Origin of the sequence: Parabacteroides sp. AF17-28 (assembly GCF_003479205.1) — a bacterium.
Taxonomy (GTDB): Bacteria; Bacteroidota; Bacteroidia; order Bacteroidales; family Tannerellaceae; genus Parabacteroides; species Parabacteroides acidifaciens.
In genome coordinates, this window is record NZ_QUGV01000030.1 from 1,067 (window position 1) to 58,737 (window position 57,671).

34 protein-coding genes (1 of these 34 cut by a window edge) are annotated in these 57,671 nt (G+C 45.7%); 24 read left to right on the top strand and 10 right to left on the bottom strand.

All coding sequences use genetic code 11. The features are described 5' to 3' along the window. Positions 1 to 1,438 precede the first annotated feature (1,438 nt). From DWW90_RS17595 to DWW90_RS17615, 5 genes are all read left to right on the top strand, one after another. Positions 1,439 to 4,549 carry a TonB-dependent receptor gene (locus DWW90_RS17595; RefSeq protein ID WP_122345922.1) on the top strand — a complete coding sequence of 1,037 codons (3,111 nt, stop codon included), beginning with the start codon at positions 1,439 to 1,441 and terminating at the stop codon, positions 4,547 to 4,549. A gap of 35 nt (positions 4,550 to 4,584) precedes the next feature. Further along, the gene (locus tag DWW90_RS17600; protein WP_122345923.1) at positions 4,585 to 6,111 is read left to right on the top strand and encodes a RagB/SusD family nutrient uptake outer membrane protein; all 1,527 of its coding nucleotides are present in this window, start codon (positions 4,585 to 4,587) and stop codon (positions 6,109 to 6,111) included. Between the two features lie 62 nt (positions 6,112 to 6,173). Then, positions 6,174 to 9,287, top strand: a complete 3,114-nt coding sequence (locus DWW90_RS17605) for a glycosyl hydrolase (protein WP_122345924.1) — start codon at positions 6,174 to 6,176, stop codon at positions 9,285 to 9,287. A gap of 13 nt (positions 9,288 to 9,300) precedes the next feature. Then, on the top strand, positions 9,301 to 12,093 hold the full coding sequence (locus tag DWW90_RS17610; protein WP_122345925.1) for a family 78 glycoside hydrolase catalytic domain: 2,793 nt from the start codon (positions 9,301 to 9,303) through the stop codon (positions 12,091 to 12,093). Between the two features lie 15 nt (positions 12,094 to 12,108). Then, entirely contained in the window at positions 12,109 to 13,539 is a 1,431-nt protein-coding gene (locus tag DWW90_RS17615; RefSeq protein ID WP_122345951.1) for an L-fucose/L-arabinose isomerase family protein, read from the top strand. Between the two features lie 46 nt (positions 13,540 to 13,585). On the opposite strand, the gene DWW90_RS17620 is transcribed toward DWW90_RS17615, so the two are convergent. Genes DWW90_RS17620 through DWW90_RS17630 form a run of 3 tightly spaced genes read right to left on the bottom strand, consistent with a single transcriptional unit; the run spans position 13,586 to position 21,079 of the window. After that, complete coding sequence (locus DWW90_RS17620; RefSeq protein ID WP_122345926.1) at positions 13,586 to 16,840, bottom strand: glycosyl hydrolase; 3,255 nt, start codon at positions 16,838 to 16,840, stop codon at positions 13,586 to 13,588. 48 nt (positions 16,841 to 16,888) lie between these two features. Further along, positions 16,889 to 19,525, bottom strand: coding sequence for a DNA mismatch repair protein MutS (gene mutS / locus DWW90_RS17625; protein WP_115501099.1), 2,637 nt, complete (start codon positions 19,523 to 19,525; stop codon positions 16,889 to 16,891). A gap of 45 nt (positions 19,526 to 19,570) precedes the next feature. Continuing rightward, complete coding sequence (locus DWW90_RS17630; protein ID WP_122345927.1) at positions 19,571 to 21,079, bottom strand: right-handed parallel beta-helix repeat-containing protein; 1,509 nt, start codon at positions 21,077 to 21,079, stop codon at positions 19,571 to 19,573. Positions 21,080 to 21,166: 87 nt separating this feature from the next. Between DWW90_RS17630 and DWW90_RS17635 the strand changes: the two genes are divergently transcribed. Further along, on the top strand, positions 21,167 to 22,609 hold the full coding sequence (locus DWW90_RS17635) for an arylsulfatase (protein WP_122345928.1): 1,443 nt from the start codon (positions 21,167 to 21,169) through the stop codon (positions 22,607 to 22,609). On the opposite strand, the gene DWW90_RS17640 is transcribed toward DWW90_RS17635, so the two are convergent. Beyond that, the gene (locus tag DWW90_RS17640) at positions 22,595 to 24,439 is read right to left on the bottom strand and encodes a thiol protease/hemagglutinin PrtT (protein WP_233547798.1); all 1,845 of its coding nucleotides are present in this window, start codon (positions 24,437 to 24,439) and stop codon (positions 22,595 to 22,597) included. The two genes, DWW90_RS17635 and DWW90_RS17640, sit on opposite strands and share 15 nt — an antisense overlap. Positions 24,440 to 25,304: 865 nt before the next feature. Between DWW90_RS17640 and DWW90_RS17650 the strand changes: the two genes are divergently transcribed. The 6 genes from DWW90_RS17650 (at position 25,305) to DWW90_RS17675 (ending at position 33,721) form a co-directional block, all read left to right on the top strand. Beyond that, positions 25,305 to 25,865, top strand: coding sequence for an ORF6N domain-containing protein (locus DWW90_RS17650; RefSeq protein WP_122345930.1), 561 nt, complete (start codon positions 25,305 to 25,307; stop codon positions 25,863 to 25,865). Between the two features lie 63 nt (positions 25,866 to 25,928). After that, positions 25,929 to 28,766: a leucine--tRNA ligase gene (gene leuS / locus DWW90_RS17655; RefSeq protein ID WP_122345931.1), complete on the top strand. Its 2,838-nt coding sequence runs from the start codon at positions 25,929 to 25,931 to the stop codon at positions 28,764 to 28,766. Between the two features lie 8 nt (positions 28,767 to 28,774). Then, positions 28,775 to 29,653, top strand: a complete 879-nt coding sequence (locus DWW90_RS17660; RefSeq protein ID WP_115499761.1) for a YitT family protein — start codon at positions 28,775 to 28,777, stop codon at positions 29,651 to 29,653. Between the two features lie 85 nt (positions 29,654 to 29,738). After that, a complete protein-coding gene (locus DWW90_RS17665) occupies positions 29,739 to 30,320 on the top strand; it encodes a non-canonical purine NTP diphosphatase (RefSeq protein ID WP_122345932.1) in 582 nt (193 codons plus the stop codon). Positions 30,321 to 30,333: 13 nt separating this feature from the next. Continuing rightward, the gene (locus tag DWW90_RS17670) at positions 30,334 to 32,664 is read left to right on the top strand and encodes a two-component regulator propeller domain-containing protein (protein WP_122345933.1); all 2,331 of its coding nucleotides are present in this window, start codon (positions 30,334 to 30,336) and stop codon (positions 32,662 to 32,664) included. A gap of 4 nt (positions 32,665 to 32,668) precedes the next feature. After that, on the top strand, positions 32,669 to 33,721 hold the full coding sequence (locus DWW90_RS17675; protein ID WP_122333181.1) for an acyltransferase: 1,053 nt from the start codon (positions 32,669 to 32,671) through the stop codon (positions 33,719 to 33,721). Here DWW90_RS17675 and DWW90_RS17680 read toward each other — a convergent pair. Genes DWW90_RS17680 through nadA form a run of 3 tightly spaced genes read right to left on the bottom strand, consistent with a single transcriptional unit; the run spans position 33,713 to position 37,120 of the window. Continuing rightward, complete coding sequence (locus DWW90_RS17680) at positions 33,713 to 34,684, bottom strand: hypothetical protein (protein ID WP_122345934.1); 972 nt, start codon at positions 34,682 to 34,684, stop codon at positions 33,713 to 33,715. The genes DWW90_RS17675 and DWW90_RS17680 overlap by 9 nt on opposite strands. 4 nt (positions 34,685 to 34,688) lie before the next feature. Beyond that, positions 34,689 to 36,131 carry an MBOAT family protein gene (locus DWW90_RS17685; protein ID WP_122345935.1) on the bottom strand — a complete coding sequence of 481 codons (1,443 nt, stop codon included), beginning with the start codon at positions 36,129 to 36,131 and terminating at the stop codon, positions 34,689 to 34,691. A 2-nt stretch (positions 36,132 to 36,133) separates the two neighbouring features. Continuing rightward, positions 36,134 to 37,120 carry a quinolinate synthase NadA gene (gene nadA, locus DWW90_RS17690; protein ID WP_122345936.1) on the bottom strand — a complete coding sequence of 329 codons (987 nt, stop codon included), beginning with the start codon at positions 37,118 to 37,120 and terminating at the stop codon, positions 36,134 to 36,136. Between the two features lie 753 nt (positions 37,121 to 37,873). On the opposite strand from nadA, the gene DWW90_RS17700 reads away from it, so the two are divergent. Further along, positions 37,874 to 38,404 (top strand): RNA methyltransferase, encoded by a 531-nt coding sequence (locus DWW90_RS17700; protein WP_122345938.1) that lies wholly within the window; start codon positions 37,874 to 37,876, stop codon positions 38,402 to 38,404. On the opposite strand, the gene DWW90_RS17705 is transcribed toward DWW90_RS17700, so the two are convergent. Then, the gene (locus tag DWW90_RS17705; RefSeq protein WP_122345939.1) at positions 38,396 to 39,001 is read right to left on the bottom strand and encodes a DUF4294 domain-containing protein; all 606 of its coding nucleotides are present in this window, start codon (positions 38,999 to 39,001) and stop codon (positions 38,396 to 38,398) included. The two genes, DWW90_RS17700 and DWW90_RS17705, sit on opposite strands and share 9 nt — an antisense overlap. Before the next feature lie 268 nt (positions 39,002 to 39,269). Here DWW90_RS17705 and DWW90_RS17710 point away from each other — a divergent pair, with 268 nt between their 5' ends. The 3 genes from DWW90_RS17710 (at position 39,270) to DWW90_RS17720 (ending at position 42,974) form a co-directional block, all read left to right on the top strand. Further along, positions 39,270 to 40,076, top strand: coding sequence for a hypothetical protein (locus DWW90_RS17710; RefSeq protein ID WP_122345940.1), 807 nt, complete (start codon positions 39,270 to 39,272; stop codon positions 40,074 to 40,076). A gap of 12 nt (positions 40,077 to 40,088) precedes the next feature. After that, positions 40,089 to 42,119 carry a helix-hairpin-helix domain-containing protein gene (locus DWW90_RS17715; protein WP_122345941.1) on the top strand — a complete coding sequence of 677 codons (2,031 nt, stop codon included), beginning with the start codon at positions 40,089 to 40,091 and terminating at the stop codon, positions 42,117 to 42,119. Between the two features lie 75 nt (positions 42,120 to 42,194). Further along, positions 42,195 to 42,974 (top strand): radical SAM protein, encoded by a 780-nt coding sequence (locus DWW90_RS17720; RefSeq protein WP_122345942.1) that lies wholly within the window; start codon positions 42,195 to 42,197, stop codon positions 42,972 to 42,974. Positions 42,975 to 43,048: 74 nt separating this feature from the next. Here the strand turns inward: DWW90_RS17720 and DWW90_RS17725 are convergent, their stop codons facing one another. Beyond that, entirely contained in the window at positions 43,049 to 45,856 is a 2,808-nt protein-coding gene (locus DWW90_RS17725) for a T9SS type A sorting domain-containing protein (RefSeq protein WP_122345943.1), read from the bottom strand. Positions 45,857 to 45,974: 118 nt separating this feature from the next. Between DWW90_RS17725 and DWW90_RS20680 the strand changes: the two genes are divergently transcribed. After that, positions 45,975 to 46,145, top strand: a complete 171-nt coding sequence (locus DWW90_RS20680; protein WP_167451667.1) for a hypothetical protein — start codon at positions 45,975 to 45,977, stop codon at positions 46,143 to 46,145. A gap of 6 nt (positions 46,146 to 46,151) precedes the next feature. Here DWW90_RS20680 and DWW90_RS17730 read toward each other — a convergent pair whose 3' ends face one another. Continuing rightward, positions 46,152 to 47,843, bottom strand: a complete 1,692-nt coding sequence (locus tag DWW90_RS17730; protein ID WP_115499747.1) for a SulP family inorganic anion transporter — start codon at positions 47,841 to 47,843, stop codon at positions 46,152 to 46,154. Between the two features lie 177 nt (positions 47,844 to 48,020). Here DWW90_RS17730 and DWW90_RS17735 point away from each other — a divergent pair, with 177 nt between their 5' ends. The 7 genes from DWW90_RS17735 to DWW90_RS17770 all read left to right on the top strand — a co-directional run. Then, entirely contained in the window at positions 48,021 to 49,208 is a 1,188-nt protein-coding gene (locus tag DWW90_RS17735) for an ATP-binding protein (protein WP_122333173.1), read from the top strand. Positions 49,209 to 49,890: 682 nt separating this feature from the next. Then, the gene (rbr, locus tag DWW90_RS17745) at positions 49,891 to 50,469 is read left to right on the top strand and encodes a rubrerythrin (protein ID WP_115499728.1); all 579 of its coding nucleotides are present in this window, start codon (positions 49,891 to 49,893) and stop codon (positions 50,467 to 50,469) included. Positions 50,470 to 50,591: 122 nt separating this feature from the next. Beyond that, the gene (locus DWW90_RS17750) at positions 50,592 to 51,485 is read left to right on the top strand and encodes an ABC transporter ATP-binding protein (RefSeq protein WP_122345945.1); all 894 of its coding nucleotides are present in this window, start codon (positions 50,592 to 50,594) and stop codon (positions 51,483 to 51,485) included. A gap of 17 nt (positions 51,486 to 51,502) precedes the next feature. Further along, positions 51,503 to 54,775, top strand: coding sequence for a xanthan lyase (locus tag DWW90_RS17755; protein ID WP_122345946.1), 3,273 nt, complete (start codon positions 51,503 to 51,505; stop codon positions 54,773 to 54,775). Positions 54,776 to 54,794: 19 nt separating this feature from the next. Further along, the gene (locus DWW90_RS17760) at positions 54,795 to 56,291 is read left to right on the top strand and encodes a TolC family protein (protein ID WP_122345953.1); all 1,497 of its coding nucleotides are present in this window, start codon (positions 54,795 to 54,797) and stop codon (positions 56,289 to 56,291) included. Position 56,292: 1 nt separating this feature from the next. Further along, positions 56,293 to 57,345: an efflux RND transporter periplasmic adaptor subunit gene (locus tag DWW90_RS17765; protein WP_122333170.1), complete on the top strand. Its 1,053-nt coding sequence runs from the start codon at positions 56,293 to 56,295 to the stop codon at positions 57,343 to 57,345. Between the two features lie 98 nt (positions 57,346 to 57,443). After that, a protein-coding gene (locus DWW90_RS17770) for an efflux RND transporter permease subunit (RefSeq protein ID WP_122345947.1) crosses the window boundary here: on the top strand, positions 57,444 to 57,671 show its 5' end (the start). Its footprint extends 2,937 nt past the window's final position; the window shows 228 of its 3,165 coding nt (coding positions 1-228); the start codon lies at positions 57,444 to 57,446; its stop codon lies beyond the right edge, outside the window.

Genomic DNA, 57,671 nt, shown 5'->3' on the forward strand with positions numbered 1-57,671 from the left:
TTGCCGTGAAGTAACGCTTCATCACTCTGAAGGTTGACTTTGTGCTATATGAAGTCCGACTTCAGAGCAACAAAGTGCCGGATCAGAGCGATAAAGTCCCTCTTCATGGCGATAAGGTGCCGGATCATAGGAAAAAGCTCCTTTTTGACAGCTGAAAAGTGGCTTAACATTTGTTTTGTTTCGGATGTTTTTTTACCCTGAAAAATACGTTTTATACAATAAGCCCACCTGCCGCAGGCTCTCTTTTGCCGTTTCGTTTCAATGAACGGTTTTAGAGCTTAGAGGCAAAGCCTCTTCCTCTGTGGACTTCAGAAGGATGTGTCAAAAGTCCTATTTATAGCGGCTGTGTCCTGGCGGCCCTAACCCGCCATCTCATCCTAATCACTGTAATCAGTTTAGTATAAGGTTGCGGGGCAAGCCCGCAATGACACGCTAAAGCGTTAGAACTTACTTTTGACACATCCCCCAAAAGAGAGCCTGCGGCAGGGGGACTTATTGTATAAAACGTATTTTTCAGGTCCAGAAGGCATCCGAAACAAAACAAATGTTAATCCGTTTTTTTGAGCTCAAAAATGCACTTTTTCCACTTTTCCGGGAGTTTTCCGCCATCACGACCGTCCTCTTTGCCATTGCGACCGTGCTAATCTTTGCGAGGTGCCGAGTGCACGGACCATTAGGACGGTCGCAATGGCGATTATGACCGTCTTCTTTTGAAAAACGACCGTCCTCACGGCAAAAAACCATGAAAATTTCCTTGGGATATTTGGAACGCCGTCCGTTTTATTTTGCTACAGGCGATTCTCCGGGAGTTAAGGTTTATCACTTTGCTTGTGTTTCCGGTTTTCGATAATCAAATTGTACGCTTTTGGGAATTGTCTCGGCACCTCATTTTGTCCGGTGTCAGCCGGACAAGTTAAAACCGTGAAAAGAGTCAATCCAAAATCGATCAACTTTTCGGATGAAATAGAAAAACAGCCCAAAAGGGGGGTTATTGTATTTCTCCCGATTTGCAGAAGATTCAGAATCCGCTAAAATATGAATTATTATACCAGGGTGGATGGGAAGTTTTTTTTAATGGAAAGAAGACCTTAGTTCTGGTAGGACTAAGACTTTTAAAGAGTACAAATAAGTCTCGTAAGGAATATTTCGGCTGTTTCAAGGCTTTATCGTTGTTTTCAGAGAGAAAAAGAGAGAATATATTTTGCAAGAATATCACTTTGGTTAATTTTAATATCATTTTTGAAAACAATTGGTAGTTTTATATCTCTAATTTTGCCACGGTAGCAAACAGAAGGTAAAAAAAGCCAGAGTCCTACCAGAACTAATTCAGTTGTCATTTTTAAATCATTTGCCTATGAAGAGATATAAAGAACGTGCTTAAACAGTTTCATTAAAGAGAGTTAGAGTAATTTATATTGTTAAATTAAATTTTAATATTATGATCAAATCGATATGCAACAGCCTATTACCTAAGGCTGTGTTATTATCAGTATTTTTAAGCCCCGGATATGTCATTTCAAAAACACATGCTGAGACATATCCTATCAACGGTATAGAACAGGCAGCCGGTAAAATAAGCGGCCGGGTAGTCGATGCAAAAGGGGAACCCATACCTGGTGCAAACATTGCAGTAAAAGGTACCACTATCGGTACTATTACAGATATGGATGGTAATTTTTCCATAGATGTTAATCCAAATCAAATACTTACAATCAGTTTCATCGGATACGAAACAAAAACCGTAACCGTAACCAATCAGAAAACATTAAATGTCGTTCTGAAAGAAAACGTAAATGAACTGGACGAACTCGTTGTCGTCAGTTACGGTACCCAGAAAAAGAGAGATTTGACAGGGTCCGTATCCAAAATTGATGCAGATGAATTGGAGAATCTTCCGGTAGGACAGTTTGCTCAAAAACTACAAGGCCAGATAGCTGGTGTGCAAATCAACCAGTCAACCGGACAGCCAGGTAAAGGTATGGGATTCCGTATTCGTGGGGCCGCCTCCATAAACGGTGGAAGTTCGCCTTTATTTGTTGTGGACGGAATTCCTGTCAACATGGATCTTAGTAGCATTAATCCGGATGAAATCGAAACATTTTCTATCCTAAAAGACGCCGCAGCAACCTCATTATATGGATCACGTGCAGCCAATGGCGTTGTGCTGATCACTACTAAAAGAGGAAAACAAGGTAAAACGCAGGTAGACGTCAACGCTACATTCGGTATTCAGACTTTGAATGGATTGAAAACTCCGGATGTTATGAACGGAGAAGAGTTTGCTCAATACAAAAAAGAATATTATGAAGATGCTGCCAGATATGAAGGTTATACCGGTGGCGTACCCGAGCAATATCAAAATCCGTCACAATATGGTGCAGGAACCAACTGGTATGACTTATTAACGCGCAACGCTGCCACACAAAACTATAGCGTCAGTGTTACAGCTAATAAAGACAAATTCAATACAGCCATCGTATTGGGTTATTTCCGTCAGGACGGTGTTATGTACAACTCTAATTTCGAGCGTTATTCCTTACGTGCAAATAATGATTATCAGGTTAATGACAGGCTGAAATTAGGTTTGAACATCGCTCCTACTCTACAGATCAAAAACAATCAGAATACAGACGGAGGTTGGCAAATACTAAGTGCGGCATTCCTGGCCGATCCGACCGTTAATCCGTATGATGAAAATGGAGATCCTATTCTTTCCTTAAATTCTCCGGGGATGTTTCCTCAGCCGAACTGGGTACGTGTTATACATGAAAAGACCAGTAGAACACAAGATTTGGCTTTGCTTAGCAACGCTTTCGCTGAATTGGATATTTGGGGTGGGATCAAATATAAATTCCAGGCTGGTTTCGATTTAGGAGCAAAGAACTATAGAGACTTCACTCCTTCAACAGCGGGTGGAGCCATGTTTACCGCTCCCCCACAGAAGGCAAGCGGCCAATATAATACCAATTTCCACTATAGCTGGACAATTGAAAACATGTTGATGTATAACCATAAATTCGGAGATCATAATATTGACGCTTTATTAGGTTATAGTGCCCAGAAGTATTCAAACGAATACAACCAATTAACAGCGACAGATTTCCCAAGTGACGATATCCCATGGATGGGAGCCGGCGCCACCAAAAACGGTGACAATAACATCGAACAATGGACTTTGGCCTCTGTCATCGCACGTGCGAACTATAGCTTCAAAGACCGTTACCTGCTGCAAGCCACATTCCGACGGGATGGTTGTTCTCGCTTCGGGACCGGTAATAAATATGCGAACTTCCCTTCTGTATCTGCCGGATGGATTGCTTCCGACGAGGCTTTTATGGAACCGGTGACAGATGTAATGAATTATCTGAAAATAAGAGCCAGTTATGGTTTAACCGGTAACTATAATATCGGTAACTACCGGTATATTGCAGGCGTAAGCACTTACAACTACGTTTTAGGCGGTGCGTTAGCTCCGGGAAAGGGATTAGGTAATTTAGGAAATAATGCTCTGACCTGGGAAGAAACAAAACAGTTGGACTTGGGTGTCGATCTCGGTTTCCTGAACGACCGCATCTACCTAATGTATGACTACTATAAAAAGAATGTGAACGGACTTTTGTATCAGGTAGATATCCCAAGGGCTTCCGGCTTCTCCAATATCTATTCCAACATCGGAGATTATAAGGCATGGGGACACGAAATTACGTTGCAATCCCGTAATCTTATCGGTGAATTCAAATGGACAACCAATCTGAATATCGCTTTCAACCGCAACGAAATAACCAAAATGGGAACAAACGATACTCCTAAAGGCGGATATTCCAACCAGGAAGATTTCAATCGTCTGGCCGTAGGTGAACCCATTGGTATATTTATGGGATATATATTCGACGGTGTATATATGACAGAAGAAGAGCTCAACAGCCAACCGAAACATGCATCTTCCGAAATCGGTACGGTCCGCATGAAGGATGTCAGCGGTCCTAATGGTGTTCCTGATGGCATAATCGATAATAATGACCGTGTAAAAATCGGTGATCCGAACCCGGATTTCATTTATGGTATGACAAATGAATTCTCCTGGAAAAACTTCGACCTGAGCATTTTGATCAGCGGACAAGTAGGCGGTGACGTTATCAACTCGAACTACGAACATACACTGAATATCGACGGATGCTTTAACGTTCTCAAGCAAGTTGCTAACCGTTGGCGTTCACCGGAAAATCCGGGCGACGGACTTGTTCCAAGAACAAAAGCAGGTACGACTGAATTGTTCCGTTTCAACAATAGCAGTTGGGTGTACGATGCTTCTTACCTAACGATCAAGAATATAACATTAGGATATACAATTCCTATCAAACCGAGCCAGTATCTCTCTAAGCTCCGCGTATATGTGACAGCCCAGCAATTGGCGACATTCACCAAATATCCTGGTATGAACCCGGAAATTGCGATGAACGAGGACATGGGATGGAGCGGACTGGGAGTTGACCGTACGACTTATCCGGTTCCGAGAACATTCAGCATCGGATGTAATATCTCATTCTGACAGGAATATAAATTATAAACTTAAAACGAAAGATCATGAAAAAGATATTTAGTTTAGTCGTTGCATTGTTAACTCTGGCTTCTTGTTCGGAAGATTTTCTGAACCTGACTCCTCAATACTATCCAAACGATGCAACTTTCTTCAAGACCCAGGAGCAGTTTACCCAAGCGGTAAACGGAGCATATTCCGCTTTGCGGGGAGTTTCTGCAAGACAGGGATATCTGATGGGAGAAATGCGTTCCGACAATACGCACTATACCCGTTACAAAGCAGACCGAGGTATTCATATCGTCTATCGTGAAAACATAGCAGACTTTATCGTTGACGACCAAAATCAATGGACAAACGAAATGTATTATGCATGTTACACCGGCATCTCGAGAGCTAACACCATTTTGAACCGTATTGAAGGAACAAGTTTTCCTGAAGATTTCAAAAACAAAACGATCGGAGAAGCTAAATTCATCCGTGCATTTATGTACTTCCAACTGGTACAATGCTACGGAGACGTCCCTCTGCATTTAGAAGAAGTGACAGGATCCGATAACGCGTTCTTACCCCGTTCTTCGGTAAACGATGTATATGCCGCAATCATTAATGATGTGAAAGATGCGATCGAAAAACTCCCGACTGTAAAGTTCCCGCAAAACGGAGCTGCGACCCAGGGAGCAGCAAAGATGTTGTATGCCTATGTCCTGATGACAAAGCCCGACAAAGACTATGCAACAGCAGAAGGACAGTTAAAAGAAATCATGAATATGGGATATGAACTGCTCCCCGACTATGCAGACATATACGATACATCCAAAAAGAACGGAAAAGAATCGATCTTTGAAATTCAATACCAGATGGGCGACCAGGGACAGCAAAGCGACTGGCTGTACTATTTCATTCCGAAAACAACTAATGCGGAAATCATTACAGGCGTTCCCGATTGCAGTACGTTGCTGACAGGCGGCTGGAATGTCCCGACACCGGAAATGATCGCTTCTTACGAACCAGGCGATCTCCGTGTAGATCCTTCTATTGCCGTAGCCGTCGGAACCCTCGATGCGGCTAATGCATTGGTCGTAGCTGATGTTCTAAAAATTGGAGATCCGAAAATCAACGATTATCCCGCTTCTTATCCGTTCATCAATAAGTATCGTCACGGACACTCGAAAATAGAGAATACAGACGACAACTGGCCGGTTTACCGCTATGCAGACTGCTTGTTACTATTGGCCGAATGCATGGTAGAACAAGGCCGCGCCGGCGATGCAGTACCCTATGTCAATCAAGTACGTGCCCGTGCCGGATTACCGGCAGTTACGACGGTCAATGCTGATGTGGTGGCCAACGAACGCCGCCATGAACTGGCATTTGAGAACCACCGCTGGTACGACTTGTTGAGAACAGGTAAGGCTATCGAAGTGATGACTGCTTACGGAAAATACATCAAAACGGTCGACACCGAACTTCCGGATCGCACTTATCAGATAAAACCGGAGTATCTGCTTTATCCGATTCCTTACAATGAATTGCAATTAAACGATCAGCTTAAGCAAAATCCTGGTTATTAATATTCACATTAACAAAAAGACCTTTACTTTTGTAGTGAAGGTCTTTTTTTACTATTATCACCATGAATACACAACACATTATCAGAAACTTTATGTTTGCCATAGCAGGAGGCCTGCTATCTCTCGGTGCGACCGGTTGCAAGGACAACAAGGTTGAAACGGCAGACAACTTCGCAACATTGGAAGCACAGTTCGCCGACCCTTCGTCCGAGTACCGCACAGCCCCCTTTATGGTGTGGAACGGGAAAGTCACGGAAGCCGAGATAGACCGTATGCTGAAGGAATTTAAAGACGCCGGTTGCGGAGGGGCCTTCATCCATCCCCGTCCGGGACTGATCACCGAATATATGTCCGACGAATGGTATTCCCTTTTCCGCCATGCCGTAGACAAAGGGAAAGAGATGGGACTGGACATCTGGATATATGACGAGAACTCCTACCCGAGCGGCTTTGCCGGCGGACATGTGCCGGAAGAAATGCCCGAATCATACAACCAGGGGCAGGGACTTGTCCTGACGAAAGCGGACCTGCTGCCGGACAAAACGGACGAGTATTTCATCATCCTGAAAAAGGAAGGGGACAAATGGACCGACATCACACAGACGTTAGGCGCATACAAAAAAGCAAAAGGGGAATATTATCTCTACAAAAAGACCTCTCTGGGAAAATCGGACTGGTATGGCGGTTACTCCTACGTCGACCTGCTTGTGCCCGGCGTCACCGAGAAGTTCATCGATGTCACGATGAAAGGATACGAGAAAACGATTAAAGAGGAATTCGGGAAATCCGTTTTCGGCGTCTTCTCCGATGAGCCTAACATCAGCAGTCCGGGCGGCCTGCGCTGGACTCCCGACCTGTTCGAGGTATTCCAAAAGCAATGGGGATACGATCTTCTCCCGCTCCTTCCGCTCCTCAACGAAGAGACAGGCAACTGGAAACAGGTGCGCCACAACTATATGGAAACGCTGTTGCAGATGTTCGTCGACCGCTGGTCCAAGCCCTGGCACAACTATTGCGAGGCCAATAACCTGAAATGGACAGGCCATTACTGGGAACACGGCTGGCCACAGATGAACGACGGCCCCGACAACATGGCGATGTACGCCTGGCATCAGGTCCCGGCAATCGACATGCTTTTCAACCAGTTCAACGAAACCAGTCCGCAAGCGCAGTTCGGAAATATCCGGGCCGTAAAGGAATTACGCAGTGCCGCCAACCAGACGGGACGCTCACGCACGCTCAGCGAAACCTATGGCGGCGGCGGATGGGACGAAACGTTCAAAGACTTCAAACGGTTGGGCGACTGGGAATATGTCTTAGGCGTAAACTTCATGAACCAGCACCTGGCGCACATGACACTGACAGGGGCGCGCAAATACGACTATCCGCCCGTCTTCACCTATCATTCCCCCTGGTGGTCGAACTACCGCGAGCTGAACGACTACTACGGACGCCTCTCGTTAGTCATGAGCAAAGGCATCCAGAAGAACGATATCCTGGTACTGGAACCCAACTCGACACTGTGGAGCTACTACGTCCATGCCGGAAGTTCCCCGAAACTGATGGAGATAGGGACCGCATTCCAGGCGTTTGTAACGACTTTGGAAAAGAATCAGGTGGAATATGACCTCGGTTCCGAAAACATCATCAAAGACCAGGGAAAGGTCGAAAACGGCCGTTTCATCGTGGGCAAGGCATCCTATTCGACACTTGTCCTGCCCCCAATGATGGAAACAGTGAACAAACCGACCTTCGACCTCCTCAGCCGGTTCGTCGAACAGGGAGGTAAGATCGTTGCCTTCTCCTCTCCCACCCGGATAGACGGAGCAGTCGACAACGGACTGTCGGAACTGCTTTCCAAGGCAGCCGTTACCACACTTCCCGGATTGTCCCGGGATGTGATCGGCAAGTATTTCTCTTCCGATAAGTTCCGGATCAGCTTCAACGGTGGTAACCTGTACCACCAGCGCCGCCTGTTTGCAGACGGGGAATTGCTTTTCCTTGTCAACTCTTCGATGGACGAAGCCGTCAACGGAATGCTTTCGATACCGGGTAAAGCCGTTCTGGAAATGGATGCTTTAAGCGGTGAAATTTATACATATCCGTCTTCAAAAGAGGGGGACAAGCAAAACGTATCCTTTACGATTGAACCGGCGGGAAGCCTTCTGCTCTACTGCCCTTCCAAGCGTGCAGGGAACTATCCGGCACGCCCTCAGAAAGCAGGGAACAGTCCGCTTACGGCAACCGGCCAGACCGTTGTCAGCCGCCTGAAAGACAATGCACTGACAATCGACTTCTGCGACGTGACAGTAAAAGGGCAAACGCATAAGAAAGTGCACTTCTCACAGGCCGCCGACATCGCTTTCAAGGCGCATGGATTCGCGAACGGCAATCCCTGGAACACCTCCGTCCAATACAAACGGAACATTCTGGATCGCGACAACTTCAAGGATGGCGGTTTTACGGCTTCCTATCATTTCACGGTAAACGATGCATTCGACTATTCCGGAATGAAGCTCGTGGCCGAACGTCCCGAACTGTTCACCGTCAAAGTAAACGGCAGCACCGTCAAAGCCATTCCGGGCGAATGGTGGCTGGACCGCTCCTTCGGTGTCTACCCGATCGGCGAGTTAGTGAAGAAAGGCAATAATACGGTCGAGCTCAGCATCAGCCCGATGAGCATCTTTGCGGAGATAGAACCTGTCTACATCACCGGAAACTTCTCGGTAGTACCCGAAAAAGAAGGATGGAGCATCAGTACCCCGCAAACATCTTTCACATTAGGCAGCTGGAAAGAACAGCAACAGCCGTTCTACTCCTGGGATATGAGCTATAGCAAGAACTATACCGTAAACAACCTGACAGGACGGTATGCCGTCAAACTGAACAAGTGGAGCGGCACGGTTGCCGAAGTATATGTCAACGGACAAAAGGCCGGTATCATCGCTTTCGACCCCTGGCAGTTGGATGTTACGCCCTATCTGAAAGAGGGAGACAACAACATCGACGTGCATGTGATCGGCAGCCTGAAGAACCTGTTAGGCCCGCATTACAAGAATCCGGCTCCCGGCTTAGCTTCGCCCTGGCACTGGAAAAACGTAAACAAACCGATACCCGGAAACGAATATCAGATGATGGACTACGGGTTGAAGGAAGATTTCGAATTAATACATTAACAAAGTCAGTACCATGAAAACGAAACCATTTAGCATTTGTATCCTGTTCATCCTCTTTCCGGTCCTTTTACAGGCGACGGGTACTCATTCCGTGTACAACCTGCGGTGCGAACATGAGGAAGAGCCGTTGGGAATCGAAACACCTCAGCCCCGCTTCAGCTGGCAGATACAGGCACAAGAACGTAACTTCGAGCAATCGGCCTGGCAGATACTCGTAGCCGACTCGCCGGAAAAGCTGCAAGCCGGTGACGGGAATATCTGGGACAGCGGGAAAAACAACTCCTCATCCTCCGTTCTTGTCCCCTTCAACGGGAAGGAACTGAAAGCCGGACAAGTATATTACTGGAAAGTAAAAAGCTGGGATAAAGAAGGAAATCCCTCGCCCTGGAGCCTGATCCACCGGTTCGGCATGGGGCTTCTTTCGGAGAATGACTGGAACAATGCTAAATGGATCACATGGGAAAAAGACAGGAAAGATGAAATAATCACGACCGGATTGCACGGCCTGACCAACGTGGACCGCGCCCTGAAAGGGAAAAAGACCGGCATGTACCGGCTGCCACAGTTCCGGAAAGAGTTTGCAGTCCAAAAGCCGGTGAAGCGGGCGGTCGCATACGTTTCCGGACTCGGACATTTCGATATGTTCCTCAACGGGGATAAGGTCGGCAACAATTTCCTCGATCCGGGATGGACGAAGTATGACAAATGCGCCCTATATGTCTCCTTCGATATTACCGGGCAGTTGCAGCAGGGACAGAACGCAGTCGGCGTCATGCTCGGAAACGGCTTTTTCAACATCCCGCGTGAACGCTATTTCAAACTGCTCGCCTCTTACGGCGCGCCCCGCCTGCTTATGAAAATACAAATAGACTATGCAGACGGCAGCACGCAGACTGTCGTAACCGGTACGGACTGGAAAGCGACGGAAAGCCCCGTCACCTACAGCAGCATTTACGGCGGCGAAGACTACGACGCCAACAAGGAACAGGCCGGCTGGATGCAACCCGGTTTCGACGACCATTCCTGGGATAAAGCCTTAGACACGGGCTGGAAAACGCGGCTTCTCTCCCAACGCTCCGCACCACTGACCGTACGTGACCGGATTCCGACTGTCCGCCTTTTCAAAAACCGGAAGGGACAGTGGGTATATGATTTAGGACAGAACCTCTCCGGCATCGTGCATCTCTCCCTGAACGCCCGGAAGGCGCAACCGGTCAAACTCTATCCCGCTGAACTGCTGAACCCGGACAGTACCGTCAACCAGAGTGCGAGCGGCGCCCCGTTCTGGTTCGGCTACACCCCGAAAGGGAACGGCGCGGAAAGCTGGCAGCCCCGGTTCACTTACTATGGCTTCCGCTACGTACAGGTGGAAGGGGCCGTCCCAGCCGGACAACCCAACCCGGACGGACTGCCTGAAATCACAGAGATTACGGGCCTTCATACCTGCAACTCGGCGGAAAACGCCGGTAGCTTCCATTGCTCAAAACCTTTGTTCAACCAGACGTACGAACTGATCGACTGGGCGATCCGCAGCAATATGGCAAGCGTGTTGACCGACTGTCCGCACCGCGAGAAGTTGGGCTGGTTGGAGGAGGCGCATCTGATGCAATATTCCGTACAATACCGCTACAACCTGGCACGCCTGTATGAAAAGACATTCAACGATATGCGCTCCACGCAGGCCGCCAATGGCATGATACCGACTATCGCCCCCGAACTGGTCGAGTTTGAAGGCGGCTTCAAGGACACGCCGGAATGGGGAAGCACGTTCATCATCAGCCCCTGGTATATCTACCAATGGTATGGCGACACGCGCCTGATCGAGACCTATTATCCGGATATGCAGCGGTACATCGACTACCTGTCTTCAAAAGCCGACGACCATATTATCGCCTACGGCTTAGGAGACTGGTTCGACATCGGCCCCAAAAGCCCGGGAGAGGCACAACTGACTTCAAACGGCGTCACGGCTACCGCCATTTACTATTACGACGTCACGCTGATGGAAAAGATGGCCAATCTTTTAGGCAAGCCGGAAGACGCCCGCCAATACAGCGAGCTGGCCGCCCGGATCAAACAAGCCTTCAACCGGACTTTCTGGAACCCGTCGACCCGCAAGTACGACCGCGACAGCCAGGCGGCAAACGCCGTCGCCCTCTATATGGGGCTGACCACTCCGGAAAACAGGCAACAGGTGTTCAATAACCTGATCGCCGATATACGCAGCCGGAACAATGCCCTGACGGCAGGCGATGTAGGCTACCGTTACGTGCTGCGTGCCCTCGAAGCAGGCGGCGCGTCGGATGTGATCTACGACATGAACTGCAAATACGACACGCCGGGATACGGCTGGCAACTGGCGCACGGGGCGACCGCCCTCACCGAATCGTGGCAAGCATACGGGTTTGTCTCCAACAACCATTTTATGTTAGGCCACCTGATGGAATGGTTGTTCAGCGGGCTGGGCGGCATCCGCCAGCAGGAGGATTCGTTCGGATTCAAGCATATCGTCATCAAGCCCGAACCGGTCGGCGATGTCCGCGAGGCAAACGCATCTTATGAGTCGCCCTACGGACGGATCGTCTCGGACTGGAAAGACAACGAAAAAGAGTTTACGATCCGGGTGGAAGTGCCTGCAAACAGCCGGGCATCCGTCTATCTCCCGTCCGCAGACGCCGGACAGATAACGGAAAGCGACATCCGCCTGCAGGATATTCCCGGTATCGAGTACCGGAAAGAAGGGAACAAATACATCGTGATAACGGTCGGTTCCGGGATTTATACTTTTCATGCAAAGAAAACATAACGATATAAAGACATGATGAACACAGCAGAAAAGAAAGTAAAAGTAGGTTTAATCGGAGTCGGACTGTGCACCTATTGGGATCAGTTCGAGGGGCTGCTTCCCCGGTTAACAGGTTACCAACAAGAGATCGGCAACCGGATATCGGACCTGCAGGCTATCGTTGTCGACGGCGGCATGGTGGACACGCCCGAAAAGGCGATCCGTGCGGCGGAAGAACTGAAAAGCGAGGAGATCGAAATCCTCTTTATCTTCATCTCCACATATGCCCTTTCATCGACGGTCCTTCCCATAGCCCAGCGCATTAAAACGCCGGTTATCCTCTTAAACCTCCAACCCGTAGCGGCGATAGACTACGACTATATCAACGGATTGGGCGACAGGGGGAAAATGACCGGCGAATGGCTGGCTCATTGCCAGGCCTGCTCCACTCCGGAGTTTGCCTGCGTGTTCAACCGGGCGGGCCTCAAATATGATATCATAACGGGATACCTCCGGGAACCGGCAGTCTGGAAAGAAATAGAGAACTGGATCGATGCCGCCCGGGCCGTACGGGGAATGCGCAACAACCGGATGGGAATCCTCGGACACTATTACGGCGGAATGCTGGACGTCTACACCGACACCACCCTCCAATCGACTACCTTCGGCACCCATATCGAGCTGTTGGAGATGTGCGAGTTGAAGGCTTATCGCGATCAGGTGACCGAAGAAGAGCTAAAAGCAAAGCGGCAGGAATTCCGTACGATGTTCGAAGTCGATCCCAACTGCGAAGAGTATGAACTGGACCGTGCCGCCCGGACATCAGTCGCCCTCGACAAGTTAGTCGAAGCGCACCGCCTCGGTTCGATGGCTTATTACTACGAAGGATGGCAGGGCAATGATTACGAGCATATCGTCACGTCGGTCATTGCCGGAAACACGCTGCTCACAGGGCGCGACATCCCTGTTGCCGGAGAATGCGAAGTAAAGAACGTACAAGCAATGAAAATAATGTCCCTTTTAGGAGCAGGCGGTTCTTTCTCCGAACCGTATGCGATGGACTTTAACGATGATGTTGTCTTGTGGGGACACGACGGTCCCGCCCATTTTGCCATCGCGGAAGGAAAAGTAAGCCTCGTCCCCTTGCCCATCTATCATGGCAAGCCGGGCAAAGGTTTGTCTATCCAGATGCGGGTCAAACAGGGTCCCGTCACCTTCCTTTCCGTATGCGAAGGGAAAGAGGGCGTTTTCCTCCTCGCGGCAGAAGGAGAATCGGTCGACGGCCCTACCCTGCAAATAGGAAACACGAACAGCCGCTACCACTTCAGTTGCGGGGCACGCGCCTTTATGGACAACTGGAGCAAAGCCGGCCCCTCCCACCATTGTGCCATCGGCATCGGACACATAGCCGACAAGCTGACAAAAATTGCTTTCCTGTTAGATATTCCGATCGTACGGATTTGCTGAAAAGAGACAGGAAGAAGCTCCGCCGGTTACAAAATGATACATTCCCTTACTGCTCTATCTTCAGAGAGACGGGACCTAACAAGCCACTGTCTCTTAGGGGAGCATCTTTTTCCGGCCATTTCAAGACCCAGGTCTTTCGTTCAGCTTCCGGACGGTTTACATCGTAGACAAGACGGTTGAACCAGGTATTCGTAACTTTCACGACCAATGTGTTTTTCCCTTTCTTCAGATAAGAGGTAACATCCATCTCGTAAGGCATAGTCCAGGCAACGCCTACCTTTTGTCCGTTCAGATAGACTTCGGCAATCCGCTGCACATCGCCTAAGTCGAGCCGATAGGTCCGGTTCTTATCTATTTTTTTAACTTCAAACTGAGTGGAATAGGTGGCCGTACCGGAGAAGGCTTTCCCTTCCGCCGGAATGTCCAGGTCTTTCCAGGATTTCAATACGGGAAGGGAGATGGAAGCCGGTGCTCCCCAGCCCTCCGGAAAACGGAGTTTCCAAGGACCATTTAAAGGCAAGGTGGATACAAGCTGCCGTTCCCGAAGCTCCTGTACCGGACTGCCGGGCGCATTGAAAACGAGAAAACAAGAGCCGGACTGAGGCAAATCTAACTGAACCTGTGTCCTGCCATCGACCGACCGGACAGGGATATCATTCATTTCACCGTTTACCGGATTCCATAACTGGACGTTCCCGCTTACACGGAAATCCAAGGTGCCTTTAAAGCCTTTCCCCTTCGGCGCACAGACATAATACCAGTCCGTATCGCCTGCCCGGCGATGCGACCACAAAGCGTCGGTCTGTCTGACATCCGGCTGAAGATTCAGTGCTGCCAGGCTCTTGTCGAGCGGCATACCCGAAACGATCCGGCCTTTTCCGATTGTATGGATGCCGGGAGCGGTCCAGATCCGGCGGACGGCTTTATTCAACCGGTCGGAAGCCTCTTTGCCACCCATCAGGGTAGCCAATCCGGCAGGAGCGTCACCGATGACAGTCGCTCCGGCGTCGATCAGGGCATACAGTTTTTCCACCGTTTCAGGCAACATACGGGTCGTCTCGGGCAACCACAAAACACTGTAGCTGATCCCCTCCGGCGTAACGATACGTCCGTCCCGGACAGACAAGCGGCTCAACAGGACATCCGTATTGCAGTAATCATATTTGAAACCTGCCGGAAAAGGGAACTCCTGGTTCGGTTTATGGTCTATCTCATCTCCCAGATACCACAGGACATCGGAAACCGGTTTTCCCCGCTCCAGCAAATACCCGCATCTTGCCAGATAGGTAGTGAAGTCAGGCATGTATTTCCACCAGGTCTGCCCGCGCAGGAAAGGCGTACCGATACCGGCCCCCGAAAACGAAGTGCCGGGAGGCAGGAAGCCGACCTGCGGGTTGTGCGTATAGGTATGGAAGATCAGGTGCGTCACCCCTTCTATGCTATTTACGTTCGCCACTTCCTTCAACATCGGGAACGATTCGTCCCAGGTATGGCTGAAAGAGGTAAAGGCCTCGGCTGCCACACGCGGTTTGCCGTAGATACGGGCGGCGGAAGCGGCGGGTTTAATCGGTTTAAAGTTCAGCGAACCGACATAGTTTTCGGTCATCGGTTGCCAGAATTCACACATGGGGACATCCGCATATTTATAATATTCGAGGATATCTGCCGGGAATACATCTCCGCCCGCCGTCTCATACGAAATGGACATACCCTGCTCTTTCGCCCTGTTGGCCATGTTGCCAAAGAAATTATCCACAAACAGGCCGTTGATTACCTGCCTCCAGTCGTTCAGGAAGCGGGTGGTCGTTTCCGGATCGTCGACCACATAACCGAAAAGGGCCGGCAGCCATTTCCGCAGCGGGTAACGGGTTCTCTTCTCAAACTCCTCCTCCATACGGGCGGTCCAGGTTTGCGTCCTGCATTCCCAGCTATCGAAAAGGACGCCTTTCAGCAGACCGCCGGCCAACGGACCGTTGGAGAGCCTTCCCAGGTATCCGTCAAACTGTGCGTTGGAACCATCCAAAGAGAACTTGTCGCATTCCCAGCCGGTTCCTTCCGCCGGTGCAGGGCCGTTCTTCATTCCCGTATTGACATGTCCCACCCGCAGGATCGTCCACTTGCCGGCAGGCGCTTCCCATTCCAAAAGACCGTCGGCATTCATCTTGCCGGTGAGGTCATAGATTTGATCCGTATGCAGGTAAGCGTCATCGGCATAGCGGATGGCATCTCCTTTCCGTTCCATCGTACGTAATGTCCACGCCGCTTCCGACTCCCAGTTGTTCTTGCGGGCTGCCGAGAACAGGCGTAAGGATTGCAACGCCATATCATGTTTATTTACGATGCTGATGCGGTATTTCTTCGCCCCCTTTACTTCCTTGCATGAGAGAGAAATCGTCCGGTCGTCCTGCCAGTTGCTTTGCGGCATTTCGGTATTCAGGACCTCGACGCTCCCTCCTTCCGGCATGACAGCTTCCATTTTCAGGCTGACTCCCGGCTCGAAACACCAGCTATGGTTCATTTGCCGGACGGAAGACAATTCGATTGTCCGGACAACAGTCTCCTCCGGATAGGCTATTTCCAGCCAGTAAGGGCCATTGGCGGCGGGAGACAGGTTCAACGGCTTCTCAGCCTTTCCCTGCAAATAATCCGTCCAGTTGCATTCCACATTACTGGTGATCCCGTCCGCCTGTAACGGTTCGCCCGTATCGCCATCCGGAGTCGGGAAAGCCAGGACAACCACATCCCGGTAGTCCCGCCAGTCTTCTCCGCTCGGTTGTGGTACGGGGAGCTGCTTATGTAAAGCGCCTGCCGTCACGTCCGTCCGGCTCCAAACCAAATGGCGCATGGCATTTTCCGGCTTAATCCAGGGACCGCCGGCCATTGCCCATCCCGGACAACCCTGCATCGTAAACCGCAATCCCAACCGTTTGCACTCCTCGGCGGTATGCTTAACCGCATGATCCCACAAAGGACTCAGGCAGGCAATTTGGGAATCCGTTCCCGGCCAGACAGTACCGAATTGCCCATGAAACAGCTGTATCCCGGAAAAACCGGCTGCGGCAATCGCTTCCAGATCGGCGGTGATACCTTTTAAGGAAACATTTCCACCGATATAATGGAACCATGTCTCCGGATAGAAAACTTTATCGGGAGCAGAAAAGGCTGCTTTATCCGCTTCTCCGAAAGGCTTATCCAGAACCTCCGGTGAAGGGACCACAGGAACCTGCGCACTCAGGATGCACACAGACAACAATAAGAAAGCGGTGTACAGCAAGCGCCGTACCGGGTGAAGTTTTTCCATATCTGATTATCTTATTAAATTATATATTCGAGAACAAAGCACGCGTCATCACTTCCCGGTGATGATCCTCCGTATCTCGCTCAACTTGTTCAATGCTTCCAAAGGAGTCAGATTGTTTACGTCCAGATTCTTGATCTCGTCACGCACCTGGCTGAGGACAGGGTCGTCGAGCTGGAAGAAGCTCAACTGGTAGCCGTCGGCCGACGAGGCGATTCCTTTGACCGGTTTGCTCTTGATGCCTTTGCGCTTTTCCGTGGCAATGCCTTCCTGACGGTTTTCCGTTTCGAGTTGTTTCAGTATCTCATTGGAACGTTTCACGATACTCTTCGGCATACCTGCCATCTTGGCCACATGGATACCGAAACTGTGTTCGCTTCCGCCGGGAATCAGCTTCCGCAGGAAGATCACTTTGTTGTTTACCTCCTTCACCGAGACATTGTAGTTCTTGATGCGCTTGAAAGAGGACTCCATCTCGTTCAGTTCGTGATAATGCGTGGCAAAAAGCGTTTTTGCACGGGCGTTCGGATGCTCGTGGATATATTCTACGATCGCCCAGGCAATGGAGATACCGTCGTATGTACTGGTTCCGCGTCCCAACTCGTCGAAAAGGACAAGGCTGCGGGAAGACATATTGTTGAGGATATCCGAAGCCTCGTTCATCTCCACCATAAAGGTAGACTCGCCGACCGATATGTTATCCGAAGCGCCGACACGAGTGAATATCTTATCCACAATCCCGATATGGGCACATTCAGCAGGGACAAAACAACCGATCTGGGACATCAGTGTGATCAGTGCCGTCTGGCGGAGCAGGGCGGACTTACCGGCCATATTCGGCCCGGTGATAATAATAATTTGCTGCTTTTCGTCATCCAAATAGACGTCGTTCGCGATATAAGGCTCTCCGATCGGCAACTGCTTCTCAATGACCGGGTGGCGGCCGGCCTTAATATCGATCACCTGCGAATCGTTCACGTCCGGCCGTATATAGCGGTTGCTCTCGGCCACCTTGGCAAACGAAAGGAGGCAGTCTAAACGCCCGATCAGGTTCGCATTTATCTGGATGGGCGGGATATATTCGGAAAGGCAGAGCACCAGTTCGTTAAAGAGACGCCCTTCCAGGGAAAGTATCTTTTCTTCCGCGCCTAATATCTTTTCTTCGTATTCTTTCAGTTCTTCGGTAATGTAGCGTTCGGCATTGACCAGCGTCTGCTTGCGGATCCATTCGGCAGGGACTTTGTCCTTGTAGGCATTGCGCACTTCGATGTAGTAACCGAACACGTTGTTGAAGCCTATTTTAAGGCTCGATATACCTGTCAGTTCTATTTCGCGTTGCTGTACCTTCAGCAGATAGTCTTTTCCTGAATAGGCGACGGCGCGCAGGTCGTCGAGTTCGGCATTGACCCCTGTTGCAATCACTCCGCCACGGTTCAGCAGGGAGGGCGGGTCGTTATTGATTTCCTTCTCGATCCGGTCGCGAATCAGCGCACAGGCATTCAGTTGTTCGCCGATCCGGCAAAGGCTCGGTTCATCGCTCGCCATGCAAGCTTCCTTGATCGGCTCGATAGCGCGGAGGGCTACTTTCAACTGTACCACCTCGCGGGGTGATACGCGGCCGACAGCCACTTTGGAGATGATACGTTCCAGGTCTCCTATCTGCTCCAACTTCTCCTCCAACAGTTCTTTTACTTCGGGATGACGGAAGAAGTATTCCACCACATCCTGGCGTTCATGGATTGGCTTGACATCCTTCAAAGGGAAAAGTATCCAACGGCGCAGCATACGCGAACCCATCGGCGAAACAGTCTTATCTAAGACATCCAGCAGGCTGGTTCCTTCCTCGTTCATCGTACCGACCAGTTCCAGGCTGCGGACGGTAAACTTGTCCAAGCGGACGTAACGGTCTTCTTCGATACGGGAAAGGGATGTGATATGCGATATATGTGTATGCTGCGTCTGGTCCAGGTAATGCAGGATAGCGCCCGAGGCGACGACTCCCAATTTCAGATGCTGCACCCCGAAACCTTTCAGGTTCTTCGTCTCAAAATGTTTCAGCAGGCGGTCGTTAGCCGTTTCCGGCGTAAACACCCAGTCGTCCAGCTCGAAAATAAAGAAGCGGGGACCGAAAGCCTCCTCAAAACGTTTGCGGCTGCCCCGCTCGACCAGTACTTCTTTCGGAGAGAAGTTGTTCAGCAGCTTATCGACATAGTCGACCGTACCTTCGGCGGTCAGGAACTCACCGGTAGAGATGTCGAGAAAAGCAATCCCGCATATATCTTTGCCGAAATGGATCGCGGCAAGAAAATTGTTTTCTTTATGGTTGAGGATATTATCGTTAATGGAAACACCCGGAGTCACCAGTTCGGTGATACCGCGCTTCACCAACTTTTTCGTCAGTTTCGGATCTTCCAACTGGTCGCAGATAGCAACACGTTTACCGGCACGGACCAGTTTGGGCAGATAGCTGTCGAGCGCATGATGCGGGAAACCGGCCATTTCAACCGTCTGTCCCGGTCCGTTCGCCTTCTTCGTCTGTACGATACCCAGTATTTCGGCTCCGGTCACGGCATCTTCGCCATACATTTCGTAAAAGTCGCCTACACGGAATAGCAGGATTGCATCGGGGTGTTTCGCCTTTATATCGAAATACTGCTTCATCAGGGGAGTTTCAACTATCTTAGCCACTGTTATAATCTTTTTATGAGTTCAACCGTACAAAGGTACTATTTTTCACCTATCAAAAAATCTGCGGATTGCATTTTCATTCACAAAGACACCTTCCGAACCGGCAATCCCGATCGTGTCCATCAGCACGGACAGGCCTTCAAAACCATCGGCATCCTTTTCAATCAGCTTCTGATATGCTTCTGAGACAGACCGTGCATCCTTGTCCGCCGGTTTCACCTTAAACGTTCCCAAGTAATAGTTTCCCGAAAACACATCGTTCGTCGACTTCGTAAAATTGAATGTACTTGCCTCCTGTGTATAAAAGATGTTTCCCTGCACAAAAGTACTGTCGGAATAGCCGCCCCACGAGTCGGAAGTAATCATGCTGCGGTCGGCTTCTTTCGTCGCCCTCCTATTTGCATGGATAATGTTATGGCTGATCGTCGTGTTCTTCACCGGACCGGCTATATGAATGGAAGGAGAAAACATACCGGCACGCGTCGGCCGGGTACGGCGTCCGTCGTTAATACTGATATTATAACGGATAACAGTACCGACATTCCCGGCATTGAACGTGGCGGGAGATTCACCGGAGTTACAAATCAAAACCATACCGCCGTCATTGTCGTGACTGTAATTATACTGGATAAGCGTATTCCGGCAGTTCCAATCCGAATCGAATCCTTGCGCATCCCAGGGTGCTTTATGGTCGCTCACCTCGTTAAACTGAATGACCGTATTGTCGCAGCTCCAGGGCCAGATGCCGGCAGCCGCTTCCGAATCAGGAAGAATGGCGGGACAGTTGCGCATTACGTTGTGTTCGATCAGCGTGCTGTCACATCCGATCGGAACGATACCGTCGCCCGGCACCTCCTCTATCAGGTTATTGCGGACAATCGTATGTTTGCTCGGATGCCAGTTTTCCCGGCTGCTATAGCCGGACCAGATCATCGCATTGCGGGCACAGCGCAGGATATGGCAATTCTCGATCGTCAGGCTGTCGAATACGGAGATAATATCCTTTCCACCATTGACGATCAGGATACCGCTACCACCTCCTTCTTCTTTGACCAGCGAGCCGTTCACATCCCGTACGTCCACACCGTCCACCACTATATTTCTGGAAACTCCGTAATCCCGGCATTCTATCTTCAGTCCCGTACGGTGCGGACGGCGTTCCTTTCCCGTATTCACAATTGCGATATTCCGGAGCGTCAGGTAATCCGAATTGAAAATGCGGACAGCGTACAAGGATGTATCATTTCCTACGATGCAAGGTTTATCGCCTTCTCCGTATGCTTCAACGTAAATCCGGTTATCCGGCGTCCCCTGTCCCGATATTTCGAGTTCTCCTGTAAAGGTTCCGCCTCTTTTCAGCCGTATCCTGTCACCGGGCTTCAACTCGACATACCGGAGTCCGGAAAGACTTTTCCAGGCGGTCGCTTCCGTCAGCCCGCTTTGGCAGTCATCTCCGTTTACGGCATCCAGATAGTAAGAAGATCCGGTTTGCTTCGAGCAACTCATCCACAAAAGGGAAAGAAGAATAGAGAAAAAACAAATTATCTTTTTCATGATATTCAGTTAGATTTTACGCTCAAAGATAGTTATTCTTTATAAAAGATATAACTTTGTAACCATTCAAACAAAAAACATAATATCATGAAACAAGCTATTTTAATCTCAACCGGTATCCTGTTGACAGCTCCTTTCATCCATGCCGAAAAGAATAAGGATAAGAAACCGAACGTTGTCTTTATCCTGGCCGATGACCTGGGCTATGGCGATCTAAGTTGCTACGGGCAGGAAAAGTTCGAAACTCCCAACATCGATAAGCTGGCACAAAACGGAATGCGTTTCACGCAATGTTATTCGGGAACGACCGTCAGCGCCCCTTCCCGCTCCTGCCTGTTGACCGGTACGCATAGCGGACACACGCCTGTCCGCGGAAACCTTGAACTCGATCCGGAAGGACAGTTCCCGCTCCCGGCAGACGCCCGCACCATCTTCCAGGTGATGAAAGAGGCCGGTTACAAGACTTCCGCTTTCGGTAAATGGGGATTGGGTTTTATCGGTTCGACCGGTGATCCGAAGAATCAAGGATGCGACACTTTCTACGGATATAACTGCCAGTTGCTGGCACACAGCTATTACCCCGACCATCTTTGGGACAACGACAAACGGGTGGAACTGACAGACAACAACCTGAATGTACAATACGGAAAAGGAACCTATTCGCAAGACCTTATCCACGGGAAAGCACTGGAATACCTGGACAATATGAATCCGGACGAACCCTTCTTCATGTGGTATCCGACCATCATCCCGCACGCAGAACTGATCGTACCTGAAGACAGCATCATTAAAAAGTTCCGTGGCCTATATCCGGAAAAGCCTTACCACGGTGTAGAACCGGGCAGCCCGGCTTTCCGCAAAGGCGGCTACTGCACACAATTTTATCCGCATGCAACCTTTGCTGCCATGGTTTACCGTCTGGACGTTTATGTCGGACAGATTGTCCAGAAACTGAAAGACAAAGGCTTGTACGACAATACGATCATCATCTTTGCCAGCGATAACGGCCCGCACATGGAAGGTGGTGCCGATCCCGACTTCTTTAACAGCAATGGCATTTATCGCGGCTACAAACGCGACCTCTACGAAGGCGGTATCCGTGTGCCGATGATTATCTCGTGGCCGGGACACGTGCAGCCGAGTACGGAAACAGACTTTATGTGTTCCTTCTGGGATGTATTGCCGACCTTCGAAGAAATTATCCATCCGAAAGCCAAACAAAAAGAAATGGACGGCGTCAGCATGTTGCCGCTATTGCAAAACCGCAAAGGGCAGAAAGAACATGAATTCCTGTATTTCGAATTTCAGGAACTAAACGGCCGCCAGGCTGTTCGTAAAGGTCCGTGGAAGCTGGTTCACATGAACATTCGCGGTGACAAACCTTACTACGAACTTTACAACCTGGCGTCCGATCCTTCGGAAAGACATAATATCCTGGACAGCTATCCCGACAAAGTAGCCGAACTGAAAGCCATCATGCAGCGGGAACATGTCAAAGACCCGAATTGGCCCCTGCTAAAAGGCGAATGACAGGAATAGCTTATGGCTGCTTTTACCTTCGGCAGTAAGCACTTCCATCACATAAACACCGGCCGGATATCCTGCACAGGAAAGCGATACCTCTGTATTGCCTCCGGCCGGTTGCTTTTTCAACAAACGACCACTGATATCATATAATGCAATTTCCTTTATGGCTACCGGAGAAGTAATGGAAACAGTTCCGCCGGCATTACAGGAAACAGTGACGAGTGACGGGACTGCTATCTCTTCGTTCGCCACATCGCTGCCGTCCACGGAAATTTCACCGTAAGTATCGGTTCCACCTCTCACCCATTTCCAGTCGTTTCCGTCACTGCTCTTATAAAGGAGACGGATACAGTCTCCGGATGCTATCGGCTGGGTAATCGTACAGGCCAACTCTCCGCCTATCCCGTTATTTATATCAATGGATACAGACTTTTCGGAAGAAATCAGCTCTTTCGTATTCCCGTCTTTGTCGACAAGCGCAACAACTAAGTCACCGGTGAAGTTACGGATACTCATATTGCCGACATAGCCGAACTGTACCTCAAACATCTGCCCCGGTTCAAACGTATCGGTCGATGCGTCCAATCCGTCAAAGACGATTCCTCCGCTTTCACCATAAAAAAAGGTCAGCATATCTTCATAGGTGGAACCTTCGACAGGCTTCTGCATACTGATCATCGCCATCTGGTCGAGAGAGAATCCCCCACCGCTGTTACCACCCGTTCCCTGTTCTTCGGGTTCGAGTACGGCAAGCAGATAGTAGCCGTTGGCCAGTCCACTCCATCCCCAATTGACATGGTAATAATCGGCTGTATTGTAGCCGTCGATAATAAACTGATGCCCTTCTTTCTGATCATTCTCGCCACCATAGACGACGGGGCGGTTATTGTCGAGTTCACCTTTGATGATGGACTCCCATTCGGCTGTCTGATAGTTCTCCCGTTGCAGGACATGGAGGGATTTATCATACTTCATATAGTTGACCAGACCTTGTGCAGCCGTTAGCATCAGAGCGCCGCTATTACCCGGAGCATAGTCCATGTCGGAGAAAACGCCGCAGTCGTACATCAGGGTCGCTACATTTTGCGCCTGCTGGTCGGTGTACTGTCCGGCGGTGTAAGTAGCCGGCATATTATTCCATTGGTAAGGAGTGTCGAAAGTAGCAGAGAGTGACAGCTTATAGGTCTGCGTAGTATAGGAATGACTGCCTTGTCCGACATCCGGCCATTGGTGATACTGCATGGCGATTGCCGTAGAAGTAGCCACACAGCCGGTCGGTGTACGCTGGCCGCTAACCTCCGGGCAAAGATTATTATAAGGCGTCATCTGATCCCATAATACAGTTGTGAGTTCCACACCGGTCGACTTTAGTTGCAAACTTCCGTTACCAAGTTTCTCCCAAGCCTCGCGAGTAGCGACAGAAGCCTGTTTATTATGACTGCGCAACCAATTTATCTGCCGTTGATAACTGTCGAACCAGGCGCGCAGGTTGGAAGGCATTCCTTCCTTGGAAAACGTCTGTTCCCGCCCGTAACCGAGAATCGGATAGACAGCATCGTCGCCCGCTACCACCACAAAACCGGGAACATCGGTACGATCGAACACATAGAAAGTAGGCTCGGAAGTAATCGCATCACTGCTACCGGAACGGGTTCCGGTAACGCCATCTGTCCAAACCAGCGTAAGAGTTTCCTGTCCCGACCGGGTCTGAGGATAATTGCTCTTTATGAAACTAAGGGCAATCTTGCGTGCCTGTTCCATATCGACAGGGGCTGCACTCATCGACAAAACCGACAAGGCAGCTACGAATAAAAGGGTAAATCTTCTCATCATTTGTGTGTATTTATCGTTAGCTTTGGGTATAAACAACGACAAAGACGAGAAGGTTGTAAAGGAGTCGGCGGCACACTCTATGAAATCGTCCCTGAACAGCCATACATATAGGAAGATATAGACTATGATAATTCATTATTTGACAAAAGAGAGTCTGCCGCAGGGGGGGACTTATTGTATAAAACGCATTTTTCAAGTCTAAAAGATATCCAAAACAAAACAAATGTTAATCCACTTTTTGGGCCTCAAAAAGGGACTTTTTCCTCTTTTTTGAGCGTTTTCCGCCATTACGACCGTCCTCTTTGTCATTACGACCGTTCTAATGTGTAGTGCACTCGGCAGCTCGCGAAGATTAGCACGGTCATAATGGCGATTTGGACGGTCGTAATTGAAAAGAGGACCGTTTTAAGGGCAAAAAAGCACCTGAATTTCCTTGAGATATTTGGAACGCCGTCCGTTTTATTTTCAAATATTCGATTCTCCGGGAGTTAAGCTTTATCACTTTGCTGCCGTATCCAGTTCTCGGCTATCAAATTGCACGTTTTTTGGAATGGGCTCGGCACCTCATTTTATCTATTGTCATCCGACCAGGTTAAAACCATGAAAAAAGTCAATCCCAAATCGATCAGAATTTCAGATGAAATAGAAAAACGGCTAAAAGGGGGGGGTATTGTAATTTTCAGGGTTGCAAGATTCGAAACTTGTCAGGTTTAAACTGATCCGCATAACCTGCCTCATCCTTATGTTTATCCCCAATAATTATCGGGTGAGCCTTACAGAACAAATAGAAAATACATGGGGACAGTTGCACAATCGGATTATTATCCTTTCCTTTGAATAATTAAAACAATAAAAACACTTAGCTATGGAACTACAAGTGATTCAAAACAAAATTTATGAGATTAGAGGTCAACGAGTGATGCTGGATTTTGATTTGGCAGAACTTTATGTAACAGAAACACGATTATTGAAGCGTGCCGTAAGAAGAAACATGGATCGCTTTCCTGAAGATTTCATGTTTGAACTGACAAAAGAAGAAGCTAATAATCTGCTATCCAATAGGGTATCCCAAAATGGGACACCCCTATATAACTTTAGCGCCTATGCCCCTTTTGCCTTTACACAAGAAGGAATAGCCATGCTGTCAAGCGTACTCCGTTCCCCTATAGCAATACAAGTCAATATAAACATCATGCGGGCCTTCGTAAAAACAAGGCAATATATACTTGAAAGCAATCAGACTGCCAAAGAATTAGCAGAACTCAAACTGCAACTCCGTTTCTTACAAGAAGATTTGGAAAGCCTTTCCAAAGACCACGAAAGTTATGAACAGCACTTTGATGATATCTACATGGCTCTGGCAGAATTAGCCAACCGAAATAAAGGAAAAGAAAATAAACCAAGAAATAGAATAGGATATGTATAATCATAAAATTCACTAACTTTGTGGCTTTAAATAGAAAACGATAAAAATAAACGATAAACAATCATGGAGTACAATTTCAGAGAAATTGAGAAAAAGTGGCACGAATACTGGATTGCCAACAAGGTTTATAAAGTCGAAAAGAATGCCGACAAACCTAAGTATTACGTCTTGGACATGTTTCCTTATCCATCAGGAGCAGGGCTACATGTAGGCCACCCGCTCGGTTACATCGCTTCTGACATTTATTCCCGTTACAAACGCCTGCAAGGTTTCAACGTTTTGCACCCGATGGGCTATGACGCCTACGGACTGCCGGCAGAACAATATGCCATCCAGACCGGACAGCATCCCGAAGTAACGACAAAGAAAAACATCGCCCGGTATCGCGAGCAAATGGATAAAATAGGTTTCAGCTACGACTGGAGCCGTGAAATCCGTACCTGCGACCCGGAATATTATAAATGGACACAATGGGCATTCATCCAGATGTTCAACAGCTACTACTGCAACGACGAAAAGCAGGCGCGCCCTATCAGCGAACTGGTTGCCGCTTTCGAACAGGTCGGAACAGAAGGCCTGAACGTTGCCTGCGGCGAAGAGCTGAGCTTCACGGCTGACGAATGGAAAGCCAAAAGTGAAAAAGAAAAACAGGAAATCCTGCTGAACTACCGCATCGCTTATCGGGGCGAAACAATGGTAAACTGGTGTGCCGCATTAGGAACCGTATTGGCTAATGATGAAGTGGTGAACGGCGTTTCCGAACGCGGCGGTTATCCGGTGGAACAGAAAATCATGCGCCAGTGGTGCTTGCGTGTATCGGCTTATGCACAGCGTTTACTGGACGGACTGGATACAATCGACTGGACAGACTCGCTGAAAGAAACACAGCGCAACTGGATCGGTCGCAGCGAAGGAGCCGAAATCCAGTTTAAAGTGAAAGACAGCGATCTGGAATTTACGATCTTTACGACCCGTGCAGATACCATGTTCGGTGTCACTTTCATGGTATTAGCTCCCGAAAGCGAACTCGTTGCCCAGCTAACCACTCCCGAGCAGAAGCAGGAAGTGGACGCTTACCTGGACCGCACCAAGAAACGTACGGAACGCGAACGCATCGCCGACCGCTCCGTAACCGGTGTATTCAGTGGTTCATACGCCATTAACCCGTTCACAGGCGATGCAGTACCCGTCTGGATCAGCGATTATGTACTGGTCGGCTACGGAACAGGTGCTATCATGGCCGTTCCGGCACACGACAGCCGTGACTATGCATTTGCCAAACATTTCAACCTGCCGATTATCCCGTTGATCGAAGGATGTGACGTCAGCGAAGAAAGTTTCGACGCAAAAGAAGGCATCGTCTGCAACTCGCCGAGACCGGAAGTAACGCCTTATTGCGACCTCTCTCTGAATGGCCTGACCGTAAAGGAAGCAATCGCCGCCACCAAGAAATATGTAGCCGAACACCAATTAGGACGTGTAAAAGTCAACTACCGCCTGCGCGACGCGATCTTCAGCCGCCAGCGTTATTGGGGCGAACCGTTCCCTGTTTATTACGATGCAGACGGCATGCCTCAGATGTTGCCGGTCGACAAACTGCCGCTCGAACTGCCGGAAGTCGATAAATTCCTGCCGACCGAAACGGGAGAACCTCCTTTAGGACACGCCGTAAAATGGGCTTGGGATACCGCTAAACAGGAAGTTGTGGAAGTCTCCAAAATAGACAACAAGACTATTTTCCCGCTCGAACTGTGTACCATGCCGGGATTTGCCGGTTCATCGGCTTACTACCTGCGCTATATGGACCCGCACAATGACCAGGCATTAGTAGCTAAAGATGTAGACGAATACTGGCGTAATGTAGACCTCTATATCGGTGGAACCGAACATGCTACCGGTCACCTGATTTACAGCCGCTTCTGGAATAAATTCCTGTTCGACCTGGGTATTGTCTGCGAAGAAGAACCGTTCAAGAAACTGATCAACCAGGGAATGATCCAGGGACGTTCCAACTTTGTGTATCGTATCAACGGTACAAACAAGTTCGTTTCCCTGAACCTGAAAGATAAATACGAGGTTACTCCTATCCACGTGGATGTAAATATCGTATCGAACGATGTCCTGGATATGGAAGCCTTCAAAAACTGGCGCCCGGAATATAAAGATGCCGAGTTCGAACTGGAAGACGGCAAATACATCTGCGGCTGGGCGGTTGAAAAGATGTCAAAGTCGATGTTCAATGTCGTTAACCCGGATATGATCGTTGAAAAATACGGTGCCGATACGCTTCGTCTGTACGAAATGTTCCTGGGCCCGTTGGAACAATCCAAACCTTGGGACACGAACGGTATCGACGGCGTTCACCGTTTCCTGAAAAAGCTGTGGGCACTGTTCTTCGGTAACACGGATACATTGCAGATCACAGATGCAGAACCGACAGCCGACGAACTGAAATCTCTGCATAAGCTGATCAAGAAAGTGACGTTCGACATCGAACATTTCTCATACAACACTTCTATCAGTGCCTTTATGATTTGTGTAAATGAACTGAGCAACCTGAAATGTAACAAACGTGCCATTCTGGAAGAATTAATCATCCTGTTGGCTCCGTTCGCTCCTCATTTTGCCGAAGAATTGTGGCATACCTGCGGTCACGACACGACTGTTTGTGACGCCAAATGGCCCGTCTGCAACGAAGAATACCTGAAAGAAAACTCGCTTACTTATGCTATCTCCTTCAACGGTAAAGCCCGTTTCAGCATGGAACTTCCGGCCGATATGCCGCGCGAAGAAATAGAAAAGGCTGCTCTTGCCCATGAAAACTCCGCCAAATGGATGGAAGGCAAAACACCGAAGAAGATTATCGTTGTTCCCGGAAAGATTGTAAACATCGTAATCTAAACATTTATATGAAGTTCATAAACAATAAAGTTTATTTTGCTGTACAAGACTACCTGATGATTATATTGGGTACTCTCTTGTACGGCTTCGGCTTCAACGCCTTCATCTTGTCTAATGAAATTATTACCGGTGGAGTCAGCGGTATTTGTGCCTTAATCTTCTTTGCCACCAACGAGGCTATCCCCGTGTCTGTATCTTACTTCGTGATAAACGTAGTATTACTGTTGGCCGCCCTAAAAATACTTGGGTTTAAATTTCTGATAAAAACGATATTCGGAGTCTTCTCCCTGTCCATATCCCTGTCGTTCTTCGAATGGTTGTTGAAAGACCATACCATCCTGCACGACCAGCCGTTTATGTCTATCATCATCGGAGCCTTCCTTTGCGGAGCCGGTCTCGGACTTGTATTCTCGGCAAACGGCAGTACGGGAGGTACGGATATCATCGGGGCTATTGTCAACAAATACAAGAATATATCCATTGGCCGCGCCTTGTTGTTCTGCGACTTCTTCATCATCGGTTCTTCTTTTCTTCTGTTTCATGACGTCGAAAAGATCGTTTTCGGTTTTGTAGAGATGTTTATAAGTAATTATGTGCTCGACATGGTGTTGAACGGTAACCGCCAATCGGTCCAGTTCTTCATCTTCTCGCAGAAGTACGACGAAATAGCCGAACGGATCATTCACGACCTGGACCGCGGATGCACCATTCTCGACGGCGTAGGCGGTTATTCCCGCAAGCCGGTCAAAGTGGTCGTCCTGTTGGCCAAGAAATCCGAGTCGGTCGCCATTTTCCGCCTGGTCAAACAGATAGACCACCAAGCGTTCATCTCGCAAAGCATTGTCAGAGGCGTGTATGGAGAAGGGTTTGATCAGATAAAAACATAAAACAGTCACTCGAACAATTTAAAGCACTTCCGTACGTTATATACACATCGTATAGAAGTGCTTTTTTTATTTATACACAACGAAAATGAAACTTGTATTTGCAACAAATAACCAGCACAAGCTGGACGAAGTCCGGAAAATAACAGCCGGATACACCGAAATAGTAAGCCTTTCAGACATCGACTGTCACGACGATATTCCCGAAACAGCAGAAACCCTGGAAGGTAATGCCCTGCAAAAAGCCCGTTATATCAAAGAGAAATTCGGTTACGACTGTTTCGCCGATGATACGGGACTGGAAGTAGAAGCTCTGAACAACGCTCCGGGAGTATACTCCGCACGTTATGCCGGTCCGGGACATGATTCGGAAGCAAACATGAATAAACTACTTCGGGAGATGGAAGACAAAGAAAACAGGAAAGCCCGTTTCCGTACCGTTATCGCCCTTATCCTGGACGGCAAGGAATACCTGTTCGAAGGAGTTGTAAACGGCACCATCATCCGGGACAAACGAGGTGGAAGCGGTTTCGGCTACGACCCTGTATTTGTTCCCGACACCTGTTCGCAGACATTCGCCGAAATGGGTAACGAGCTCAAAAATAAAATCAGCCACCGTGCCGAAGCAGTTAAGAAACTGACTGCCTTTCTTTCAAATTACACGTTCTAATATTGTATTTAATATGAGAAATATATTGACTGTTATCTTGCTTTTTTTCCTTTCATTCACTGCCACGGCAGCCAATGATAACACACTCGGATGGAAAACATATCTTTCTTACTACAACACCAACAACGTAGAAGAATCTGCTGACCAGGTATTTGTAGTAGCGGAAGGTGCTCTATATACATATGGAAAAGAAGATAACAGCATCAAGCAATATTATAAAGGAAACGGATTGAATGACACCGACATTCAATTCATTTCCTATAATAAACAGACAAAGTCCCTGCTGATTGTTTATAAAAACTGTAATATTGACATTCTGCAAGAAGGTTCGGTAAAGAATATTCCTTACTTGTATACTACTACATCAATAAGAGACAAAGATGTCAATTCTGTTATGATTCATAACGAATATGCTTACTTATCCATAAAATCAGGTATAGTAGTTGTCAACATGGACAAAAAAGAAATAACCGATACCTACAACTTATCTCAAAATATCACATCCTGCGCTATTCAGGATAACCGGATATACGCTTCTGTAAAAAGTGAGACATTCAACGGTGTTTTATATGCATATTTAGACGATAACCTATTGGATAGATCAAATTGGAAAACATATACAGTTACAGGTTTTCCATCGGATAGCTCCATAGATACAATTGTATTATTCAAAAATCAGCTGTTTTATCTATCTAAAAACAAAGGCGTTTATTATGAATCAAATAATACCACTGTTCCTTTAGTCGATAATGTTTCAATAAATAGCATCAAAGTAATTGGCGAAAAATTAGCTTGTATAGCTTCCTCACAAGTTTATATCTTCACTGATACAAAAACTTTTGACCAAATAAACAATCTTGTTATAAAAGATATCAGTACTTACCAGACTGATAAATATTGGATTGCAGAAGGTGCCAAAGGTTTGCGTTCCATCAAGAGAACCGGTGCCAATCAATTTGAAGCTATAAATGAAGCGATCACGTTGGACGGTCCCTACTCCAACAGTCCGTTCGATATTGTGTGTCAAAATGATAATGTATACATCATACCCGGTGGTAAAAATCTGACAGATGGCCTCCGTTTTCGTAAAGAAGGTTTGGTAATGATATATGATTATAATAAGTGGACAGTCTTAGAACCTTCTAAAAATCAAAGTAAATTTGGTATGTTACCTCGCGACTTTACCAGTATTGTTGTGAGTACAAACGATGCAGGAGATGAAATAATTTATGTATCTTCTTTCGGTGATGGAATTATCCAATATAAAAATAGAGAACCTGAAATCAGATATCATGGTTCAAATAGTCCACTTGAAGGAGCGGGAGGAAATTCAGGTAATTATTTAAATATGGATGGACTTTCTTTCGATAAGGATGGAAATCTTTGGATGACTAACTCTCAAGTTAAAAATAATGCTATAAAAATATTAGATAAAGATGGAAAATGGCATAGTTTATTTGTTGAATCATTAAAAGATAAATATACAATAAATGACATTCTCATAACTTCCAACAATGATAAATGGGTAAATATACCTCGTCCTGCCGGTGAAGTTCGCATTACAGTTATTGCAAATAGCAATTCATTGGATACAGCTGATTCCTACTATTTTGAAAGTTTTACCGATACTGATGGTAATAATTTCTCCCCAAGTAATTATACCTGTATGGCAGAAGACAAAAACGGATATGTATGGGTAGGGACTAATAAAGGTGCCATTTACTTTACCAATCCTAAATTGGCAACATCGGAAAGCAATAAATCGATGCGTTGTACACGTGTCAAACTTATCAATGAAGAAGATGGAACACCCTACTATTTCCTCGACAACGTAATGGTGACAACTATAAAAATAGATAATGGAAACCGGAAATGGATAGGTACAGATGGCAATGGCGTTTATGTATTGAGCGGAGACAATCAAGAAGTCATTCACCAATTCAATACATCCAACAGTCCTCTTTTATCCGATAAAATATATTCCATCGAAATCAATGGAAAGACAGGTGAAGTTTTTATTGGAACAGATAAAGGTTTAGTCTCCTATAAAGGAGAAGCAACGGAAGGAAAAAGCGATTATTCTGACGTTTACGCTTATCCAAATCCTGTACGGCCGGAACATGCAGATAAGGTTACTATCACAGGTTTAATGGATAACTCAAACGTAAAAATAACAGATTTGAACGGAAATCTTATCTATCAAACCAAATCCTTAGGTGGACAAGCATTTTGGAACTGTCGCAACAAAAAAGGTGTTCGTGTAGTATCAGGTATCTATCTTGTACTTTCTGCTACCGAAGATTCAAAAGAAAGTGTAGTAACAAAGATCGCAGTCATAAAATAAGGAAATGAATCCAACAGAAAAGGTATTGCTCAATTCTAAGTTGATTGCACAAGTTAAAGAAGCGAATAACTTTGATTTTATCCGCTTCTTTTTAGCTTATTCGGTCATGTTCAATCATTTCAGTACATTGACGGATACAGACCCTTTCTGGTTCGTCAGTGGCGGATTCCGTGTAAAAGGTTTTTTCATTATCAGCGGATTCCTGGTTATGTTCAGTTTCCTGCGCTCACCGGATACATATGTTTTCTTTCGTAAACGCGTACAACGTATCATGCCGGCTTATTCGCTGGTGATTCTGTTATGTCTGATATTGGGTTTCTTTCTTACCACACTGCCACATCATGAATTTCTGACATCATCCAAACCATATACTTATCTGTTCACCAACCTGCTGACATTAAATTTTCTCTGTCCGGATCTTCCGGGTGTTTTTGAAAATAATACGATGCATGCAATGAACGGTTCGCTCTGGACAATCAAAGTGGAATTGATGTTATATATGACAGTTCCTCTCATTTATTGGCTACTAAAGAAATATAACAAACTGATATGTCTGATATTGATATATGTACTATCTTTTATTTATTCCACCACTTGCAACTATTTGGATGACACAACACATAACGCTATATACGCATTTCTGAAACGACAGTTCCCCGGACAAATGATGTATTTCTGTTCCGGTATCATCATATTAGCCTATTTTCCGTTGTTCCGAAAGTACATGAAATATATTTTTCCGATAAGTATTCTGCTATTTATATTTAGAAATGTTCTGTTTCTCAGTATATTTGAACCGATCGCATTGGCTTCTATTATCATATCGGTAGCCTATAGTTTTAAATGGTTACACTTCTTTAATCGTATGGGAAACTTTTCTTATGGTATATTTTTACTCCATTTTCCCATCATACAAACCTTCATCCATTTCGGATTAGATAAATACAGTTTGGTTCTGACATTGGCATTGACAACTGCCATTTGTACTTATTTGGGAACATTATCCTGGAAATACGTAGAGAAACCTTGTCTGTATAAACCAAAAAAATTACGGTAATTGTAATACAACCTGTTCTGTAATTTTTTTTGCTCCTTTACTGTTAGGATGAATAGCATCGTAAAAATCAGAAGCCTCGAGCAAACTAAAACAATCAATCATCGGAATATTTTGAAACGTCTCTTTGACTAATTCCAAAGCGTTCTGCTTTTCCTGGAAAGTCGAAGACTTAATATCCGGATTATAAGGCATAATTATCAAACAATACATAATATCCCGTTTTTGAAAATATAAATAATAATCTTCCAAAAGTTGCTTCCATTCAGGAATTATCTCATAATCCACGAATTTATTATTTAGATTCTGTTCATCAACATCACGTTGATAAGTTATGTCATTCCTATCTGAGGTTTTAGAAGTTGGATAACGAAGTTCTTTTGCGGTAGCATCCTGAATTACATCATCATCCAGTAGATTACGTAAAAGAATTGATAAACCGGTAAATAAGCAATTTCTGGCTTCATAATTATAATAGAAAGGAGAAATGTCTAATTTTTCAGACAAAGAAGGGACAATCTTTTCAGTCAATGCGTCCATCTCATACCCATACATATGCAAAGCTACCCGGTTGGGTGTATCCATATCTATCGGTTTAGACAATTGATCGATATCTACACATTGTAAAACTACTTTCACTGAACTTGGTAAAGATGTATAATACAAAGCACTTTCACTGACTTGCTGTCCTGTCGATGTTAAGCTATAAACGGTAGGATTTCCTTTCATCTTTTCTTCCAGCATATAACCATTTATACCACTCATTCCCCGACTATTTCCAAAAATAACTACATCCGGTGTCTGAGCTGTATCAGCCAATGTTTCAATAATAAGATGAGTACGTATATAGTCATTAGGCAACCACCTGTATAAATAAGGAGTCACAAAATTCAATATATAAATCAGACCCAATATAAAAACTATGAAACATATGATATTATTAAACTGTTTCCTGGTTGGTTTCATACATTTAGAATTGAAAATATATAAAGTCAGATGAATTGTTACCGAAAAAATAGATGGAGACGAGAATAACCATATACAAACTATATCTTATCCATATACTTCGTACAGCAGATAAATCCAACCCAAAAAGTTTATCTCTGTTTTTCCATTCTATACATAACATCAATGCAATGAAAAATAAAGAAATAAGAGCAATAACATTATTAATACCGCTAACTTTGGGTACTTTCAACAAAGAAGAAGAAAACATATCTGTTATATATGCAAAAGCCATAGATACTGTTTCTGAACGAAACAAAATCCATCCTAAAGTTACAAAGGCAAAAGTCACTGACATTTTTAATAAACGAGGTGTCTGTTGTTTATTTCCTTTCAACAGCAATAAACAAATAAATAATAACCCATGATATAATCCCCAACCTATAAACGTCCAGTTTGCCCCATGCCAAAGTCCGCTTAACAAGAATATAATCAAAATATTCCGGATATGCTTGAATCTTCCGACCCGGTTTCCTCCTAAAGGAATATATACGTAGTCAACGAACCATGTATTCAATGAGATATGCCACCTACGCCAAAAATCTATTATATTAAGAGAAAAATAAGGATATCTGAAATTCTGTTTTAAATTAACTCCGAACAACTTTGCCGTACCAATGGCAATATCCGAATATCCGGAAAAGTCTCCGTATATCTGAAAAGCGAATAAGATAGCGCCCATCAACAAAGTGCTGCCGGAATAATGACCATAGTTTCCAAATACATCATTCACGACAAGAGCACAGTTATCAGCAATCACGATCTTCTTAAAGAATCCCCACAACATCTGTCGAACTCCATCCACAGCATTATCGTAAATAAAAGTACGCGGTTTATAAAATTGAACCAACAAATTCGTAGCCCTTTCAATAGGTCCCGCTACCAGCTGTGGAAAGAAACTGACAAATGCAAAGAAAGCAACTATATCATGCGTAGGTTCAAGTCTTTTTCTATATACGTCAATCGTATAACTTAATGCTTGAAACGTATAAAAACTTATACCTACAGGAAGAATCACATAGAGAGTTGAAGTATGCAACGTAATACCTGCTAATGAAAAAGCACTGATAAAACTCTCTATAAAGAAGTTATAATATTTAAAGAATCCCAATATCAACAGGTTCAAAACGATATTACCGCCTGCTATCCAGCGACACTTCAGCCGCATCGATTTCAAATTGTCTTCCGATGTATTTCTAATTTTTTCAATACCTATTCCGCTCAGCCAACTGAAGAAGGAAGTAAAAGCTATCAATAGCAGGAAACGTCCATCCCACCAGCCATAAAACAGATAGCTTACTCCCACTACAAATAAGTTCTGTAACTTCACACTCCTATTGAAAAGAAACCAATAGGATAAAAAAACAATCGGAAGAAAAACTAAAAATTCAATCGAATTGAATAACATACCTACAACCCCAACCTCTCCGATATCTCCAGCATCTTCTTGATCGGGCGGATTGCCTTTTCCTGGACTTCTTCGTCTACAAAGATTTCAGGTAATTCGTATTTCAAGCAGTTATACAATTTTTCCATTGTGTTCAAACGCATAAAATTACATTCATTGCAAGCACAAGTGCTGTCGTTGGGAGGAGCCGGAATAAACTCCTTTTCGGGACTTTGCTTGCGCATTTCGTGAATAACGCCACTTTCCGTCGCTACAATGAATTGTTTCTTATCAGACTTAACCGTGTGCTTCAGAAGAGCCGCGGTCGAACCAACGAAGTCTGAAACCTGTATAACGGGCTGCTTACATTCCGGGTGGGTAATGACTTCCGCATCCGGGTACTGCTTCTTCAGTTCCAATATCTTTTCCAATGAAAACTGTTCATGGACATGGCAAGCGCCGTCCCAAAGTAACATCTTACGTCCGGTAATGCCATTTATATAATTACCTAAGTTACGGTCCGGTCCGAAGATAATCTTCGTATTTTCCGGAAAACTTTCCACAATCTGACGGGCATTGGTGGAAGTTACCACCACATCTGTCACAGCCTTGACTGCAGCTGTCGTATTTACATACGAAATAACCACATGACCGGGATGTTGTCTGACGAATGCTTCAAAGTCAGGAGCCGGACAACTGTCCGCCAGCGAACAACCGGCATTCAGATCAGGAACCAATACCTTCTTGTCCGGGCACAACACCTTAGCTGTTTCTCCCATAAAATGGACACCACAGAAAACAATAATGTCAGCTGTCGTTTTGGCTGCCTGTTGTGCCAATGCTAAGCTGTCTCCTACAAAATCCGCTATATCCTGGATATCACCAGTCTGATAATAATGAGCAAGGATGACGGCGTTTTTCTCTTTGCGCATTCTGTTTATCTCTTCCTTCAAATCCAAACCCTTTGGAATGGGGGCATCCATATATCCGATCGATTGGTTTGTCAACATAGTTACTTCTGTATTAAATGATTCTAAAATTCAATAACCGCTAACGAGTACAAACTGCTATTCACAGCCTGTCAACAAAGTTATCATCTATCCTTATCACTGATAATCTTTATTTTACTCTACTTATCAACTTATTGTTGATATTGTGCAAAGGTAAGAACTTTATTGATTCTCGCATAGGAAACATATATAAAACCATAAGAACAACGGCAGGTTTTCACAAAAATACGTACGTCTTCCTCCGAAAACCTGCCGACTGTTTTCATCCGGAACTTTTCCCCTTCTTCGAGTTATTCACAATCATATTATTATATTCTTATTTATTCTTTATTTTAAATCTAAATATGATGAATATAATATCCGGTTGAAACAGTTAATACATTTTTGTTACATTACTTGCCTGATTAGTTATTAAACGATGTAAACTACTTATTAAGTAGATACCAACATACAGTTTTTCTTATTATATCCTGTTATTCTTTACTTTACAGACTTTATTAATTTCCGGTTGAAAACTACTTGTGTGTAAAAGTTCATAGCGGTTGGATGCTGTTGATACGTGTATAACCACTGTTGACAGAGCGTAGTAAATAATTTGTTATTTCTATTGCATAAAAGAAATGAGAGCATGTATAGCGAACAATTTGGATAATGCAAGAATTATTTTTCATTTTGTGTCCACCACTTATCAATACCTTTTCAACGGCATATCCACATTAATTGACTATTTTTGCAAGCAAAGAAATGATAGCTATGCGCAAGTTAAAAATAACAGAACTGAACCGCCTGACTCCGGAGGCATTCAAAAATAGTAAAAAAATTCCGTTGGTGGTCGTGTTGGATCATGTAAGGAGCTTAAATAATGTAGGATCCGTGTTCCGTACGTCCGATGCTTTCAGGGTGGAGAGTATTTATCTGTGTGGCATTACGGCTTGTCCGCCTCATGCGGAAATCCATAAGACTGCTTTAGGAGCGGAAGAGACGGTAGACTGGAAATATTTTAAAGATACGATGGAGGCTGTTGATAACCTGAAACAACAAGGGTATATCGTTTGTGCAGTGGAACAGGCCGAAGGCAGTACGATGTTGGATAAGTTATTGTTGGACAAAGATAAGAAGTATGCAGTCGTCATGGGAAACGAGGTAAAAGGCGTTCAACAATGTGTCGTTGATAACTGTGATATGTGTATTGAAATACCGCAGTATGGGACAAAACATTCCTTGAATGTTTCGGTTACTACCGGTATTATTATCTGGGATTTCTTTAAGCAGTTGTCAGATTAATCCGTTTTCGACAAGTACGACTACCCGTTCCGTCATAGCATCTTTTCCTTTCGGATCGTATTCGGTTTTCAGACTGGCACCGAACATACCGGCAAATATATTCCAGAAACCTGCCCGGAAACTACCTAAGTAAGCTCTTAACAGGTTATAGCTCGATTGGTTACATTCCCTGTCAATCAATTTGATAAGCAACTTGCCTTGTGAGAAAGTAAGCTTTTTCAGTTCCGGTTTATACTCCTGGAAGAGTTCTTTTTCCATTCGTTTCAAATGAGCTTGACGGGATTTATCGTCCGGAAGTGTTTCCATATATTCATATGTTTCAATCAGTGTTTCATAAACCATTTTTGCATATGGTAATGTACGTTTCACATCACGAACCAATTTATTGTATTTGACTTGTTCACGCTTGTTTTTGAACTTTACCGGTGGATAAATGAATATTTCCCGCAGATTGACAACAGGTACCGTATCCTTTCCATCCAGATAAGCTCTTTGTAATCCTTCAGGAACGGTATTAATCTTCAATGTTTGTGCTTTGGCCCCTATTATACACAACATGAATATTATCAATATTTTATACCTGCCTTGTCTCAACATCGTGTACAAATGTAGTTGATTTACGAATAGCATCTGCTTGTTTTACAGAATTTGACTAATCAGTTATATGGTTCTATTTATTGATAATAAGACGATATCTTATAAATAAGTCGTTAATATGTTGTCAACTCTATATAAATCATTATATTTGTAGCAGTACAAACAACTAAAATCAACAGACTATGAAATATCCGACTTCCTTTCCATTCTTTATAAATCATAAATATTTAATATATAAATAATTATCACTTAAAAATCAAACTTTACTATGAAATCAATAAATATACTTGTTGCATTTCTTGTATCTGTCAACATGCATGCTGTTGATAACCTCCGCCTGACTGATATGCGCAGTGTGGGAATGGGAGGGAACGGGGTTACACAATCCGTACTGTTCAATCCTGCATTGGTAACGTTACATAGTGATAAAGTAGTTCATATCGAATACTTTAATCGCTATGGGGTAAAAGAATTGGGAACAGCTGGTATTGGTTTCGTTTATCCCGATTCACGATTGTCGGCAGGTGTTAATATCTCTTCTTTCGGGTATGATAAGTATAGGGAGACACTTTTCCGTTTGTCATTAGGAAAGCAATTGGATGAGCGGTGGCGAATAGGTGTTAGCTTCCAGTGTGCCGTGTTGCAGACAGAGTTGTTGGAAGAAGTGCCGAAACAATTGTCTACGGATGTGGGAATCCTGTTTGTTCCCGTTGACAAGCTGTTGATCGGAATGTTGATAATGAATTTTCCTTCTGTGGCGATTAATAAGCAAAATTCTGAAATCAAATATTTTACAAGCTATTCTGTTCAAATAGGTTTTCAATGGGAAGTAATGAACAGCTTGTTGATAGTAGGAACACTCGAAAGCAATAAAGAGCATACATTAACCGGTAATGCCGGGATCGAATATACTCCGTTCAAAGACTTTCATATACGGGCAGGTATGCAAGCTACTCCTCTATTGCCTACTTTAGGTGTCGGATACCGCCTGTCGGGATTTACTGTTGATGTAGCGACTGTTTATCATCCGGTTTTGGGAGTCAGTACCGGGCTTGGTTTAAGTTATTCCTTTTAATCAGATCAGACTATGAAACGAATGTTTATAAACCTGTTGGTATTCCTGTTCATAAGCAGTTATCAACTTAAAAGCCAGACATTATATTCTGTTGATAAGTGGATGGAATATATAGAGGAAATGGCTTCGGAAACGGAAGATGAAGCACGTATAGAAACACTTTATACCGACCTTTCTTACCTTGCCGAACATCCTTTCGAACTGAATACGGTGACGGAAGAACAGTTGTGTCGCCTGCCTTTCCTTTCCGATCTGCAGATACAAAAGCTGTTGGAATATCGTTCGCGTTATGGTAAGATGGTTACGCTTTATGAACTCAAAAACGTGGAATCGTTCGATTATGAGACGATTTCCCTGTTGATTCCTTTTGTCCATATCGGTGAAATAATGGTTGATAAGCGGCCTGTAACTGTGAAGAACCTGTTGAAATACAGTTCTAATGATTTGCAAATCAGATACGACAGATGTTTTCAACAAAAGAAGGGGTATGGTTCATATCCTGATAGTGTATTGCAACAATATCCGAACCGTAAATACCTGGGTGAACCGTTTTACCATTCACTTCGCTATTCGTATGCCTTTGACGAACGTATTCAGTTTGGAGCGGTGGCGGAGAAAGATGCGGGGGAACCTTTCTGGAACGAATATCATAAGGGGTATGATTACTATTCGGTTCATCTCTTTTTAAAGGAAATGAATAAGTGGTTGAAAAGTCTTGCCATAGGTGATTATAAAGTTTCTTTCGGACAGGGATTGGTGATTAGCAATGATTTTTCCCCCAACCGGAACGCTCTCGTTTCACAGGCGGAAAGAAGAACGAACGGATTCAGACGTCATTTTTCAACCAATGAAAACGATTTCTTCCGGGGAGCGGCGGCAACTGTCAATTGGAATAAGTTTGATATCAGCCTGTTTTATTCATATAGGAAACTGGATGCAGGTGTGGATAGTAATATTGTCCGCTCGTTCAAAACAGATGGTTTACACCGGCTGGTTCGCGACAGGGAAAAGATGCATACGGTTCCCATGCAGACGTATGGGGGAAATATCAGGTATGCGACGCCGGATTTGTGTATAGGTCTGACCGCCCTTTCCTATTCTTTCGGGGATTATTCCGTACAACCGGAAGCTAAACCTTATAACCTGTTTTATTTTCGTGGTAACCGGAATCTGAATGTAAGTGTGGATTATCTGTTGAAAAATAGGTTGATTAAGTTTTACGGCGAGACTGCCCTAAGCCGGAATGGGGCGATAGCTTCGCTGAATGCCTTGCAGTTGACGCCTGCCTCTTACTTTTCTTTCCTGTTATTATACCGATATTATGATAAACGCTACCAGGCATTTTTTGGAAATGCCTTTTCACAAGGTTCAACAATCCAGAATGAACAGGGGTTATATATGGGAATGCAGTGGACACCTTTCAGGCATTGGAAATTATCTGCTTATGCCGATGTTTTCCGTTTTTCCTGGTTGAAATATGGAATGGATGCACCTTCGACAGGGAAGGAGTATATGCTTCAGGCGGACTATACGCCGAACAGAAGTTTATCAACCTATATCCGTTATAAGTATAAGGAGAAAGAGCAGGATATGTTTCCTTACCATCAGCAACGTTTGCGGTTGCAAGCCTTATATACCGTTTCTTCGTCCGTTTCGTTACGGACATCCGTGGACGGTGTTCTTTACACGGAGGTTGAGGGGAAGAGTAGGGGGTGGATGGTTGCACAAAGTATCGGTTGGAAACCTGTTGATACGCCTGTTCAAGCAGATTTCTATGTGGCCGGATTTCATACGGATGACTATCAGAGCCGGATATCTTCTTATGAAAAAAACATTCTGTATGCCTTTAACATGCCTTCGTTTTATGGCAGGGGAATCCGGTTAGCGGTGTCTTTTCGGTGGAATATAATGAAACGTCTTTCCCTTTCAACTAAGTTCGGATATACTTATTATGCCGATCGGGATGTGCTTGGAACTGATTTGGAAGAAATCGACGGGCATGTAAAATCTGATCTTTATACATTGTTGCGGTGGAAGTTCTGACGGTGTACTAAATCATTTTAAAGTTATTGATAATTGTGATAGCTTTCGTAGCTTTGTACTCAAATATAAATCATTATGTCAACAATTCTTTTTGATAAAATAGTCTTCGGACCGATACACAGTCGCCGGTTGGGTGTTTCGTTGGGTATGAACTTGCTTCCTACAGACGGCAAGCTCTGTTCGTTCAATTGCATTTATTGCGAATGCGGGCTGAATGAGGAACGCCGTACGCGTAGCAAACTGCCCACACGGGCAGAAGTAAAAGAGGCTTTGATACAAAAGCTATCGGCGATGCAAGCAGAAGGTGTGGCCCCCGATGTGATTACCTTCGCCGGGAATGGCGAACCAACCATGCATCCTGAATTTGCCGGTATCATCGACGATACGATCGAGACCCGTGACCGCTTTTTCCCGAACGCCAAGATTGCTGTCCTTTCCAATTCGACTATGCTTCATAAGGAAGAAGTTTTCCAGGCATTGAATAAGATTGAAGATAACATACTGAAGCTCGATTCCATACTGGACAGCCGGATCCGGCAGCTGAACGTACCCAATTCTCCCGCCTTTACCTTCTCCCGCCTGTTGGAACAGCTTTGCCGCTTCAACGGCAATCTGATCATCCAAACCATGTTCCTGAAAGGAGAAATAGACGGAGAGAGCGTGACCAATACAACAGAACATGAGATCTCCGACTGGCTGGAAGCACTCAAACAAATCAAACCGAAACAGGTCATGATCTATACAATAGACCGGGAAACGCCTGTCAAAAACCTGAAAAAGGTGACCAAAGAAGAGCTGGAAGCAATTGCCGACCGCGCCCGCTGTGAAGGGTTCGACGTAACGGTTTCTGCTTGAAAATTGAAAATGGAAAATGGAGAATTGAAAATTATAGAAAGTCCAACTAATTTTCAATTCTCCATTTTCCATTTTCAATTTATTTTGATTCCTTTTATCACTTTTATTTCTTTGTCCGTATGGATACGGAAGAAATAGATACCGGAAGGAAGTGAACCTGTATAAATAGTAGCTTCTGGATTATTCTGTTTTATAACCAATTTGCCGTCAGCCGAAACTACTTCCAGCAAATAAACTTTTTCATTTCCTGTCAACTGTATTTTGTCGGTAAATGAAGTAGGTGTAACGGTTACCTCTGAAGTACGCATGCTTTCGTTGTTTACACTGACTTCCGCGCTTGCTTCACTCTTTTTACTTTCATTATTGTTTTCATACAAAGTAGAAACCTGATAGGTAAAACGAGCGGCAGGCACTTGTTTATCCGTATATTCGGTAATCGATTTATTGGATACATTTCCTACTTTTATATCATTACGGTAAATATTGTAACCGGTTATTTCCGGAAATGTAGTGGCTTCGGTACTGCGAAGTGATGAATTAGTTTCCGTTCTTTTAGTAAATGATGGTGTTACCGATGATTTGGATAATATTATATTTCTATCCGATGCAGTAGCTTTCGTGCCGGGTATTTCTTTCTGTTCAGAACTGACGACAGCAGCCAACATAAAATTGTTGTCATAATTTTCTTCTTCGTTTTCCGAAGGTTCGTATAAATATTCCCAGTTCTCGCCGTCGAGAGAAACAAGATTTCCTTTTCCATTTATAGCAGGTCCTTCATCGAGAACTGCCGGATAATCTGTTACTTTATTTGTTGAGGCATAAAAAGCAATAATTAGTTCTTTTGAAGCATCGATAACGAAAGGCTCTTTCAATTCGATCGTATTTGTTTTTTGGGGAGACAGATTATTCAGTTCCTGTGTATACTTCCGGTTGCCCTGGATGATCAGCAGTGAATAGGGGACTCCTGCAACAGGGAAGAAGATTACGGATTTGATCAGGTTTTTATTTAATGGAGCCAGGTCGTTTTTATCCCATTTCTGTCCGAAATAGAACGGTTGTCCAAAACCGACCATCATGTAAGAAGAGCCGGTTCCCCAATAAATCATCTGTTGGTAGACAGGTTCTTTCCAATTTATCGTTACGTTATTGCCATTGGATGCAGCAGTTACGTTTGTAGGTGTCTTCAACTCATAGATATAAATAAATTCACCTATAACAGGAGACTCGTTTCCATCGGCATAGAAAGCAGATACGCTGTAGAATTGTGTTCCTGTTTCAGGGTCATTATCTACATAAGAAGTAGACGTTGTATAATCGATTAATGTATTATTTCTGTAGACAGCATATTGGGAAGGCTTCTCTGAAGTGGAAGCAGGAGCTTTCCAGTTCAATTGTACTTCTCCGTTTTTATATGACAGAATCAGATCGGTTGGAGCTGCTTTATGGGCAGTAGCATAGCGTCCGGCTAACTGGGTTACTCCCGTCCTGGCCGGATCCAGATAAACGTCCATACGGGCCGTATCGGCTTTACTATATTGATCCCAATGACTGTATAGTTTACCATATGTATTGGATTGATTAGGTTTTTCACAGGAAGAAGAACCGCCGCTAAGTGTTCCGACAATCAATTTATTTTGATTAAACAGAGGAGAACCGGACGAACCTCCCTCGGTTACACTGTGTCCGTTAGCTGTTTGGTCAAATATTACGTTCCAGTGAGCTTTTGCTGCGCCGATTACACTGTCGACACCATACCAGGTAGTAGTGGTTGCTTCTCTGCTGAAGGTTGATATTTTCATATAATCTCCTGCCGGGTGATGAATACCTACACCTGATTTGGCAGAAGTGTTACTTCTGTCCCAACCATTATAATAGACATTATAATTTTCCGGAATATTTTGATTCAACAATAATAATAAACCGTCTGATCCGCCATCCAGTGGGATTCCGGCCATTTTCTTACAGCCTATTATTGTTTTATAGGAAGCTATGCCTGAGGTGTTCTCGCAACCTGTGCGTTCGAAATGAAAATAGAAAGTATATTTGTTTAAGTCTGCCTGCGTAACAGTTTCATCCATATCTATACAATGATAAGCGGAAAGGATATAGGGTTTCAGGTCTTCTGCCGTATTGTTGACTAATGCCCCCGAACAGTAATAAATATATTTACCAATAATAAGCGTCATCAGGCAAACACCATTCTTTTCTGTTTGCCAGGCATCTCCTTCTTCGCAGTTTATGTTTACCATGCAGGAGCCGGAAGCTCCGGGACCTGTATTTGCTTTAGTGCGGGAAATATATAAATGATTATATCCATAGCCGATTGCATCTATCGAAATACGGGGTTGTTCTCCTTCCCGGCTGCTTGTTTCATATTCGAGGATAATATCATCGCCCGCCAGAAACTCGGTTGCATATTCTTTTGTCGGTGGGTTGGTCTGATGGGTGAAAGCTCCAATTATCTGTGTTTTATCAGCATTATAAACAAATAATTTGCCATTCTCAGGAATATAAAAATCGTTGAAACTAAGCATCAACGCAATAGCATCTTTTGCCTGTAAACGCAGTTGCCATATATTATTGCCGTCCGGTAAAGTAGTCCAATTACCGGATTTATCTATTGTCAGATCCGTATTTATGAGAGTTCCCACTTTCAGCGGTGCCCCCTGGCTCACCTGCCAGGCGTCGACTGTTTTCAGGTCTTCCACGCTAAAATTAACGGGGATCCGAACGGTCGGCAGATCACTTTTTAATGTGTTTGAGTACTTGAAAGAGGCAGGTATCCCGCCTTCACTGATTTGTGCACGAACAGATTCCGGCAAAATAATTCCTGTTACTAACAGAAATAAGCTGATTAGCGGAAAGAGAGCCTTTTTATTCATAATGTACGTTGATTTATGATGTACTAATTCGCAAATGTAATATTTATTTCTGATCCGGATAGGGGTTTTTGTCGATTCCATGTCTTATAATTAAAAGTTAGATAAATAATTGAAGACAATGGAATCAACAAAAAGTAAAAAACAGATGCCGCAGCTTTGGTATTGGAGCCAGCCGGACAATGGATTTAGTTTTGAAGATGCGGAAACAATTGCGAAAGAATCCGTGTTTGAAGCAAAAAAGAACGATTGCCGGTTAGACAATCGTTACCTTTATATTGCATTTATGTAGAGAGTATCAGTTACCTTTTTGTCTCCTGTCCTGTTCCCAGGCTTTTGCAACCGCCTCATTAATATTGCTGCAAATATTTTCCGTTCCGATCTTTTTGTCGAAGCCGGACTTGACAAGTATCTTACGTACCTGTTCGTTTACACCGGAAAGGATCATGTGGATATGTTCGGCCTGCGACATTCGGAACAGGCTTTCCAAGTTGTGCAGTCCCGTCGAATCCATGAACGGAACTTTACGCATACGGATAATACGTATCTTCGGCTTGTCGCCCATATTGTGCATGATGTCATCGAATTTGCTCGCCACACCGAAGAAAAACGGTCCGTCGATCTCATACACTTCCACCCCTTTAGGCAATGAAAGAACCTCTTCGTCATGATGGATTTCCCCATCATCCGAAAGATCGATCTCATCTTTCACGACAGACACACGGGTGGTTTCCGCCATACGTTTCATAAAAAGGAACATGGCGATCAGTAATCCTACCTCGATCGCAATCGTCAGATCGAAGATAACCGTCAGGAAAAACGTCACCAGCAAGACAGACACATCGCTTTTCGGGTTTTTCATCAACGAACGGAACGTTCGCCATTCACTCATATTATAAGAGACAATGATCAGGACCCCTGCCAGGCAGGCCATCGGGATATGTTTGGTCAGTGGACCCAGGAAAAGCAGGATCAACAGCAATACGATTGCATGGATGATACCGGCCACCGGAGTACGTCCGCCGTTATTGATATTCGTCATGGTACGGGCAATCGCGCCCGTCACCGGGATACCGCCGAAAATCGGCACGATGATATTGGCCGCTCCCTGGGCGATCAGTTCGGTGTTTGAATTATGTTTATCACCTGTCACACCGTCTGCCACCGTAGCGGAAAGCAGCGATTCGATCGCTCCTAACATGGCGATCGTAAATGCGGAAGGAAGTAACAGGTTTATTGTCTCCGGATTGAAGCTGATAGATGCCGGACCGGGCAGGGCAGCGTTGATGGTAAAACGGTCGCCGATCGTTTCGATCCCTGTTATACCTAAATGATACCGCATGACATATACGATGATTGTCATAGCAATGATCGCGATCAGCGAGCCCGGAATCTTTTTCGAAAATTTAGGTGTGAAGGCTATAATCGCAATACTGACAAGTCCGATCAACAGAGACCATACGTTCATCGTATCGAAATGTTCGAAGTAAACAATCCATTTGGATATAAAATCAGCCGGTACCTTGTCTATCGTCAGGCCGAAAAGATCTTTCATTTGTGTGGTGAAAATCGTCAGGGCGATACCGCTGGTGAAACCGACAACAATCGGGTAGGGGATAAACTTGATAACCGTACCTAATTTCAATGCCCCCATAATCACCAGGATAATCCCGGCTACCACCGTCGCAATGGCTAATCCTTCGATCCCGAAATTCTGAATAATCCCATATACGATTACGATAAAGGCCCCTGTCGGTCCGCCGATCTGCACGTTACAGCCACCTAACAGTGATACGATAAACCCGCCGATAATAGCCGTGATCAGTCCTTTTTCCGGACTAACCCCCGACGCAATACCGAAAGCAATGGCAAGCGGGAGTGCCACGATCCCGACAATAATACCGGCCATCAGGTCGGTCATAAATTTTTCCTTCGAATAATTTTTCAGTGCCGATAACAGCTTGGGCTGAAAATCAAACCTGTTCTTCATCTTTCTGCCTAATTGATTAAAAATGCTGCAAAGGTACAAAAAAAAGAAAAAAATTATCCTTTCATGAAGTTTAATAGAAAAAACGGGGTTGTAACCCACAAAATAGCATAAAAAAACGGGGTTGTAACCCACAAAATAGTATATTTGTATCTCTGAATCATTAATAAAGAAGAAGATATGCAACGATTGATTGATAATTTTACAAGATTGTTGGCTTATACCAATCTTAGCAAAAAGCGATATTTGTTCCAACAGATCAATTGGAAGCATCGACTGATTGGGATTACCGGGCCACGCGGTACCGGAAAAACAACTTTGCTTTTACAGCATATTAAGGAAGAGAAGTTGGGCAGTGCGGCGTTATATGTCAGTCTGGATAATATTTATTTTTCTCAGAATACATTGGTGGACCTGGCGCATCAGTTCTATATAGATGGCGGTACTCATCTGTTTCTGGATGAAGTACACCGGTATCCCAACTGGGCAATCGAAATAAAAAACCTATATGACAGTTATCCTGACCTGTATATAGTCTTTACAGGGTCTTCTATCCTGGAAATCTATAAAGCACAGGCCGATTTAAGTCGTAGAAGTGTGATGTACGCTTTACGTGGGCTCTCTTTTAGAGAATTCCTTTATTTTGAAGATATTATAACATTGCCTCCTTTCCCATTAGAAGAGATACTGGATAAGCATACTGAACTCGCATCCGAGATTGTGACAAAGGTGAAGATACTGCCGGCATTCCATAATTATCTGCAATATGGTTACTATCCTTTCTATAAGGAAGGAAAGGATATTTACTACGACCGTCTGTCCGGTATTGTAAACACGATATTAGAGAATGATCTGCCTTCAATAGTAAATTTACAGTATGCCACTATTTTAAAAATGAAACGCTTGTTGACTCATGTGGCTACTCTTGTACCCTATACTCCCAATATCAATGACCTTAGCGGGTTGATCGAAACTGACCGGAAAAGTCTGTTAAGTTATCTGCAATATTTGGATCGGGCAGAATTGCTATTGCAACTGTATAGTGGAAAACGGAAATTGTCGGAACTTACAAAACCTTCCAAACTATATATGGAGAATACTAATTTGCTGTTTGCATTGAGCCATAACACGCAGAGCGGCACTTTGCGTGAGACGTTTTTTGCCAATCAGATGGTTTACCGGCATGAACTGACTATTCCGTCGGAAGGTGATTTTATGGCGGATAATACCTGTCTGTTTGAAGTAGGCGGTAAAGGAAAAAGCTTTAAGCAAATCCGAAATATCCCCAATAGCTATATTGCTTATGACGATATGGAAATCGGACTGGGAAATAAAATTCCGTTGTGGATATTCGGTCTTCAATATTGACCCTTATTGTATAAAACGTATTTTTCACTCCAGAAAGACATCCGAAACTAAACAAATGTTAATCCTTTTTTTTGACCTCAAAAAGGGACTTTTTCCTCTTTTTTGAGCGTTTCCATCAATTACGACCGTCCTCTTTGCCATTACGACCGTGCTAATAGGTAGTGCACTCGGCACCTCGCGAAGATTAGCACGGTCGTAATGGCGATTTGGACGGTCGTAATTGAAAAGAGGACCGTCTAAAGGGCAAAAAAGCCCCTAATTTTCCTTGCGATATTTGGAACGCCGTCCGTTTTATTTTCAAATATTCGATTCTCCGGGAGTTAAGGTTTATCACATTGTCGGCGTTTCCGTCTTTCGGCAATCAAATTATACACTTTTTGGAATGGGCTGCGCACCTCGTTTTTCCTATTGTCAGAAAGGGGAGCTTAAACCGTGAAAAGAGTCAATCCAAAATCGATCAGAATTTCGGGCGAAATAGAAAAACGGCTGAAAAGGGGGTTATTGTCATTTTTCTTTATTTAGAGTAAGGATTAAAAACTCAAATTATAGATTCTATTTATGTAACGATAGAAATATTTTTATCATCTAAATTAGTAATCCCCTTAAACATTTTCATACCTTTGAGCGTTATTATTTATAGGCGATTAGACAAACTCATAATTATCTTACATATATTAGCGTTATGGAAAAAAGTATTAAGGGTACTCGTACCGAGCAGAATCTGCTGAAATCATTTGCCGGAGAATCTCAGGCAAGAAGTCGTTACACATTTTTTGCAAGTGTAGCTAAAAAAGAAGGTTACGAACAAATTGCAGGTGTGTTTATGGAAACAGCTGAACAGGAAAAGGAACATGCAAAGCGTTTCTTCAAATTCCTGGAAGGTGGAATGGTTGAAATTACAGCTTCTTATCCGGCTGGCGTGATCGGAACAACTGCTGAAAACCTGGCTGCCGCTGCTGCTGGCGAAAACGAAGAATGGGCAGACCTCTATCCGGCTTTTGCTGATATCGCAGACGAAGAAGGCTTCAAGGAAATCGCTGTCGTTTTCCGTATGATCGCAAAGGTGGAAGCTGAACACGAAAGACGTTACCGCAAGTTGTTGGCTAACGTGGAAGCAAACAAGGTATTTGAAAAAGACGAAGCGATCATGTGGCAGTGCCGTAACTGCGGTTTCGTATTCGAAGGCAAGAAGGCTCCGATGAAATGTCCGGCATGTGCTCACCCGCAGGCTTATTTCGAACCGATGAAACAGAACTATTAATTATCTTATTAGTTTTTAAATTAGGGCGCTCCCTTACAATAATATGTTGTAAGGGAGCGTTTTTTATGAAATAAACTCTATCTTTAGCCCGACTATTTATATGAATCTGAATTTACCTGTTGATGAGCATATCGATAAGAAATCTCAATAAAGTGTATCCGAATGGAAACCACGCACTAAAAAATGTCAATCTGGAAATACCGACCGGTATGTTCGGGCTGTTGGGGCCGAATGGCGCAGGTAAGTCTACCCTGATGCGTATCCTTGTCGCACTTATGGAACCGACCTCCGGTGAAGTCGATATCTGTGGCTACGACCTGATGAAGCAGCGGAAAGAGATACGGGGCATATTGGGGTATCTTCCGCAGGACTTCCGTTTCTTTGCCAAATATAAAACGTATGAGTTTTTGGACTACGCTGCGCGTCTTTCCGGAATGAACCGTAAGTCTTTCCGGAAGAAAGCGGTGGATGAGATGCTGGAGAACGTGGGGCTTTTCGATGTGCGCGACCGCTATGCCAACAAGCTGTCGGGAGGTATGAAGCGCCGTTTGGGGATTGCCCAGGCGTTGATCCATCATCCGAAGGTGATTATCGTGGACGAGCCGACTACGGGCCTCGACCCGGAAGAGCGCATCCGTTTCCGTAACCTGCTGTCGGAAGTCAGTGAGAATGACGTGACGATTATCCTGTCGACGCATATCGTGGGGGATATTTCGAGTACCTGCAACTGTATGGCGTTGATGAATAAGGGGGAAGTGTCGTTCTTCGGTTCTCCGCAGGATATGCTGAAGCAGGCGGAAGGGAAGGTGTGGCGCATACGGGTGACCAGTGACGAACTGCATGAGGTGGATAAGCAGTACCCTGTTATCTCGACTATTCCTTCCGGTACGGGTTGGGAAGTGCAGGTGGTGGCCGATGAGGTGCGGGGGTATGAGGCGGAGTCTTATACACCTAACCTGGAACATGCCTACGTCTATTATATGGAGAATAAGTTGAACCGGTGGAGAAACGATTAAAGGAGGTTGCCTGCGAGATGTCATTTATCACAAACATACAATCCGTTGCGAAATACGAAAGTAAGATACTGGTGCGAAGCTGGTTCTTCCGGATCTTCACGCTGCTTGCCGTCGCCTTTTTAGGGTTCTTCAACTTTGCCATGCTGTTGATGGAGGATAGCGGGGGGCTTTGGTTCGAGAAATCAGTTGCTTCCAATATACCTTATTTTAGTCTGTTGTTGTTGAACACGGGGCAGGCGGTGGTGGCTGTCTTCCTCTCGTCCGAGTTCCTGAAGCGGGATAAGAAGCTCGATACGTCCGAAGTCTTTTATGTCCGTCCGCTCAGCAATGCGGAATATGTGGTCGGGAAGATATGGGGAAACTTGCGTGTGTTCCTGCTTCTGAATGTGCTGATATTGGGGATTGTGATGGCTTTAAACTTTATGGCGCCCGGTATTGCGGTCGATTGGCAGGCCTATTTCATCTATTTCTTCCTGGTCAGCCTGCCGACGCTTATTTTTATTATCGGGCTTTCCATTTTCCTGATGTTGTTGTTGAAGAACCAGGCGTTGACCTTTATCCTGTTGTTGGGGTATATCGGGTTGACATTGTTCTATATACAGGATAAGTTTTATTACCTGTTCGATTATATGGCCTATAACCTGCCGTTGTTCAAATCGACGATTGTCGGGTTCAGCAGTCCGGAGTTGATGTTGAACCACCGGGCTATCTATCTTTTTGCCGGATTGGGATTTATCTTCTTTACGATCTTCCTGTTCAAGCGGTTGCCTAATGCCCGGAGGAGCCATTATCCCTGGTTGTTCCTATCCCTCTGTATGTTCGGGGTGGCGGGGACGGCGGGTTTCCGGCACATACGCCTTATCCTGGAGGAAGGAGAGGTGCGGGCTTTATACACAAGCATCAACAATAAATATGTCCATACGCCTAAGATGGTGATCGACCGCTATGATATTTCGGTGGAACAGAAACCTGAGTCGATCGAATCGGTCGTCACGATGAAAGGGGCGGCCCTTGCCACATCCGATGTCTTTACCTTCTGCCTGAATCCGGGGTTGAAGGTGGAAGAGGTGAAGGAAGGGGAGAAGACGCTCGACTTTAAACGGGACAAACAGATCCTGCTGGTGGATTTCGGTAGGAAGATAGAGGGGGGGGACACGGTTTCGCTCTCGGTACGCTATGCCGGACGGATAGCGGATAACTTCTGCTATTTGGATATTCCGGCCGAGGTCTTGCAGGAACCGTATGAGAAAGAACTACTGAAGATAGATAAGAAATATAGTTTCCAGACACCCGACTATGTGCTGTTTACACCCGAGACGTATTGGTATCCCCGTCCCGGCACAGCATACAGCGACATAAGTCCGGACTGGCAGCAGACCTATTTCAGCCGTTTCCGGCTGGATGTGAAGCCGCTGCCCGGGCTGGTTGCCGTTTCGCAGTCGGGTAATGCTCCCTATCAGTCTGTTTCGCTGATTATCGGGCGGTATGAGCAGAAGAGCTTCGAGAGCGACAGTACGCTCTATAGTGTCTGGCATATAAAAGGGCATGACTATTATGAGGCGGCTTTCGATTCGATCCGCGATACGATTCCGGGACTTGTCCGGAACCTGCGGGACAATCTGGAACGTACTTATAAACTGAGCTATCCGTTCGACCGCTTCTCGGTGGTGGAGGTCCCGGCACAGTTCTACAGCTATGTCCGTTCCTGGTCGCAGGCGCAGGAGGTTGTACAGCCGGAGATGGTTCTTTTCCCCGAAATGGGGTGTATGTTCAACCAGATGGACTTCGTCAGGAGCAAGAAAAACCAGTTGAGATGGGCGAAACGCGGAGGGCGGGAGATTAGCGAAGAGGAGGCTGAGATACGGACGTTGAACAGTTTCCTGTGGATATTCTCGCAGACGGAGGGTAATTATAACTTCTCTTCCGGCAGCCGGGGTAAGTTCAATATCTCTTCCCAGAGCAATCCTTATCTGTTGTTTCCCGAGCTTTATAATTTCCGGTATAATATTTATTCATCCGTATGGCCTGTTACGAACCGTATCATCGAGCTTTACCTGCAAAAGAAAGCCGATAACAACGGTTGGGAGCGGGAGATTAACGGCATCAGTAATAACGAGAAGGCGAACCTGCTGATGGAGAAGCAGTCGTTTAAGGAGCTGCTGTCCGATGTAGAACATCGTGACTTGCTGAACAATATTATCAGTCTGAAAGGCTACAGCCTGTTTGCCCCTGCCGAGGTAAATATCGGGGTCAGCCTGTTCCGCGATTCCCTGTATGCCGTGTTGGGGCGGAATGAGTTTAAAAACATTCGCTTCGAGTCTCTGCTCGATACGTTAGGGATGATCAGCCGCTCCGATATCCGTTCGGGTATCTCCGGTTGGGAGCGTCCGACGCCGCTTCCTTTTTATACGATCGGACAGCCCGGAGTGACAAAGATAACGAATAAGGGGCAGGAGAGTTTTGTGTTGAAACAGTTGGTGAGCAATAATTCCGATTACGACGGGATGCTCCAGCTCGATATACAGGCCAGGGGCAATGGTCCGGATATCGATCCGCGCACCAGCCGGAAACTGCCGCTTGCCGCCCATCAGACCAAACTGTTGGTAACCGTTTGGGAGGATGCGCCTCTTCAGGTGGATGTCAATACGCTGATATCCGGCAACTTGCCGAATGTGTTGAACCTGCCTATCACCAATATCCCGGAAGAACGGGAGCGGGCGATCGATCCGGAAGGGGATTTTATCGTTCAGGACTTTTCTCCCGAGGCGGAAGGGGAGGTGATCGTCGATAATGAAGATGCGCTTTTCTCCCTGTCCGAACCGGCTGTTGTCGGACTGCTACCCAAATGGCTCGATAAGGTGGAAGACACCTCCTTTAAGTATGCCGGCGTTTCTCCCTGGCGTGCTCCGCTTCAGTGGACGGCGACGACGAATGCGGCTTACTACGGCCGCTATATCCGTTCCGCCTATGTCATCAAGAGTGGCAGCGGGAACCAGACGGCTACCTGGAAAGTGCCTGTTCCGGCTGCCGGACAATATGATGTCTATTATTATGTTTCCAAGGATAACGAATTGAAATATAATAAGCAGGCCGTCGGGGAATACCACTTCAAGGTCGCCTATGATGAGGAGAGCGAAGATGCGTATATAGATTTGAAGAAGGCGAATGAAGGGTGGGAGCCTTTAGGGGCTTACTACTTCAGCGGCGATACGATCCGGATCACCCTCACGAACGAGTGCAAGCTCCGGAGTGTGACGGCCGATGCGGTCAAAATAGTAAAACGATATTAATTAGTAGATACGATACATGATGCAAAGAGAGTTACTATCCATGAAAAAGATGCTGCTGACGGGCCTTGCCTGCCTGAGCCTGTCGGTTCCTTCCTACGGGCAGATCGCACTGACGATCGAGAAGGCGATGGATATTGCGGAAGAGAACAGCCCTTCCCTGCGTCGTTCCCACATGAACCTGGAACGCTATCAGCAGAACCTGATTGCACAGCGGGCCTCCCTGAAATCGAGGTTCTCGCTGAACCTTAATCCGGTGGACTATAGCAAGAGCCGTAGTTTCGACAACCGCCTGTCGCAATGGTACACCAATGAGAAATTCGGTACGAGCGGGACGTTCCAGGTCGACCAGCCGATCTTGTGGACGGATGGTGTCCTTTCGCTGATCAACCGCTTCGGATGGCAGGACAACAATTCCAATATAGACGGGACGAAGACCAGCAACAAGGCTTTCAGTAATGACCTCTATCTGCAACTCTCGCAGCCTATCTTTACCTATAACAAGCGCAAGATGGAACTGCAACAGATCGAATATGACTACGAGAATGCCAATATCAGCTATGCCCTGCAACGGCTCAATACGGAGAAAGACATCACCCAGCAGTTCTATTCTGTCTATATGGCGCAAAGCCAGCTGGCCATTACGAAGGAAGAACTGACCAACGCACAGCAGAGCTATGATATCATCAAGAATAAGGTCGAAGCCGACCTGGCCGCCCGCGATGAACTGTTCCAGGCGGAGGTAAACTTAGCATCCGCCCGTTCCTCCATGGAAGAGCAGCAGGTTTCGCTTGAAAACGCGAAAGACCAGCTGAAGCAGACATTGGGGATGAACCTGGACGAAGACCTGATGGTCTTTGCCGAAGTGCAGATCAAGCCGGTGGAGGTGAACTTAGAAAAGGCGATCCAGCATGGCCTTGAGTCGCGCCTCGAACTTCGCCAGCGGGAGATCGAGAGCAAGGAACTGGCTTTCGACATGATCAAGACAAAGGCGTTGAACGAATTTAAGGGCGACATTTCGCTTTCGTTCGGTCTGATCGGTGATAACCGCCACCTGGACCAGATCTACAACAATCCGACGCAGAACCCCCGCGTCGCGATCACCTTCTCCGTTCCTATCTTCGACTGGGGAGAGAAGAAAGCCCGTGTCAAGGCGCAGGAGGTAGCCCAGAAGATCAACCAACTGGAATTTCACGAAGACAAGGTGAGCATCGAGCTGAATATCCGCCAGACCTGGCGCAGCCTGGAGAACCTGCTTTCGCAGATCAAGATTGCCGAACAAAACGTGCTGAATGCCCAGCGTACCTACGACCTGAACCTGACCCGCTACCGCGAAGGCGATATCACCGGTATGGACATGAACCAGTTCCAGACGCAGCTTTCCAATAAGAAGATTGCCTACACGCAATCGCTTATCAACTACAAAATCGAATTGTTGAACCTCAAAATACTTTCCCTCTACGACTTCGAGCACGATGTGGCTGTTGTCCCGATGAAAGATTTAATAACGAAAAAATAATATGAAATATTCAATCACCTCTCTTCTGTTGTTGGCTGTTTTACTGGCCGGTTGTAACAATCAGCCGCAGAACACGCAGAACGATATTGCAACCCCTGTCTCTGTGATGGAACTCAAGAAAGGTTCTATCAGCAAACTGGTCAATACCACCGGGACGGCACAGCCTACTTACGGCGTCACCCTCAATTCCGAGATGAGCGGCCTGTATAAGTTACAGACAAACCCGCGTACCGGTAAGCCCTTTAAGTTGGGCGATCTCGTTTCCAAAGGGCAACTGATCGTCCGCCTCGAAGACAAAGAGTATGAGAACGGCATTGCGATCGACGCCAAAGAACTGAGCCTCGAAATAGCCGAGCAGGAGCAGGTGAAGCAGAAAGCCCTTTACGAAAAGGGCGGTGTGACACTTAGCGAGATGCGCAATACGGAGGTAAAGGTGACGAACGCCCGCTACGATTTCGAGAACGGCAAGCTCAATCTGGAAAAGATGAACATCACGGCTCCCTTCGACGGTGTGATTGTCGACCTGCCGCATTATACTTCGGACGTCCGGATCGAGCAGGGAAAACCGGTTGTTGGCATCATGGACTATGCCCGTATGTATATGGACATCAACCTGCCGGAAAGTGCTATCGGATATGTGAAGGCGGATCAGCCGGTCCGTATCACCCACTATACTTTGCCGGAAGATACGATCAAAGGGGTGATCAGCGAACTGTCGCCGGCTATCAGCTCCGAGACACGTACCTTCAAGGGAAAGATACTGATCCAGAATGACGGTCTCAAACTCCGTCCCGGAATGTTCGTCAAGGCGGATATCATCGTCAACAAGGCGGATAGCGCCATTATCATCCCGAAAGATGTGATCCAGTCCAACCGCCGTACCAAATACGTTTATATCGTTGAAAAGAACACCGCCCTGCTTCGGGAACTGAAGACCGGTCTCGAAGACGATAAGAACATCCAGGTTCTGGAAGGCCTGAAGGAAAACGACAACTTAGTGGTGAAAGGCTTCGAGACGTTGAAGGAGAATGCGAAGGTAAAAGTACAGAAATAATGTGCCAATATGCCAATGTGGCGCTTCGCTAAATATGCGAATGAATTGGTACATTTCATTGGCACATTGGCATATTAGCACATCAGCACATTATTAATATGAAAAGCATTATCAAATTTGCAGTAAGCAACCCGGTCACTATCTGCATGCTCGTATTAGCGATCCTGCTGTTGGGCAAGATATCCTACGACCAGCTGGCTGTCGACCTGCTGCCCGACCTCAATAACCCCCGGCTCTTTATCGAGCTGAAGGCAGGCGAACGTCCGCCGGAGGAGATAGAGAAGCAGTTCGTCAAGAACATCGAATCGATGGCAATACGCCAGAGC

Excerpts from the sequence above, each read along its gene's own strand:
- DWW90_RS17595 (WP_122345922.1), top strand. The coding sequence starts at position 1,439 with ATGATCAAATCGATATGCAACAGCCTATTACCTAAGGCTGTGTTATTA.
- DWW90_RS17600 (WP_122345923.1), top strand. The coding sequence starts at position 4,585 with ATGAAAAAGATATTTAGTTTAGTCGTTGCATTGTTAACTCTGGCTTCT.
- DWW90_RS17605 (WP_122345924.1), top strand. The coding sequence starts at position 6,174 with ATGAATACACAACACATTATCAGAAACTTTATGTTTGCCATAGCAGGA.
- DWW90_RS17610 (WP_122345925.1), top strand. The coding sequence starts at position 9,301 with ATGAAAACGAAACCATTTAGCATTTGTATCCTGTTCATCCTCTTTCCG.
- DWW90_RS17615 (WP_122345951.1), top strand. The coding sequence starts at position 12,109 with ATGAACACAGCAGAAAAGAAAGTAAAAGTAGGTTTAATCGGAGTCGGA.
- DWW90_RS17620 (WP_122345926.1), bottom strand. The coding sequence starts at position 16,840 with ATGGAAAAACTTCACCCGGTACGGCGCTTGCTGTACACCGCTTTCTTA.
- DWW90_RS17630 (WP_122345927.1), bottom strand. The coding sequence starts at position 21,079 with ATGAAAAAGATAATTTGTTTTTTCTCTATTCTTCTTTCCCTTTTGTGG.
- DWW90_RS17635 (WP_122345928.1), top strand. The coding sequence starts at position 21,167 with ATGAAACAAGCTATTTTAATCTCAACCGGTATCCTGTTGACAGCTCCT.
- DWW90_RS17640 (WP_233547798.1), bottom strand. The coding sequence starts at position 24,439 with ATGATGAGAAGATTTACCCTTTTATTCGTAGCTGCCTTGTCGGTTTTG.
- DWW90_RS17650 (WP_122345930.1), top strand. The coding sequence starts at position 25,305 with ATGGAACTACAAGTGATTCAAAACAAAATTTATGAGATTAGAGGTCAA.
- leuS (WP_122345931.1), top strand. The coding sequence starts at position 25,929 with ATGGAGTACAATTTCAGAGAAATTGAGAAAAAGTGGCACGAATACTGG.
- DWW90_RS17660 (WP_115499761.1), top strand. The coding sequence starts at position 28,775 with ATGAAGTTCATAAACAATAAAGTTTATTTTGCTGTACAAGACTACCTG.
- DWW90_RS17665 (WP_122345932.1), top strand. The coding sequence starts at position 29,739 with ATGAAACTTGTATTTGCAACAAATAACCAGCACAAGCTGGACGAAGTC.
- DWW90_RS17670 (WP_122345933.1), top strand. The coding sequence starts at position 30,334 with ATGAGAAATATATTGACTGTTATCTTGCTTTTTTTCCTTTCATTCACT.
- DWW90_RS17675 (WP_122333181.1), top strand. The coding sequence starts at position 32,669 with ATGAATCCAACAGAAAAGGTATTGCTCAATTCTAAGTTGATTGCACAA.
- DWW90_RS17680 (WP_122345934.1), bottom strand. The coding sequence starts at position 34,684 with ATGAAACCAACCAGGAAACAGTTTAATAATATCATATGTTTCATAGTT.
- DWW90_RS17685 (WP_122345935.1), bottom strand. The coding sequence starts at position 36,131 with ATGTTATTCAATTCGATTGAATTTTTAGTTTTTCTTCCGATTGTTTTT.
- nadA (WP_122345936.1), bottom strand. The coding sequence starts at position 37,120 with ATGTTGACAAACCAATCGATCGGATATATGGATGCCCCCATTCCAAAG.
- DWW90_RS17700 (WP_122345938.1), top strand. The coding sequence starts at position 37,874 with ATGCGCAAGTTAAAAATAACAGAACTGAACCGCCTGACTCCGGAGGCA.
- DWW90_RS17705 (WP_122345939.1), bottom strand. The coding sequence starts at position 39,001 with ATGTTGAGACAAGGCAGGTATAAAATATTGATAATATTCATGTTGTGT.
- DWW90_RS17710 (WP_122345940.1), top strand. The coding sequence starts at position 39,270 with ATGAAATCAATAAATATACTTGTTGCATTTCTTGTATCTGTCAACATG.
- DWW90_RS17715 (WP_122345941.1), top strand. The coding sequence starts at position 40,089 with ATGAAACGAATGTTTATAAACCTGTTGGTATTCCTGTTCATAAGCAGT.
- DWW90_RS17720 (WP_122345942.1), top strand. The coding sequence starts at position 42,195 with ATGTCAACAATTCTTTTTGATAAAATAGTCTTCGGACCGATACACAGT.
- DWW90_RS17725 (WP_122345943.1), bottom strand. The coding sequence starts at position 45,856 with ATGAATAAAAAGGCTCTCTTTCCGCTAATCAGCTTATTTCTGTTAGTA.
- DWW90_RS20680 (WP_167451667.1), top strand. The coding sequence starts at position 45,975 with ATGGAATCAACAAAAAGTAAAAAACAGATGCCGCAGCTTTGGTATTGG.
- DWW90_RS17730 (WP_115499747.1), bottom strand. The coding sequence starts at position 47,843 with ATGAAGAACAGGTTTGATTTTCAGCCCAAGCTGTTATCGGCACTGAAA.
- DWW90_RS17735 (WP_122333173.1), top strand. The coding sequence starts at position 48,021 with ATGCAACGATTGATTGATAATTTTACAAGATTGTTGGCTTATACCAAT.
- rbr (WP_115499728.1), top strand. The coding sequence starts at position 49,891 with ATGGAAAAAAGTATTAAGGGTACTCGTACCGAGCAGAATCTGCTGAAA.
- DWW90_RS17750 (WP_122345945.1), top strand. The coding sequence starts at position 50,592 with ATGAGCATATCGATAAGAAATCTCAATAAAGTGTATCCGAATGGAAAC.
- DWW90_RS17755 (WP_122345946.1), top strand. The coding sequence starts at position 51,503 with ATGTCATTTATCACAAACATACAATCCGTTGCGAAATACGAAAGTAAG.
- DWW90_RS17760 (WP_122345953.1), top strand. The coding sequence starts at position 54,795 with ATGCAAAGAGAGTTACTATCCATGAAAAAGATGCTGCTGACGGGCCTT.
- DWW90_RS17765 (WP_122333170.1), top strand. The coding sequence starts at position 56,293 with ATGAAATATTCAATCACCTCTCTTCTGTTGTTGGCTGTTTTACTGGCC.